We start from the raw sequence: 57,671 nt of genomic DNA on the forward strand, positions 1-57,671 counted from the left end.
GCACGCCAGATTTTGCCGTGGGTGTTGATGGGGCCGGCCCGGGGCCGGCACTACCGCGCGGAAGCCGGGCCTATGCCCGGCTCGGGCGGCGTTACACCTGCAGCAGCTTGCGCGCGGCGGCGCGCGCTTCCTTGCTCACTTCCACGCCACCCAGCATGCGCGCCAGCTCTTCTTCGCGCGCCTTGCTGTCCAGCTTTTCCACGGCGCTCTGGGTCATGCCTTCCACCGGCGCCTTGCTGACCCGGTAATGGGCATGGCCCTTGGAGGCGACCTGCGGCAGATGGGTCACGCACAGCACCTGGCGCTTCTCGCCCAGTGCGCGCAGCTTCTGGCCGACGATGTCGGCCACCGCGCCGCCGATGCCTGAATCCACTTCGTCGAACACCATCGTCGGCACCGCGTCCAGATCCAGCGCGGCCACTTCAATGGCCAGCGAGATGCGTGACAGTTCACCGCCCGAGGCCACCTTGCGCAGGGCGCGCGGCGGCTGGCCGGCGTTGGCGGCGACCAGGAACTCCACGCGTTCGGCGCCCTGTGGGTCGGGCTTGCCGGCGTCCTGGGGTTCCAGCTCGATCAGGAACTGGCCGCCGCCCATGCCCAGCTCGGCGATGATGCTGGTGGTGGTGGCCGACAGTTCTGCCGCAGCCTTGCGGCGGCTCGCGCTGAGCACTTCAGCCTGCATCCGCCAAGCCGCAGCGGCCTTGTCGATCTCGCCGGCCAGGCGCTGCAGGCGCTCGTCGGCGCCGCGCAGTTGCTCCACTTCGGCATGCATGCGCTCGCGTTGCGCGCCCAGCTCGTCCATCGGCACGCGGTGCTTGCGGGCCAGGTCGTGCAGGCGGCCGAGGCGGCGCTCGTTCTCCTCGAACTGTTCCGGGTCGGCATCCAGATCGTCGTGCACGCGGTCAAGCAGCGACAGGGCTTCGTGCAGCTGGATCGAGGCATTCTCGATCAGGCCGTCCACCTCGCCCAGCCGTGGGTCGTGTTCGATCAGGCGCGACAGCTCGTGGCGCACCTGCTGCAACAGGTCCAGCGCGGAGCTGCCGTCGTCACCGTTGAGCTGGTTGCTGGCCGCCTGGCAGGCACTCAGCAGGGCGCTGGCGTGGGCCTGGCGACGGTGGCTGGCGCCGAGTGCCGCGATCGATTCCGGCTCAAGGTCTTCCCGGTCCAGTTCGCGCAGCTGGTGCTCGAGGAAGCCGATCCGGTCACTGACGTCGCCCTGTTGCGACAGCGCCAGCGATTCATCGACCAGTGCCTGCCAGGCCGCGGCGGCGCGCCGTACCTGGCGGCGTTCGTTCTCGTTGCCGGCATAGGCATCCAGCAGCGCCAGCTGCGACGGGCGCGTCAGCAGGGCCTGCTGTTCGTGCTGGCCGTGGATCTCCACCAGCAACGAGGCCAGGTCGCCCAGCTGGGCCAGGGTCACCGGGCGGCCGTTGATCCAGGCCCGGGAACCGCCGTCGGCGCGGATCACGCGGCGCAGCTGGCATTGGTCCTCGTCGTCCAGCTCGTTGTCGGCCAACCACTGGCGGGCGGCCTGCAGCTGCTCCAGCGCGAATTCGGCGGAAAGCTCGGCGCGGGCGGCGCCATGGCGGACCACGCCGCTGTCGGCGCGCAGGCCGGACAGGAAGCCCAGCGCGTCGACCATCAGCGACTTGCCGGCGCCGGTCTCGCCTGAAACCACGGTCATGCCTGGCCCGAACTCCAGTTCGGTAGCGCGGACGACGGCGAAATCCTTGATCGAAAGATGTCTGAGCATGGGTAAGGGGGTATCAGCAGCCGCGCAACGCTAGCACGCGGGCGCGGGAGGTCCAATGGCTTGCCAAGGTGATGCGCCGCCATTATCTAGTGTCCGTGTCTCACAGGTTGATTCCATGCACGGTTCTCCCGACCAGCTTGCCCCGCGTGCGCGCCATCTGCTGCGCACGCTGATCGCGCGTTATATCCAGGACGGTGAGCCGGTGGGCTCGCAGACGCTGGCACGCGTGGCCGGGCTGGAGGTCAGCCCGGCCACCATCCGCAACATCCTCGGCGACCTGGAGGACCTGGGCCTGCTGGCCTCGCCGCATACCTCGGCCGGGCGGGTACCGACCGCGCACGGCTACCGGGTATTCGTCGACAGCCTGCTGCAGATGCAGCCGCCGGGCGAGGGCGAGCTGGCCCGGCTGCGCCAGGAGCTGGCCGGCGGTGGCAGCACCCAGGCCCTGCTCGGCAGCGCTTCGGAACTGTTGTCGGCGATGAGCCACTTCGTCGGCGTGGTCAGCGCCCCGCGGCGGGAGCAGTTCGCCTTCCGCCAGATCGATTTCGTGGCGCTGGACGGACGGCGGGTGCTGGCGATCCTGGTGTTCGCCGACAACGAGGTACAGAACCGGGTCATTGAGACCCGCCAGGAGTTTGCGCCGGGGCAGCTGGAGCAGGTCGCCAACTACCTCAATGCGCATTTCGCCGGCCTGCCGCTGGCCGAGATCCGCACCCGCCTGCTGCTGGAACTGCGCGATGCCCGGTCCGAACTGGAACAGCTGCTGGCGCACAGCATCGAACTGGCCGAACAGGCCCTGCAGCCGCCGGCCGACGACATGCTGGTGGCCGGCCAGACCCGGCTGATGGGGGTGCAGGACCTGTCTGACCTGGAGCGCCTGCGCGAACTGTTCGAGCTGTTCTCCAGCAAGCGCGAGATCCTGCAGCTGCTGGAGCGGACCATCCAGGCGCCGGGCGTGCGCATCTTCATCGGCGAGGAGACCGGGATGATGCCGCTGCAGGGCGTCTCGCTGGTCACCGCCCCGTACACCGCCAACGGCCAGGTGCTGGGCGTGCTGGGCGTGATCGGTCCCAAGCGGATGGCCTACGACCGCGTGATCCCGCTGGTCCAGGCCACGGCCGATGTGCTCGGCGCGGCCTTTTCACCGGCCTCGCGCACGCCGGGAACATCCGACGCTTGAAACGCAGCATCCCGCCCACACTAGGGTGGTTGGAGGCGGAGTTTGACCGCCAGGGACCCAGACATGAACCACGAACAGCCAGATATCGAATCCCAGCAGAGTGCCGCCGATGCGGCCGCCACCGCCGGCGTCAACGACGAAGTCGAGCGCCTGCGCGCCGAAATCGAACAGGTCAAGGCCGATGCCCTGCGTGAGCGCGCCGACCTGGAGAACCAGCGCAAGCGCGTTGCCCGTGACATCGAACAGGCCCGCAAGTTCGCCAACGAGAAGCTGCTGGGCGATCTGCTCCCCGTGTTCGACAGCCTGGACGCCGGCCTGAAGGCCGCCGGCGACGACCCGCACCCGCTGCGCGAAGGCCTGGAGCTGACCTACAAGCAGCTGCTCAAGGTCGCTGCCGACAACGGCCTGGTCCTGCTGGACCCGATCGGCCAGCCGTTCAACCCGGAACACCACCAGGCGATCAGCCAGGCCCCGACCCCGGGCGCCGCCCCGGGCAGCGTGGTGACCGTGTTCCAGAAGGGCTACCTGCTCAACGAGCGCCTGCTGCGGCCGGCGCTGGTGGTGGTGGCCGCCGAGTGATCCCGCGGGGCCGGGCGGCGGACAGCCACCGCCACCCGACCCGACGCTGAACGCGCCGGATGACCGGAAACACAGCGTTCGGAGGATGGCTTGAATGTTCCACGAGCCTCCCCCACATCGTATTCATCCACCGGCCGAACGGCCGGACTGACCCCAACAAGTATCCTCAGGAGTCTCCCCCATGGGCAAGATCATTGGTATCGACCTCGGCACCACCAACTCGTGCGTGGCGATCATGGACGGCGGCAAGGCCCGCGTCATCGAGAATTCGGAAGGCGATCGCACCACCCCGTCGATCGTCGCCTACACCAAGGACGGCGAAGTCCTGGTCGGTGCCTCGGCCAAGCGCCAGGCCGTGACCAACCCGAAGAACACCTTCTACGCGGTGAAGCGCCTGATCGGCCGCAAGTTCACCGATGGCGAGGTGCAGAAGGACATCGCCCACGTCCCGTACAGCATCCTGGCCCATGACAATGGCGACGCCTGGGTGGCCACCAGCGACGGCAAGAAGATGGCGCCGCAGGAAATCTCGGCCAAGGTGCTGGAAAAGATGAAGAAGACCGCCGAGGACTTCCTCGGTGAGAAGGTCACCGAAGCGGTCATCACCGTGCCGGCCTACTTCAACGACAGCCAGCGCCAGGCGACCAAGGACGCCGGCCGCATCGCCGGCCTGGACGTCAAGCGCATCATCAACGAGCCGACCGCGGCCGCGCTGGCCTATGGCCTGGACAAGGGCGACAACAAGGATCGCAAGATCGTGGTGTACGACCTGGGCGGCGGCACCTTCGACGTCTCGGTGATCGAGATCGCCAACGTCGACGGTGAAAAGCAGTTCGAAGTGCTGGCCACCAACGGCGACACCTTCCTGGGCGGCGAAGACTTCGACAACCGCGTCATCGAGTACCTGGTTGAAGAGTTCAACAAGGACCAAGGCATCGACCTGCGCAAGGATCCGCTGGCCCTGCAGCGCCTGAAGGACGCTGCCGAGCGCGCCAAGATCGAGCTGTCCAGCGCCCAGCAGACCGAAGTGAACCTGCCGTACGTCACTGCCGACGCGTCGGGTCCGAAGCACCTGAACATCAAGCTGACCCGCGCCAAGCTGGAAGCGCTGGTGGATGACCTGATCAGGAAGTCGATCGAGCCGTGCCGCGTCGCCCTGAACGATGCCGGCCTGCGTTCGAGCGACATCAGCGAAGTGATCCTGGTCGGCGGCCAGACCCGCATGCCGAAGGTGCAGCAGGCCGTGACCGAGTTCTTCGGCAAGGAACCGCGCAAGGACGTCAACCCGGACGAAGCCGTGGCACTGGGTGCGGCGATCCAGGGCGGCGTGCTGGGCGGCGACGTCAAGGACGTGCTGCTGCTGGACGTGACCCCGCTGTCGCTGGGCATCGAGACCATGGGTGGCGTGTTCACCAAGATCATCGAGAAGAACACCACCATCCCGACCAAGGCCTCGCAGGTGTTCTCCACCGCCGAGGACAACCAGTCGGCCGTGACCGTGCACGTGCTGCAGGGTGAGCGCGAACAGGCCCGCTTCAACAAGTCGCTGGCCAAGTTCGACCTGTCCGGCATCGAGCCGGCGCCGCGTGGCCTGCCGCAGGTGGAAGTGTCCTTCGACATCGACGCCAACGGCATCCTGCACGTGTCGGCCAAGGACAAGAAGACCAACAAGGAACAGAAGGTCGAGATCAAGGCCGGTTCGGGTCTGTCCGAGGAAGAGATCGCACGCATGGTCGCCGACGCGGAAGCCAACCGCGAAGAAGACAAGAAGTTCCAGGAACTGGTGCAGGCCCGCAACCAGGCCGACGCCCTGATCCACGGCACCCGCAGCGCGATCACCGAGCACGGCAGCAAGGTCGGCGGCGATGTCATCGGCAAGGTCGAGGCAGCGCTGGCTGACCTGGAAACCGCGATGAAGGGCGACGACAAGGCACAGATCGAAGCCAAGTCGAAGGCACTGGAAGAAGCTGGCCAGTCGCTGTTCGCCGCTGCTTCGGCCGACCAGGGCGGTGCCCCGGGTGCCGACGCCGGCAATGCCGGCAAGGCGCAGGACGACGTGGTCGACGCTGAGTTCACCGAAGTCAAGGACGACAAGAAGTCCTGATCCGGACCGACGCGGGACGCTGGCCACCAGCGTCCCGTTGTCGCATCAGGGTCCTGACCGCCCACCGGCGTGTCGGGGCGCCCGACGCAAGAGCGGACCTGGTTCCGCTCTTCCGCTTTGACGAATCCCGACGTTCCGGAACCCGATTCACGATATGAGCAAGCGCGATTACTACGAAGTGCTGGGCGTTGCCCGCACCGCCACCGACGACGAGCTGAAGAAGGCCTACCGTCGCTGCGCGATGAAGTTCCACCCGGACCGCAACCCGGGTGATGCGGCGGCCGAAGCCTCCTTCAAGGAGTGCAAGGAAGCCTACGAAGTACTGTCCGACGGCAACAAGCGCCGCATGTACGACAGCCACGGCCACGCCGCGTTCGAGCACGGCATGGGCGGCGGTGGTCCGGGCGGCCCGGACATGAACGATATCTTCGGCGATATCTTCGGCAACATCTTTGGTGGCGGCGGTGGTCCGCGCCAGGCCCGTCGCGGCGCCGACATCGGCTACGTGATGGAGCTGGACCTGGAAGAAGCCGTGCGCGGCGTCGAGCGCCGCATCGAGATTCCGACCCTGGCCGAGTGCAGCGACTGCGATGGCAGTGGCTCCGAGGACGGCAAGGTCGAGACCTGCAACGTGTGCCACGGCCGTGGCCAGGTGCGCATCCAGCGCGGCATCTTCGCCATGCAGCAGGCCTGCCACAACTGCGGCGGCCGTGGCCAGATCATCGCCAAGCCCTGCAAGACCTGCCACGGCAACGGCCGCGTCGAGGAAGACAAGGTGCTGTCGGTGAAGGTGCCGGCCGGCGTCGATACCGGCGACCGCATCCGCCTGCAGGGCGAGGGCGAAGCCGGTCCGGCCGGTACGCCGCCGGGTGACCTGTACGTGGAAGTGCGCGTGCGCGAGCATGCGATCTTCCAGCGCGATGGCGACGACCTGCACTGCGAAGTGCCGATCCGCATCTCGCAGGCGGCACTGGGTGACACCGTGCGCGTGGCCACGCTCGGCGGCGAGGCGGAGATCCGCATCCCGGCCGAGACCCAGACCGGCAAGCTGTTCCGCCTGCGTGGCAAGGGCGTACGTTCGGTGCGCAGCCGCAGCGAGGGTGACCTGTACTGCCGTGTGGTGGTGGAGACCCCGGTCAACCTCACCAACGAGCAGCGCAAGCTGCTGGAGCAGTTCGAAGCCACCTTCGTTGGTGAGGAAGCGCGCAAGCATTCGCCGAAGTCGGCCACCTTCATCGATGGCGTGAAGGGCTTCTGGGACCGCATGACGTCCTGAGTTCTCAACGCAAGCATTGAACGGTAGCGCCGGGCCATGCCCGGCGTTTTCGTATGCGGTCAGCGGAAAAACGCCGCAGGTGTCTGCCCCAGCTGCCGCTTGAACATGCTGGTGAACGCGCTTGGGCTGTCGTAACCCATCGCCAGCGCGACATCGATGACCTTGTCGCCGACGGCCAGCCGTTCCAGTGCGGCCAGCAGCCGCGCCTGTTGTCGCCACTGCCCGAAGGTCATGCCCAGTTCGCTGGCGAAATGGCGCTGGATGGTTTTCACGTCCACCTGCAGGGCCTGCGCCCAATCCTGCAGCGTGGCGTCGTCGCCGGGATGCTTCTGGATGTGCTGGCAGATCCGCTGCAGGCGCGGGTCGGTGGGCGAGGGCAGGTGCAGCGGCAGCACGTCCATGCGGTGCAGCTCGTCCAGCAGCAGGCGCACCACGCGGCCGTCGCGGCTGTCGTCCACATGCGCGGTCTCGATCAGGCTGGCGGCCAGCAGCAGCTCGCGCAGCAGCGGCGCCACCTGTACCGCGAACGCTTCGTCCGGCAGCTGCGGCGCGAAGTCCGGCTCCACGTACAGGCTGCGCATGTGTACTTCGGCGATGCAGTCCACCGCATGGGCCGTGCCGGCCGGGACCCAGATCGCGCGGGTTGAAGGCACTACCCAGCGGCCGCCGTCTGCACGCACCACCATCAGTCCGGACATGGCGAACACCAGCTGGTGACGCCGGTGCCGGTGGGGCGCGATGTGGGTCCCGGGCTTGTAATGGCGGGCGCGGCAGGTCACTGGGCGGTGCACCGGAACCTCGTTCCACGGCGCAGTCTCGCGGACCTGGCAGGGGATGTCCTTTTTGCGATATGCCATGACCCGAACGCGGCAGAAGGGAGGGGGAGGTCACCGTAGCATGCGTGGCTCGCCCCCAACCTGACTGTGTCCATGTCGACCCTGGCTTCTCCCGCAACGACCTCACGCCCGGTGGCTCCCGGCGTGCTGGCCGCCATCTCCACCTCGCATGTCGTCAACGACATGATGCAGTCGCTGATCCTGGCCATCTATCCGGTGATCAAGGGCGGCTTCAACCTCAGCTTCACCCAGATCGGCCTGATCACGCTGACCTACCAGCTCACCGCCTCGATCTTCCAGCCGTTGATCGGCATGGCCACCGACCGCCGCCCGGCGCCGTACTCGCTGCCGATCGGCATGGCCTCGACCCTGTGCGGCATGCTGCTGCTGGGCTTCGCACCGAACTACGCGGTGGTGCTGATGGCGGCGGCGATGGTCGGCATTGGTTCGGCCATCTTCCATCCGGAAGCCTCGCGCATCGCGCGGCTGGCCTCGGGCGGTCGCCATGGTTTCGCGCAGTCGGTGTTCCAGGTCGGTGGCAACTTCGGTACCGCGCTGGGCCCGCTGATTGCAGCGGCGGTGATCGTGCCGTATGGCCAGCATGCCGCATCGTGGTTTGCCGGCGCCGCCCTGATCGGCATCGCGCTGCTGACCTATGTCGGCCGCTGGTACGCGCTGCACCTGGGCACCCCGCGTCCGGCCAGCACCGCCTCGACGGCGCCGCGCCATCCGCCGCGCACCGTGGCCAAGGTGCTGGCGATCCTGCTGGTGCTGATCTTCAGCAAGTACTTCTACATGGCCAGCATCGGCAGCTACTTCACCTTTTACCTGATCCACCATTTCGGCATTCCGGTGGCACAGGCGCAGCTGCACCTGTTCGCATTCCTGGTGGCGTCCGCGGCCGGCGGCTTCCTCGGCGGCCCGCTGGGTGACCGCATCGGCCGCAAGCCGATCATCTGGACCTCGATCCTGGGCGTTGCGCCGTTCGCACTGATGCTGCCGCATGCCGATCTGTTCTGGACCACGGTGCTGGCGGTGCTGATCGGTTTCGTGCTGTCCTCTGCGTTCTCGGCCATCGTGGTCTATGCGCAGGAAATGATGCCGCACCGGATCGGCATGGTGTCCGGCCTGTTCTTCGGTTTCGCGTTCGGTATGGGCGGGCTGGGTGCCGCCGTGCTGGGCCTGCTGGCGGACAAGACCAGCATCGAGTACGTCTATCAGCTGACTGCGTTCCTGCCGCTGCTGGGCATCGTGGCGGCGTGGCTGCCGCCGTCGCGGCCTGCCGCTCAATGAGGGGTGCTTTTTTTTGCAGGGCTGCGCCCTGCACCCGCAGAGGCAACGGCAAAAGCCAAAGCGCGCTATCCGTGGATTGGCGGGGTGGGTCCGGTTGCGGGGGGCGCCGTGAATACGTCCTTGTAGGCTCGGTCGCGCCATCCATGGCGCTCACGCCCCCGCAACCGGACCCACCCCGCCTTCGACAGTTTTCCGCGATCTGTCGGAACGACGTACTGCCCTGGTGGGTGTCGACCTTGGTCGACACGGTAGATCCACGCCATGCGTGGATGACTCATTCGATATCAGACAGATGTGTCGACCAAGGTCGACACCTACCAACTGCCGCGCGGAACAACAGCCGCGTGAACCTGTCGAAGGCGGGGCGGTGTCGGAGTGCGGGGTGTCAGCGGCATGGATGCCGCTGCCAAGCCTACAAGGACGTACTTGCGGCGTCCCCGCACTCCGACACCGCCCCGCCATACCACGGATAGCCCGCTCTGGCTTTTGATGTTGACGTTGATTCTGCAGGTGCAGGGCTGCAAGCCCTGCCGAAAACCCCCTTGGGCGTAGAATGCGGCCATGAGCGAATCCCTTGATAACCACCTGGTCCACGGCCGCCGCCAGCGGCCCGACGGTCCGTCGCCGATCGATGTCATCTCGGTCCAGTCGCAACTCGTCTACGGTCATGCCGGCAACAGCGCGGCAATCCCGCCGATGCGCGCGCTGGGCGTGCGTGTGGCAAGCATTCCGACGGTGCTGCTCAGCAACGCGCCGTTCTACGACACCACGCGTGGCCGCGTGCTGCCGGCCGACTGGTTCGCCGACCTGCTGCTCGGCAGCCACGAGCGCGGCCTGCCGCAACGCGCGAAGATGCTGGTGTCCGGCTACTTCGGCAGCACCGCCAACGGTGCCGCCTTCGCCGACTGGCTGGACGCGATCCTGCCGGGCTGCCCGCAACTGCGTTATTGCCTGGACCCGGTGATCGGTGACACCCACACCGGCCCGTACGTGGAACCGGGCCTGGAAGCGATCTTCGCCGAGCGCCTGCTGCCCCATGCCTGGCTGGTGACCCCGAACGCCTTTGAACTCAATCGCCTGACCGGCATGCCAGCGCTGGCCGAGGCCGATGCCATCGCCGCCGCGCGCACGCTGCTGGATCGCGGCCCGCATTGGGTGATCGCGCACAGCGTGGGCGGCACCCCGGGTGAGCTGGTAACCCTGGCCGTTGGCCGCGAGGAAACCTGGCGCTGGACCTCGCCGTTGCTGCCAGTGGACGTGGCAGGCACCGGTGATGTGCTGATGTCGCTGGTGGTGTCGTTCCTGCTGCGCGGCGAATCGATGCAGCAAGCGATCTCGCGCGCGATTGCCGGCACCCATGCGGCGCTGGAGGCGACCCTCGACAACGGCTTCGAAGAGTTCGACGTGATTGCTGCAGCGCCGGCGGCGCTGGCCGAAGGAACGCGCTTCCGCGCCGAACGCGTGGCATGAGCGGCCTGGACCCACGCACGCCGCGCACGGTCGGCATCATCGGCAGTGCCGGCGCCTACGGGCGCTGGCTGACCCGCTTCTTCCAGCAGCACATGCAGCTGCAGGTGATCGGCCACGATCCGGCCGATCCGGACTCGCATACGCCGGAACAGCTGCTGGCGCAGGCTGACGTGCTGGTGTTCTCGGCACCGATCCGGCATACGCCGGCGTTGATTGCCGCGTACGTGCAGCAGTCGGCCGGCCGCGAGCAGGACCGGCTGTGGCTGGACGTGACCTCGGTAAAAGAAGCGCCGGTGCAGGCGATGCTGGCCTCTCAAGCCGAAGTGGTCGGCCTGCACCCGATGACCGCGCCGCCCAAGGCGCCGACCCTGAAGGGCCGGGTGATGGTGGTCTGCGAAGCGCGGCTGCGGCACTGGCAACCGTGGGTTGATACGCTGTGCACGGCGTTGCAGGCTGAGTGCGTGCGCGCCACGCCGCAGCATCACGACCAGATGATGGCGCTGGTGCAGGCGATGGTGCATGCCACCCACCTGGCCCAGGCCGGCGTGCTGCGCCAGTACCAGCCGCAGCTGGGCGACCTGGCCGCGATGATGCCGTACCGGTCGGCATCGTTCGAACTGGATACGGCGATCATCTCGCGCATCCTGTCGCTGAACCCCGCGATCTACGAGGACATCCAGTTCGGCAACCCGTACGTGGCGCCGATGCTGGAGCGCTTGGTCGGCCAGCTGCAGGCCCTGCAGGCCCAGGTCGGGCAGGGCGACGACACTGCACGCAGTGCATTCCGTGAGCAGCTGTTGTTGGCCAATCGCAATGCCTTCGGCGAGCAGGAACTGGCTGACGGCAACTACACGTTCGAACGCGTGGGTTACCTGTTGGCGGACCTGACCGAGCGCAACGCGCTGTCGGTGCATTTGCCGGAGGACCGGCCGGGCTCGCTGCGTGAACTGTTGAACGTGTTCGAGCAGCACCGCATCAGCCTGGCCTCGATCCATTCCTCACGCACGCCCGGGGGCGAGGTGCATTTCCGTATCGGATTCGTGGCCGGCAGTGATCCGACGGCGATCCGTCGGGCAGCGGCCGAGGTGGACGCCAGCGGCATCGGACGGGTGCTGGGTTGAACACATTCATCCACAGGTGGTGTGGATGGATTCTGAGCAAACATGTGGATAACCGCGCGCAGCCTTTGGCAGCCAAGGCTGTCAAGATGGTTGGTCAAAAATTGACCATGCTTTTTTGTAGCATCGAGCCATGCTCGACCGCCTTTGGCAAAAAGCATGTCGACCAAGGTCGACACCCACCAGAGCGGGGCGGAATGAAATCCGGTAGCGCCGGGCCATGCCCGGCGAGCCTCAGATCGTCAACCTCAACTCGCCGCCACTGGTGGTGAATTCACGGCCATTGCGCACCAGCTGGCGCCCGTCATCCAGCTCATAGCGTGGCGTAGCTTCGGAGTGGTGCCCGCTGCCACTCGCTTCGGGCTTGAACTCGATGATGATGTGGCTTTCGCCGTTGCTGTCGACGGCGGGGAACTGACGGAACGACATCGTGCACCTCCTTCAGCGGATGCTGCTGCTGCGCGGCCAGCTTGGCCGCGCCGATGTTAGCCGGACGTCATCAATCGATGAACTGCAGGCGTGCCAGTTCAGCGTACAGTCCGTCTTCGGCCAGCAGCTGTGCATGCGTGCCCTCGGCGACGATGCGGCCCTGGTCCATCACCACGATGCGGTCGGCCTTGAGCACGGTGGCCAGGCGGTGGGCGATGACCAGCGTGGTGCGACCCGCCATCAACCGTTCCAATGCCTGCTGCACGCTGTGTTCGCTCTGTGCATCCAGCGCGCTGGTGGCTTCATCCAGCAGCAGGATCGGCGCATCCTTCAGCAGCGCGCGGGCAATCGCCACACGCTGCTGCTGGCCACCGGAAAGGCGGGCACCGCGCTCACCCAGCTCGCTGTCATAGCCCTGCGGCAACGCGCGCAGGAAAGCATCGGCCTCGGCGGCACGCGCGGCATCCTCGACTTCCGCGTCGCTGGCCTGCAGGCGGCCATAGCGGATGTTGTCGCGTGCACTGGCCGCGAACAGCGTCGGCTGCTGCGGCACCAGCGCCAGCTGCGCGCGCAGCTCGGCCGGGTCGACCTGGCGCACGTCGATGCCGTCCACGTCGATGCGGCCGCTGGCTGGGTCATGGAAGCGCAGCAGCATCGAAAGCACCGTGCTCTTGCCCGCCCCTGACGGACCCACCAGCGCTACGGTCTCGCCGGGGCGCACATGCAGGTTGAAGTGGTCCAGTGCGGCCTGGTCTGGTCGCTGCGGGTAGTGGAACACCACGTCGTCGAATCGTATCTCGCCACGCAGCGGTTGCGGCAACGCGTGCGGCTGGGCCGGCGCGCGGATCTCGATGTCTTCCTGCAGCAGCTCGCCGATGCGGCCCATGCCGCCGGCGGCGCGCTGCAGCTCATTCCATACTTCGGCCAGCGCGCCCACCGAACCGCCGCCGATCAATGCATACAGCACGAACTGACCCAGCGTGCCGGCGCTGAGGCGGCCGTCGATGACATCGTGCGCGCCCAGCCACAACACGCCGACGATGGCGCCGAACACGAGCAGGATGGCGCTGGCGGTGACCAGCGACTGCGCGCCGATGCGGCGCCGAGCGGCACCGATGGCATCACCGAGTGCCTTGTCAAAGCGTCCGCGTTCATAGGGTTCGCGCGCATGTGCCTGTACCGTGCGCACCGCTCCCAGTGTCTCACTGGCCAGGCTGTTGGCGTCGGCGATGCGGTCCTGGCTGTTGCGTGCGACGGTGCGCAGCTTGCGTGCGCCGATGATGATGGGCAGCACCGCCAGTGGGATGCCAAGCAGCGACCACGCCGCCAGCCGGGGACTGGTCACAAACAGCATCGCCAGGCTGCCGATGACCGTGACCGTGCTGCGCAGCGCAACGGACATGGTCGAGCCGACCACGCTGCGCAGCAGTTCGGTGTCTGCGGTCAGGCGCGAAACCAGCTCTCCGCTGCGGCTGCGGTCGTGGAAGCCGGCGCCCAGCTGGATCAGGTGGGCATACAGCTGGCTGCGCAGGTCGGCCACGACTTTCTCGCCAAGCAGCGACACGAAGTAGAAGCGCGCGGCCGTGCCCAACGCCATCACTACCGCCACCAGCATCAGCAGGGCGAACGCACGGTTGATCTGGCCGCCGCTGCTGAAACCATGATCGATCATCTGCTTCACCGCCGGAGGCAGGCTCAGCGTGGCGGCCGAAGACACCGCCAGGGCCAGCAGCCAGGCGGTGAACAGCCCGCTGTGGCGGCGCACGAATGGCCACAGCGTGCGCAGGCTGCCGAGGCGCCGCAGCGGCGGGGTCGAAGCGGGGGCGTCGTCCTTGTCAGTCATCCTGGTCGTCTTCTATGCGGATACGGTCACGGGTGGCGTCGCGCAGGCGGATTTTCAATGCGTCGACCTGATCGGCAGGCAGTTCGATCCGCAGGCACACACCGTTGGCATCGAACTGTTCATCGCGCTTTTCCGCGCTGAAGGCGGGCAGGGTGGCGTGCAGGGTGCCGAGGTCCTCAAAGCCAGCCAGCAGCTGCAACCGGGCCAGCGCCACCAGCGGCAGGCGCGGGGCGGTGCGCAGGCACTCGGCGGCGGCGCCACCGTAGGCGCGTACCAGGCCACCGGCGCCGAGTTTGATGCCGCCGAACCAGCGCGTCACCACCACCATCACCCGGTCGAAGCCCTGCCCGTCGATCGCCGCAAGGATCGGACGTCCAGCCGTGCCGGCCGGCTCGCCATCGTCGCTGGAACGATAGTCCTGGCCGTGCCGGTAGGCCCAGCAGTTGTGGGTGGCATCGGTCACCGCGACCTGCTGCAGGAACGCCATGGCCGCTGCGGCGCCGTCGATGGGCGCGGCCTGGGTGATGAAACGGCTGTGTTTGACTTCCAGCGCGTGGTTGACCGGCTGGGCGAGGGTATCGAGCATTCCCGTCATTCTACGGGGTTGCCGGGTGTTCCCGTCCGCTTCAATCGTCCAGCAGCGGCCGCAGGTCGCGCGGCAGGCGCGCTTCCGGGTACTGCTGCATGTAGCGCTCAAGGCTGGCACGGGCCAGATCGCGCTGGCCGTCGTCGCGTCGTGTGCGGATTTTCTGCAGCCACTGCCGGCGCGGCAGTCGTGCGTCGGCGTCCACTTCGGCCTGCACGGCATCCGCGCTCAGGCGCGCATCGCTGCCGCGGCGCATGATGCCCGGTGCGGAACGGCTGGGAGCCTCACGCTTCATCGAGGTGATCTCCACCCGATCCAGCGCCTGCGCCCGCTCGACCTCGGCTGCATTGGCGGCCGGTGCGCTGGCCGCGCGTGCTTTCAGTGCCCCGGACGCTGCCGGCGCGAGGGCCGGTGCCGGTGTGGGTGCCGGGTAGGCGGCCGGTGCCGGTGGCGCAGGTGGCGCAGGCGGCGCCGCTGCCGGTGCGGGCGGGAGGGCCGCAAAGGAGACATCGGCGGCCGCATCCGCAGCCATCGATCGTGCTGCCTGGGCCGACGCTTCATCGGGTTCGGCCGGAACGGGCTTGGACGCCCGCGCGATGGCCGGTGCCGGGGCGGCGGCAACGGGGGCCGCCTCGGGTGCTGCGGGCGCAGTAGCAGGATCCGCTGCCACCACCGCGCTGTCGGCTGCGCGGTTGCCAGCGGCCTGATCGGCAGCCGCGCTGTCTTCTGCCGCAGCCGGTGCCGCAGCCACGGCCGCCTCACCGGCCGGAATCGGCGGCGGTTCCGGACGCAGCTGCCAGGCGATGCCGATGGCGAACACCATCGAGGCGGCGATGCCGAACACGGCCGGCCAACGCGGGCGTGTGCGCTGCGTGCGCGGTGCCTCCGGAGAGGCCACTGCATCGGCAGGCGGAGCATCCACGGCGGCACGGGCCGCGGCCAGAATGGCGGTGTCCAGTGCAGCCGGCGGTGCCTGTTCGGCGCGACGGCCGAGCAGCCGGGACAGCTCGCGTTCTTCCGGCGTCAGTGGTTCGTCTCGGTTCATGCGTTCAATCCCGCACGCAGCTTGTCCATCGCATAGCGCAGCCGCGATTTCACGGTTTCCCGGCCTACGCCGGTGATCTGGCCGATCTCCTCCAGGCTCAGTTCCTGATCCAGCCGCAGCTGCAGCACTTCGCGCTGCTCCGGCGGCAGTTGTTCCATCGCCAGCTGGATGCGGCGACGTTGCTCGAATTCGGATAGCTCGCCCTCCGGGGTCTGCCCATCCTCGATCGCGGCCAGGCGCAGATCGGCGTCGGCCGGCGCGGCGGGGCGATGACGGGCGGCACGCCAATGGTCATTCAGGCGGTTGTGGGCGATGCGGAACAGCCAGGTGCTGAACGCGGCCTCGGGCTGCCAGCCGGCGCGGGCGCTGATCACCCGCTGCCAGACGTCCTGGAAGATCTCCTCGGCCAGCGCGTTGTCGCGCAGTTGCCGCAGCAGGAAGCCGAACAGGCGCTTGCGGTGGCGCGCATACAGGCTTTCGAAGGCGCGCAGGTCGCCACCGGCCCAGGCCAGCATCAAGGCTTCATCGGTTGGCAGTGCGCTGGCTTCCACGGCGTACAGGGTAAGGCCTGCGGGCGATGGCGCATAGCCGGTGGCGGGGGCGGGCAGGGCGAGGGTCATGGCTCGGATGGGGCTACGGACAGCAGGAAAAACGTACGGGTGCACGATTCGGGGTTTACGGGCTTCCATTGCCCCCCGGGTGGCGCGCTATGCTCGGCGGCTCAGGGGAGGCGACGCACAGACGGCGCCAAGAGATTGTCATTTGTCCACGCATGCTGAACCGGCGGAAGAGTCACCACACGAGGCCGTGCTGAGCACGGCGCTGGTGCGCGCGTTGCATGCGCTTTTGCCGGAAACGGCCGTGGTTCGCGTTGGCTGGGACGACCCGCAGCTCGGTCGTGGCCAGGGCGGCTGGCCGTCGCCAGCAGTTGCCGGCCAGGTGGCCGCGGAGCCGGGAATCGGCGAGGGTCAGCATGGCTGGGAATACGACGGTGCGCGGTTGCTGTTGTCGGTAGCCGGGGCGGCGCCTTCGCCTGCATGGTGGGGGGTTGCCCGGCAGGCGATGGAACTGGCGCTGCAGCGCGGCCGCCAAGCCGGCCAGATCAAGGCACTGGAAGAGGCCGAGCGGCTGCAGCAGGCCCTGTTCCAGATTGCCGATCTGGCCGGTGCCGATCTGGAAATGCCCGAGATGCTGCGCCACGTGCATGGCGTGCTCGGCACGCTGATGTATGCCGAGAACTGCTACATCGTGGAATACGACGATGTGCGCGACCAGATCCGGTTCCTGTACTTTGCCGATCAGGTCGATGACTTCGTCGCCGATCCCACGCAGAGCCATGACGCCAGCGAGATGCCGCGCAGCCTGACCGTGGCGCTGCTGCGCCATGGCAAGCCGCTCAGTGGCCCTTCGCGCAAACTGCTGGCGCAGGTGATGGAACAGGAGCATGACCCGCAGCGCGGTCCCGAAAGCCTGGACTGGCTGGGCGTGCCGATGCTGCGCGACGGCCGCGTCTGCGGGGCCATCGTGGTTCAGAGCTATGAACAGGCCGCCCGCTACGGCGAGGCCGAGCGCGCACTGCTGGGCTTCGTCGCCCAGCACGTGCAGACCGCGATGGATCGGCGCCAGGCGCAGGTCCGGTTGGAACAGCAGGTGGCGCGGCGCACCCAGGAACTGCAGCGGGCCAACCACAGCCTGCAGGACGAGGTAGCCGAGCGTCGTCGTGCCGAACAGCTGCAGACCGCCCTGTACAACATCGCCGAAATGGCGATGTCGGCCGACAGCCTGGCTCAGTTCTACGGGCAGGTGCACGGCGTGGTCGGGCGCCTGCTCGACGCGCGCAATTTCTACATCGCCCTGGTCAACCCGGCCGGCAACGGCCTGGATTTCGTGTATTCGGTGGACGAGCACAATGCCAGCCGCGCGCCACGGCCCTTCAGCCGGGGCCTGACCGAATACGTGGTGCGCAACCGGCGCCCGCTGCTGGCCTCGCGCGCGCAGATCGATGCGCTGCTGGCCAGTGGCGAGGTGCGTGAATCCGGTGCACGTTCGCACTGCTGGCTGGGCGTGCCGCTGCTGCGCGACGACGAAGTGGTCGGCGCGATCGTGGTGCAGAGCTACAGCGAAAACAGCACGTTCAGCGTTCACGACCAGCGCCTGCTGACCTTCGTCGCGCAGAACATCGGTACCGGCCTGGCCCGTCAACGCGACCAGCAGCGGCTGCGTTCGGCGCATGCCGAACTGGAAAAGCGCGTGGAAGAACGTACCCGCGAGCTGGCCGAGGTCAACGAAAAGCTGCTCGGGCAGATCGGCGAGCGGCTGCGGGCCGAGCAGCGGCTCACCCATCAGGCCATGCACGATGCGCTGACCGGCCTGCCCAATCGCCTGCACCTGCTGGATCGACTGCAGGATGCGCTGGTGCTGGCCAGGCGTGAGGGTGGCCCGGTGTTCGCCGTACTGTTCCTCGATCTGGATCGCTTCAAGCTGGTCAACGACAGCATCGGGCATGCCGCCGGCGACCGCATGCTGGAGGAAGTGGCCAAGCGCATCGTATCGATGGCCGGCGCCGACGACGTGGTGGCACGGCTGGGCGGTGATGAATTCGCGGTGCTGCTGCAATGCCCGCAAGGTCTGGCCCAGGCACTGGATTTCGGCCAGCGGCTGCTGCTGGCGTTGCAGGAATCGATGTGGATCGCCGGGCGCGAACTGTTTCCGTCCGGCAGCCTGGGCATTGCCCTGTGGAATCCGCGCTACCGCACCGGAGAAGAGCTGCTGCGCGATGCGGATGCGGCCATGTACCGGGCCAAGGCGCAGGGCCATGACCGCTGTGCGATTTTCGACGAGGACATGCGCGAAGAAGCCATGCGCAGCCTGGACCTGGAAGCCGACCTGCGCCGTGCGATCAACAACCGCGATTTCGTACCGTTCTACCAGCCGATCGTGCGCTTGTCCGACGGTGAAGTGGTCGGCCACGAGGCGCTGCTGCGCTGGCAGCATGAGCGCCGTGGCCTGCTGCTGCCCGGCGCGTTCCTGGAGCTGGGCGAGGAAAGCGGCCTGATCGAGCAGGTCGACTGGCTGATCTACGAACAGGTGATCATTGGCCTCGCCGAAGGCGGGCACAGCTATGTATCGGTCAACGTATCACCGCGGCATTTCCGCTCTGCGGAGTTCAGCGGCCGCCTGTTCGGCCTGCTGGACGCATACGGGGCCGATCCGCAGCGGCTGCGGCTGGAAATAACCGAGGTGGCGCTGCTGGATGATGCCCCGCACACCCTGCGCATCCTGCAGGGGCTGCGCGAGCGCGGCATCCAGGTGCAGCTGGACGATTTCGGTACGGGCTTCTCCGCGCTGTCCTACCTGCACCGTTTCCCGATCAGCACGTTGAAGATCGACCAGAGTTTCATCGCTGGCCTGCATGGGCCGGAAGTGCAGAGCACGCGCGCGCTGGTCGAGGGCGTGCTGTCGCTGGCGCGCACGCTGGGCATCGAAACCATCGGCGAAGGAATCGAGACCGAGGCGCAGCGGCAGACCCTGCGCGAACTGGGTTGCGACTACGGCCAGGGCTACCTGTTGGGGCGGCCCGCCCCGTGGTCGCACGCGGCGGCCTGAGCCCACCGCGTGCGGCTGCATCAACGCAGGGCAGCGCGACGCTTCTCGTCGATCCACTTCGAGGCCTGGGCCGGCTGGTAGTTCTGCATCCACTCCAGCATCGCTTCGATGTCCGAGCCGTACCACAGGTCCTGGCGCTGGTCCGGGTGCAGGAAGCGCTCTTCCACCATGCGATCGATCATGCCGATCAGCGGGGCGTAGAAACCTTCCACATCGAGGAAGGCGCACGGCTTGTTGCCGATGCCCAGCTGGCGCCAGGTCAGCATTTCAAAGATCTCTTCCATGGTGCCGAAGCCGCCGGGCAGGGCGACGAAGCCGTCAGCAAGATCGAACATGCGCGACTTGCGCTCATGCATCGAACCGACGATCTCCAGTTCGGTCAGGCCGCGGTGGGCCACTTCCCAGTCGGCCAGCTGGCGCGGGATCACGCCGGTCACCTCGCCGCCAGCGGCGAGCACGGCATTGGCCACGGTTCCCATCAGGCCGACGTTGCCGCCGCCATACACCAGGCGCAGGCCGTCGCGGGCAATGCGGTCGCCCAGGGCAATGGCGCGTTCGGTGTAGGCCGGCTTGCTGCCAGCGTTGGAACCACAGTACACACAGATCGATTTCATGGATCTTCCTGTCTCTTGGCCGGAAACGAAAACGCCCCGTCGCCAACCGCAGGGCGGTCGGGGACGGGGTGTCCTTGGATTATGAGCCCTTCTGTAGAGCCGAGCCATGCTCGGCTGCTCTTCGTTCAGATCGCGGCAAAGGCCGAGTCGAGCATGGCTCGACTCTACAAACGCCAAGCAGGCTTACGCGGCAGCGGCCTGTTCGCGGCGCGGGCCTTCACGCAGGGCACGGCCGACCATCCCCACCAGCAGGTCCAGCTCCTCGCTGTCCATGCCGAAGTGCGGGGTGAAGCGCAGCGAGTTCTCGCCACCGTGGATCACGTTGATGCCGTGCTGGCGCAGCCATTCTTCGGTGGAATTGGCGCCGTAGCACTTGAACTGCGGCGCCAGCTCGCAGGAGAACAGCAGGCCGGTACCCTGCACCTTGGTGATCAGGCCGCCCAGCTCGTTCTTCAGCTGCTCCAGCTTGCGTACGGCTTCGGCGCCACGTTCGGCGATGTTGGCGCGCACCTGTGGGGTCAGCTGGGCCAGCGTGGCGCAGGCCACGTCCAGCGCACGCGGGTTGCTGGTCATGGTGTTGCCGTAGATGCCCTTGCGGTACAGCTGCGCGGCATGCTCGGTCACCGCCAGCACCGACAGCGGGTACTGCGCGGCGTTCAGCGCCTTCGAATAGGTTTCCATGTCCGGCGGGTCCAAGCCTTCGAAGCCCGGGTAATCGACCACCGAGAGCACGCCATGCGCGCGCAGGCCGGCCTGGATCGAGTCGAGCAGCAGCAGGCTGCCATGCGCACGGGTCAGTTCGCGGGCCACGGCGTAGAACGACGGCGGCACCGAGCGGCCCGGGTCGCCTTCGCCCATCACCGGCTCCAGGAACACCGCCTCGATGAACCACTGGTTGCGTGCGGCGTCCTCGAACACCTTGCGCAGGCCGGCCTCATCGTACGGCGCCACGGTGATCACCGAATCCTCGCCACGGTAGCTGGCCAGGTGCTGCATGTAGCTCTTGCGGCTGGAATCGGAATACAGGGCAGGGCGGTCGGTACGGCCATGGAAGCTGCCCTTGACCACCACGCGCTTGATCGCAGCGCCAGCGTGGCGCGCACCCGGGTCGGTCTGCAGCTTGGCGTTGACGTCGGCGATGCGCGCGGCCAGGCCGACCGCTTCGGAGCCGGAATTCAGGCACATGAAACGGGCGAATGGGCAGCCGCCACGGCGATGGCCGATCTCGGCGCGCAGGGCGGTGATGAAGCGCTGCTGCGACAGGCTGGGGGTCATGATGTTGGCCATCACCTGCGGGCGGGCCATTGCCTCCAACACGGCGTCCGGGGTGTGCCCGAAGCCGAGCATGCCGTAGCCGCCAGCGTCGTACAGCACGGCGCCCTTCAGGGTGACCACCCACGGGCCGCGCGCAGCCAGTGCCACGTACGGGGTCACCGCGTCATCGGCGTAGAAGTTGACGAAACCATCCTGCATCGCGTCGATCTGCGCCTGTTCGTCCTGCGCCAGCAGCGGCCCCAGGTCGGCCTGCACGCGCGCGAATTCCTCGGCGGCGGCGTCCACCGCGGCGATCAGCTGCGGGTGGTTGGCGGACAGGGCGGTCAGCGTGGCGTCGTCCAGGCCGGAGGTGAGGCGGGTGCCGGGCTGGGCGCGCAGGGGGGCGAGGCGTTCGATGAAGCTCATTGCAGATCTCCTGAAACGATGGGTCGCACGGGCCTTCAAATGCAAAACGCGCGTCATCACGCGCGCTTGGGGGCAGGCTCGTGCAGCGGACTTCCAACTCGATGCTAGCACTTGTTTTTTTGCGCGATAACCCCGCAGAAACCTGCTGCATAGCAGCATTTTGCGCGACGTTCGCCGCGAAGCGCGCCGGCTCGCAGACGCTGGACGTACAATGCGCGCCATTGTCGACCTGTTGCCGCCCACTGCCTTGAAGAAGTCCGATTTCCACTACGACCTGCCGGCTGAACTGATCGCGCAGGCTCCCTTGGCCGAACGTTCCGCCAGCCGCCTGATGCTGGTGCCGGCCGCACCTGCGGCCTTCACCGATCTGCAGGTGCGCGACCTGCCGTCCCTGCTGCAGCCGGGCGACCTGCTGGTGTTCAACGACACCCGCGTGATCCCGGCGCGCCTGTTCGGGCAGAAGGCCAGCGGCGGCCGCGTGGAGATCCTGATCGAGCGCCTGCTCGGTGGCCAGCAGGCCCGTGCCCAGGTCGGCGCCAGCAAGTCGCCGAAGGCCGGCAGCCGCATTGCGCTGGATGCCGGTGGGGAGGCCGAGGTGCTGGGTCGCGACGGCGAGTTCTACGTGCTGCAGTTCCACGTGCCTGAGTCGCTGGAGCAGTGGCTGCTGCACGCCGGCCGCTTGCCGCTGCCGCCGTACATCCAGCGTGAGCCGGGCGTGGACGATCGCGAGCGCTACCAGACCGTGTTCGCGCGCGAAGTGGGCGCGGTGGCGGCACCGACCGCCGGCCTGCATTTCGACGAACCGCTGCTGGCCGCGCTGAAGGAGAAGGGCGTGGACTTCGGCCATGTCACCCTGCACGTCGGCGCGGGCACCTTCCAGCCGGTGCGCGCCGATGACCTGAAGGACCACGTGATGCACCGCGAGTGGCTGAACGTCGGCGCCGAACTGGTGCAGCAGGTGCGGCGCACGCGCGCCGCCGGCGGCCGGGTGATCGGCGTCGGCACCACCGTGGTACGCGCGCTGGAAAGCGCGATGCGCGATGGCGAGCTGCTGCCGTTTGCCGGTGAAACGCAGATCTTCATCACCCCGGGCTACCGCATCCGCAGCGTCGACGCGATGGTGACCAACTTCCACCTGCCGGAAAGCACCCTGCTGATGATGATTTCCGCGTTTGCCGGCAAGGAGCGGGTGTTCGAGGCCTACCGGCACGCGATCGAGCAGCGCTACCGCTTCTTCAGCTACGGCGACGCGATGCTGCTGTTCCCGCAGGCGGGGGTAGGGCGCTGACCTCTGCCTGCTTGTGGTGGGTGCGCACCGTTGGTGCGCACTTGCAGGTGCCTGGAGACCAGGAAAGCCACGCATGGCGTGGCTCTACTGCCCAGGTAGATCCACACCATGCGTGATGAATCCGGTAGCCCCGGCCATCCCGGGCAAACCGCTCCGCCGGGCGTGGCCCGGCGCTACCGGAGCAGGGAGGGCGGTTTTGGGAGACAATGGGCAACTATTTGCCCGAATGACCGCTCCATGTCCCGATTGCAGTTCCAGCTCCAGACCCGCGACGGCCGTGCCCGCCGTGGCCGCCTGACCTTCCCGCGTGGCACGGTGGAAACGCCGGCCTTCATGCCGGTGGGGACCTATGGCTCGGTCAAGGGCATCCTGCCGGACCAGGTGCGGGCGCTGGGCGCCGAGATCATCCTCGGCAACACCTTCCACCTGTACCTGCGCCCGGGCCTGGACATCATCGCCGACCACGGCGGCCTGCATGGCTTCTGCCGCTGGGATGGCCCGATCCTGACCGATTCGGGTGGTTTCCAGGTGTTCTCGCTGGCCCACCGCCGCAAGATCACCGAGCAGGGCGTGACCTTCGCCTCGCCCACCGATGGTGCCCGCGTGTTCCTGGGCCCGGAAGAGAGCATGAAGATCCAGAAGGTGCTCGATTCGGACGTGGTGATGATCTTCGACGAGTGCACCCCTTATCCGGCCACCGAGGATGTGGCGCGCCGCTCGATGGAGCTGAGCCTGCGCTGGGCCCAGCGCAGCCGCAACGCGCATGACGAGCTCGGCAACGACGCGGCCCTGTTCGGCATCGTCCAGGGCGGCGTGCACACCGATCTGCGCAGCCGTTCGGCCGAGGCCCTGCAGGCGATCGGCTTCGACGGCTATGCCATCGGCGGCCTGGCCGTGGGCGAGCCGGAGCACGAGCGCAACGCCATGCTCGACCACCTGGACCCGGAGCTGCCAAGCGACCGTCCGCGCTATCTGATGGGTGTGGGCCGGCCGGAGGACCTGGTCGAGGGTGTCGCACGTGGCGTGGACATGTTCGACTGTGTGATGCCGACCCGCAATGCGCGCAACGGCCATTATTTCACCTCGTTCGGCACCGTCCGCATCCGTAATTCCCAGTACGCGCGCGACATGGACCCGATCGAGCCGGGCTGCGGCTGCGTGGCCTGCACCGGTGGCTATACCCGTTCCTACCTGCGCCACCTGGACCGCTGCAACGAGATGCTGGCGCCGATGCTGGGCACCCTGCACAACCTGTTCTATTACGAAAAGCTCATGGTCGACATCCGTGCGGCCATCGAGGCGGGAACCTTCCTGGCCTTCCGTGAGTCTTTCTACGCGGCACGCGGGGCGGTGGCCCCGCCCCTCTAACCCGGACGCCCCCTGCCAAACGGTCCAAGGACGAACGCCCGGGGCCGTGGCATACTTCAAGGCTGACCCAGATCCGCGGTCGACACCCCCGCCCCTCAAGGGACGGGAGCGCCGCCCAACCAAAGGACCAACGATGAACCTGCTTGCTTTCCTGATTCCCGCCGCCCACGCCCAGGCCGCCGGCGGCCAACCGCAGGGCATGGGCCTGACCACGCTGCTGTTCCCGATCATCCTGATCGCCATCATGTACTTCCTGATGATCCGCCCGCAGATGAAGCGGCAGAAGGAGCACAAGGCCATGCTGGAGAAGATCAAGCGCGGCGATGAAGTGCTGACCAACGGCGGCATCGCCGGCAAGGTCACCGACATCGGCGACCACTTCATCACCGTCGAAGTGGCCGACAACGTGCGCATCCGCGTGCAGAAGGGCGCTGTCGGCAGCGTGCTGCCGACCGGCACCCTGGATTCGGCCAAGTAAGCCACTCCCTTTCCGAAGCACAACCGCGGCGCCGGGGATGGCGCCGCGCGGGACCCAAGCAATGCTCGAATTTCCACGCTGGAAGTACGTCGTCATCCTGATCGTACTGGCGCTCAGCGCGCTGTACGCGCTGCCCAACATCTACCAGAAGGACCCGGCCATCCAGATCACCGCCAACCGTGGCGGGCAGATCGACGATGCGCTGCGCGACCGTGTGCTGGCCGACCTGAAAAAGGCCGGCATCGCCACCATCGGTGCCGAAAAGGAAGGGGAAAGCCTGATCGTCCGCCTGTCGGACCTGAAGTCGCAGTCCGCTGCCAGCGACGTCCTGCGTGACACCGTCGGCGAGAAGTACACCGTGGCGCTGAACCTGGCTTCGACCGTGCCGGACTGGCTGGCCAACCTCGGCGGTCGCCCGATGGTGCTGGGCCTGGACCTGCAGGGCGGCGTGCATTTCGTGCTGCAGGTCGACCAGAAGGCTGCCCTCGACAAGCGTCTGGATGCCTATACCGAAGACGTGCGCAGCACGCTGCGCGACGCCCGCATTCCGTACCAGTCGGTGGAACGCCGTGCCGACAACAGCATCGTGGCCAACCTGAGCCCGTCCGCCGGCGACGACGCCGCGCAGCGTGCGCGCGCCGCCCTGGTGAAGGCGCAGCCGACGCTGGGCTATGACGTCAGTGGCAACCGCATCACGGTCACCGTGCCGGAGACCGAGATCACCCAGATCGCCAATGGCGCCATCGAGCAGAACATCAACACCCTGCGCAACCGTGTGAACCAGTTGGGCGTGGCCGAACCGATCATCCAGCGGCAGGGTGCAGACCGCGTGGTCGTGCAGCTGCCGGGTGTGCAGGACACCGCCGAAGCCAAGCGCATGATCGGCGCCACCGCCACCCTGGAGTACCGCGCGGTGGTCGAGGGCAATGCGCAGGACGCCATCAATTCCGGCCGCATCCCGCCGGAGGCGAAGGTGTACCAGCGTCGTGACGGCCTGGGCCCGGTGCTGCTGAACAAGCGCGTGATCGTCACCGGTGACCAGATGGTCGGCGCGCAGGCGGTGACCGATCCGAACAGTGGCTCTCCGGCCGTCAGCGTGACGCTGAACAATGTCGGCGGCCAGCGCATGTTCGACTTCACCAGCGCCAACGTGAACAAGCCGATGGCGGTGGTCTACACCGAGCGCGTGCCGACCGTGACCGTCGTCGACGGCCAGGAAGTGCGTGGCTTCAAGGTCAACGAGGAAGTGATCTCGGTGGCCAACATCAATGGTGTGTTCGGCAAGAACTTCCAGACCACCGGCCTGCAGAAGAAGGAAGCCGAGGACCTGGCCAAGCTGCTGAAGTCGGGTTCGCTGGCTGCGCCGATGGACTTCGTCGAAGAGCGCGTGGTCGGCCCGAGCCTGGGCGCCGAGAACGTCAAGAACGGCATGCGCGCGGTCGTGTTCGCATTCCTGTTCACCCTGGTGTTCTTCAGCATCTACTACCGCATGTTCGGTGTGATCACCTCGGCGGCAATGCTGTTCAACCTGCTGATCGTGGTGGCGGTGATGTCGCTGTTCGGCGCGACCATGACCCTGCCGGGCTTCGCCGGCCTGGCGTTGTCGGTCGGCCTGTCGGTGGACGCCAACGTGCTGATCAACGAGCGTATCCGAGAAGAGCTGCGTGCCGGCGTGCCGGGCAAGACCGCGATCGTGACCGGTTACGAGCGTGCTTCGGGCACCATCCTCGACGCCAACTTGACCGGCCTGATCGTCGGTGTGGCGCTGTTTGCATTCGGTACCGGTCCGCTGAAGGGCTTCGCGCTGACCATGATCATCGGTATTTTCGCCTCCATGTTCACCGCGATCACCGTGTCGCGTGCGCTGGCGACGCTGATCTACGGCCGCCGCAAGAAGCTCCAGAACGTGGCCATCTGACGGGACGACACGCACATGAAACTGTTTCCGCTGCACATCCTCCCGAACGACACCAAGATCGACTTCATGCGCTGGCGCCATGTCGCCATGGCAGTCACCATCGTGGTGTTCCTGGCCTCGGTCGCCATCATCGGCATCAAGGGCTTCAACTACGCACTGGACTTCACCGGCGGCACCCTGATCGAAACGCGTTTCGAGAAGGCCGTGGACGTCGAGCAGGTCCGCGCCAAGCTGGAGCAGAACGGCTTCGACGGTGCCCAGGTGCAGAGCGTCGGTGGCAACACCGACCTGCTGATCCGCCTGGCGCCGCACGGCGAGCATGCGCCGGGCACCGGTGATGCCGCTGCCGAGGACAAGGCCACTGCCGCTGCCGTGGTGAAGGCACTGTCCACGGCTGACAACCAGGCCACCGTGCTGCGCAACGAGTTCGTCGGCCCGCAGATCGGCAAGGACCTGGCGATGAATGGCCTGTACGCCACCATCTTCATGCTGGCCGGCTTCCTGATCTACATCGCGGTGCGCTTCGAATGGAAGTTCGCGGTCACCGCCAGCATCGTGGCGATGTTCGACCTGATCGTGACGGTGGCTTACGTGTCCCTGCTGGGCCGTGAGTTCGACCTGACCGTGCTGGCCGGCCTGCTCTCGGTGATGGGCTTTGCGATCAACGACATCATCGTGGTCTTCGACCGCGTCCGCGAGAACTTCCGCAGCCTGCGCGTGGACTCGATGGAAGTGCTGAACCGCTCGATCAACCAGACGCTGTCGCGTACGGTGATCACCGCGGTGATGTTCTTCCTGTCCGCGCTGGCCCTGTACCTGTACGGTGGCAGCTCGATGGAAGGCCTGGCCGAGACGCACATGATCGGTGCAGTGATCGTGGTGCTGTCCTCGATCCTGGTGGCGGTGCCGATGCTGACGATCGGTTTCCTGCGCGTCAGCAAGCAGGACCTGCTGCCGAAGGCGAAGGACGTCGAGGCCCTGGCCCGTCGCCCGTAAACGCCTGCTGCACGCAACACACAGAGAACCCCGCGCAAGCGGGGTTTTTTGTGTGCAGGGCTTGCAGCCCTGCACCCGCGGTAGTGCCGGCCGCTGGCCTGCAACAGCAGCAGCGTGCATTCCGTGGGGTGGCGGGGCCATGTGGGTTGGCAGGACACGCCGTAAACCCATCCTTGGGGGCTCGATGGCGCCATCCATGGCGCCAACGGTCCTGCCAACCCACATGGCCCCACCTCTGACAGATCCCCACGGCTGTGGGTAGGTGTGGACCTTGGTCGACACATTTGTCAGATATCGAAACAATTCTGGGGTCAGATCCGTTTTCCTTCGAAAAACGGATCTGACCCCAAGAGCTGTTCCGACAGATCGCGGAAGACTGTCAAAGGCGGGGTGGGTCCGGTTGCGGGGGTGTCCGCGGCATGGATGCCGCGGCCAAGCCCCCATGGACGGGTTAACGGCGTCCCCCGCAACCGGACCCACCCCGGCATCCCTCAGTAGCCCGGCTTTTGACGTTGCTGTTGAGGTTGCCGGCCAGCGGCCGGCACTACCGCAGGTGCAGGGTGCAACCCTGCAAAGAAACCCCACCCTACGCCAGCGTCGGTTGTGCATTCGGCCCCCGCACACTACGATCCTGCGGTTCGCGCGCACAGGCGCGCGCCCGTATTCCTGCTGAGCGCCCCGTGCGCCGCATCTGCCAACCCGAGGTATCCATGGTCATCAAACCGCGTGTCCGCGGCTTCATCTGCGTCACTACCCACCCGACTGGCTGCGAAGCCGCGGTCAAGCAGCAGATCGACTACATCCGCGCGCGCCCGCCGATCCAGAACGGCCCCAAGCGCGTGCTGGTGATCGGCGCCTCCACCGGCTACGGCCTGGCCGCACGCATTACCGCCGCGTTCGGCAGTGGCGCGGCAACGCTGGGCATCTTCTTCGAACGCCCGGGCAGTGAATCCAAGCCGGGTACCGCCGGCTGGTACAACTCGGCCGCGTTCCACAAGTACGCCGACGAAGCCGGCCTGTATGCCAAGAGCATCAACGGCGATGCCTTCTCCGATGAGGTGAAGGCGAAAACCATCGAGATGATCAAGGCCGATCTCGGCCAGGTCGACCAGGTCGTGTACAGCCTGGCTGCACCGCGCCGCAAGCACCCCAAGACCGGCGAGATCATCAGCTCCACGCTGAAGCCGATCGGCGAGCCGATCACCCTGCGTGGCCTGGATACCGACAAGGAAGTGATCACCGAGACCACTCTGCAGCCTGCCACGCCGGAAGAGATCGCCGGCACCGTTGCGGTGATGGGTGGCGAAGACTGGCAGATGTGGATCGACGCGCTGGCCGATGCCGGCGTGCTGGCCAACGGCTGCACCACCACGGCCTTCACCTACGTGGGCGAAGAGATCACCCAGGCGATTTACTGGAACGGCTCGATCGGCGCCGCCAAGAAGGACCTGGACACCAAGGTGCTGGGCCTGCGCGAGAAGCTGGCGAAAATCGGCGGCGACGCGCGCGTGTCGGTGCTGAAGGCCGTGGTGACCCAGGCCAGCTCGGCCATTCCGACCATGCCGCTGTACCTGTCGCTGCTGTTCAAGGTGATGAAGGAAAAGGGTACTCACGAAGGCTGCATCGAGCAGCTCGACGTGCTGTACGACATCCTTTACGGCGGCAGGGCCGATGGCACGGCGGTCGACCGCCTGCGCCACGATCTGGTCGATGGCGATGGCCACACCGTTGCGCTGGTCGACGAGGAAGGCCGCCTGCGTGCCGACTACAAGGAAATGGCGGCGGACGTGCAGGGCAAGGTGGTCGCGCTGTGGCCGCAGGTGACCAACGAGAACCTGTACGAAATCAGCGACCTGGCCGGTTACAAGGCCGACTTCCTGCGCCTGTTCGGTTTTGGCGTGGAGGGCGTCGACTACGAGGCCGACGTCAATCCGGACGTGAAGATCGACAACCTGGTCGACATGACCTGATCAACGAAAAGGCCGGCGAAAGCCGGCCTTCTCTTTGTGTAGAGCCGGGCGCGGGGCGGCAACCCCGGGTACCAGAGGCTGCCGGCCAGCGGCCGGCACTACCCTCGGTCACCCGAATTCGAAACCCATCTCCGGCAACGCCGGGCCGACGAAATCGCCCTGCACGTAATCCACGCCGGCACTGAACAGCAGGGTCATCGAATTGGCGTCGCTGACGAACTCGGCGATGGTGCGGATACCGGCCTCCTGCGCGCGTGCGGTGATCTGGCTGATGCGATCGATGTTCTCGCGGGTGGCCGCCAGATCGCTGGTGAAACCGCGGTCCAGCTTGAGGAACTGCGGCTGGAAGTGGGCGAGCAGCTGGAACGAATCCAGTCCGGAACCGAACTGTTCCAGGCCGATGCGGCAGCCCAGGGGCGCCACTTCAGCAAGGAACTGCTGCGCACTGCGCAGGTGGGTGAACACCTTGGCTTCCGGCGCATGCAGCCACAGCCGTTCGCCGGGTACACCCTGCGCCTGCAGCTCGCGGCGCAGGGTGGCGATCATCTGCGGGTCATCGAACGATTCCGGCGTGACCTTCACCAGCACCTGGGTGGCATGACCCGCACGCGCGCGTTCACCCAGCACCGCGATCGCCTGCGAGACCACCCAGCGGTTGATGTCGGCCAGCAGCCCGTGTTCTTCGGCGATGCCCAGGAACGCGGTCGGGCTCAGCAGTTCGCCATTGTGTTCCAGGCGCAGGTAGGCCTCATACAGCTCCAGTGGCTCGCCCTGCAGGTTCAGCACCGGCTGGTAGTGCAGCTGGAAGCCGTCGCCAGCCAGCGCCTCGCGGATGCGGGCGACCCAGCGCAGCACGCGCTCTTCCTCGACCCGGTCGGCGGCGGCCGGGTCGAAGATGCGGCAGGTGTTGCCCAGTTCGGCGGCGGCCTGCGTGCATTCGCTCGCGCGTGCCAGCACCTGGCCGATGCTGGCGATCTTCTCGCCCACCTGCACGCCACCGATGCTGACCGTTACCGTGGCCGAACGCGCGCCGATGCTGAAGACGTGTGCGGCGTAGGCTTCGCGGATGCGCTCGGCCAGCGCCACGGTCTGCGCGTAGGGCCCGGCCTGCAACACGGCAAAATTGTGTTCGCCGAAGCGGGCCAGTTGCGCGTCCGCGCCAACTACTTCGGCCAGCAGGCCGGCGAGGGCGCCGATCAGCGTATCGGCCGAGGCCAGGCCGATGTCCGGCAGCAGGCGCGCATAGTGGTCCGGCTCGATCAGCAGTAGTCCGAACTGGCCCTCGCTGCGCCCGGCCTGGGCCACTGCGCTTTCCAACTGCAGCATGAAGGTCGGTCGGTTGAGCAGGCCGGTCACCTGGTCACGCTGGCGCAGGTCCTCGACCTCGCGTGCCAACTCGGGATCGAACTCCATGCGGCGGCGGAGCACCACCTGCAGGCAGGATTCGCCCTCGTAGGTGGCGGCGGTGAATTCCATCGTCGCCGGGAACGCACTGCCATCCTGGTGGCGCGCGTCGAGCTGGTACTGCGGCGGCGGCGCTTCGCCGCGGCTGAGGCCCTTCAGCAGCTGCTTGAAGCCTTCCACGTGCTGCGCGGCAACCATGTCCAGCAGCGAGATGCCTTCGATATCGTCGAAATGCTCGTAACCGAACATCTCCAGGTAAGCGTCGTTGGCACGGATGTGCATGCCTTCATGCACGTAGGCGATGGGATCGCGCGAGGAGGCAATCAGCGCATCGCAGCGGCGCTCGGTCTCACGCATCTGCGCCTCGATGCGGCGCAGGCCACGCCGTGCCTGCAGGTCCACCCACTGGTCACGGACCACGGCCAGCAGGTGCTCGGAACGCTGGCGCAGGGCGAGGGCACGGATGCCATGGCTGCTGGCCTGTACCAGTTCGTCTTCGTCGATGCGCTCGGCCAGCAGTACCAGCGGAATATCCTTGCCGCTGGCGGCAATATGCTGGGCCACCAGCGGCAGCGGAATGCCCTGCGAAGGCGAGGCCAGCACCAGGTCGATGGCCTGGCTGGCCAGCACCTGGGCCAGCTCGGCAGCATCCTGCGGGCGCCACGGACGCACCGCGATGCCGCTGTTGCGCAGGGTGCTGACGATGGCTTCGGCATTCTCGCCGCTGTCATCGACGATCAGCAGGCGGATGGTGATGTCGTTCGCGTTCTGCATGCACTGCTCCCCAATCTGCGAATCTAGATACACGATGCGCGGCGAACCGTCCATGCGCGCACCCCTTGCGCGCAACGAACGGCGATGTGGTTCACACCACGCCACCGGCCGCGTGGCCGCTGGCCCAGGCCCACTGGAAGTTGTAGCCGCCCAGCCAGCCGGTCACATCCATCACCTCGCCGACGAAATGCAGGCCGGGTACGCGCTTGGATTCCATTGTCGAGGACGACACCTCGGCGGTATCCACGCCGCCCAGGGTGACTTCGGCGGTGCGATAGCCCTCGGTGCCGCTGGCCACCAGCGGGAACGCGCCCAGCAGCTGCGCGGCCTGGCGCAGCACCGGCTCGTCCAGCTGACGCACCGGGCGGTCCGGCAGCCAGTGCTCGCACAGGCGCTGCGCCAGTCGCTTGGGCAGCACCTCACCCAGTACCGTGCGCAGCTCGGCGGCGGGCCGCTCGCGCTTCATCTGGCGCAGCCACTCGCCCGCATCCTGGCCCGGCAACAGGTCCAGCTCCAGCGCATCGCCGGGCTGCCAGAACGACGAAATCTGCAGGATGGCCGGGCCGCTCACGCCGCGGTGGGTCAGCAGCATGAAGTTCTGGAAACTCTTTCCGTTGCAGCGCGCCTCGACCGGCAGTGCGACGCCGCTGAGGTCGGCCAGCCGCTCCTGGTGCTTGCCGCTCAGCGTCAGCGGGACCAGCCCGGCGCGGGTCGGCAGCACCTGGTGGCCGAACTGGCGGGCAATTTCGTAGCCGAAGCCGGTGGCGCCCATGCTCGGAATCGACAGGCCGCCGGTGGCAACCACCAGCGAGGCGCAGTGGAACAGGCCCTGCGTGGTGTGCACGCGGAACCCGTCGCTGCCGTGCTCGATGCGCTGCACGCTGCATTCGGTGCGGATCTGGGCACCGGCCGCCTGGCATTCGTCCACCAGCATCTTCACGATCTGCTTGGACGAGATGTCGCAGAACAGCTGGCCCAGCTCCTTTTCGTGATAGGCGATGCCGTGCTTGCTGACCAGCTCGATGAAGTGCCAGGGCGTGTAGCGCGCCAGCGCCGATTTGCAGAAGTGCGGGTTGGCCGACAGGAAGTTGGCCGGGGTGGTGCCGGTGTTGGTGAAGTTGCAGCGGCCACCGCCGGACATCAGGATCTTCTTGCCGACCTTGTTGGCATGGTCGATCACCTGCACCTGGCGGCCGCGCTCGCCAGCCGTGATCGCGGTCATCAGCCCGGCCGCGCCGGCGCCGATGACCACCACGTCGCAACGGATCGTGCTCATGCCTTGGCGCGCTTGCGCCAGTTCGGGATCACGTCGAGCTGCATCTGATCGTTGAGCAGCTGCACTTCACCGTCCTGGATCAGCACGCTCCAGCGCATCGCGCGCTGGATCTGCTGGCCCCACAGTTCGACGAAGGCACCATCGAGGTCAACCACCGACAGGTTGTCGAAGCGCGCCAGGCCCTTGCCCTGCTTGCCCCACCAGATCTCCGAGGCATTGCCGCCGTAATTGACCACCTGCACCTGTCGGCTGCGGTTGCTGGCCTTGCGGATGCGGGATTCGTCGGGATGGCCCAGGTCGATCCATTGCAGGATGTCGCCGGTGTAGTCGTGTTCCCACAGGTCCGGCTCATCGTCGGTACTCAGGCCGCGGCCGAATTCCAGGCGGTCGCCGGCGTTCAGCGCGAAGGCGAGCAGGCGCACCATCAGTCGTTCGTCGGTCTCGGACGGGTGCTGGGCCAGGGTCAGGTTGTGGGTCGCGTAGTAGCCGCGATCCATGTCGCTGATCTGCAGTTCGGCCTTGCGGATGGTGGCGGTAAGAGCCATGGGGGATCCGTGGACTAAAGACGTCAATGATAGAGGTTTGCTCCAAGGGTGTCCGTTGCCGGGCTGTCTGCGCAGTGTCAACGGTGGCACTCTTGGCGCTCTTTCCCGTGGCCGGAATGGACGCCATGACCCTGCCCAGCCACCTGCAGCTGCCCCCCGGCCACTGGCCCAGCCTGCTCGATGGCCTGTGCGCGCGTTTCCCGCGCATCGGTCGCGCGCAATGGCAGGACCGCTTCGCCCGAGGCCGTGTGCAGGACGCGCAGGGCAGGGCACTGGCGCCGGACATGCCCTGGCAGGTGGGGCTGGAAATCCAGTACTTCCGCGAGGTTGCCGACGAGCCGGTGATTCCCTTCGCCGAGGCCCTCCTGCATCTGGATGAGCACCTGCTGGTGGCCGACAAGCCGCACTTCCTGCCGGTAACGCCGGCCGGTGGGTATGTGCGCGAAACCCTGCTGTCGCGCCTGGTCGCCCGCACCGGCAACACGGATCTGGTACCACTGCACCGCCTGGACCGGCTCACGGCGGGGCTGGTGTTGTTTTCGACCCAGCCGGCGACACGCGATGCCTATCAGCGCTTGTTCCGCGAGCGCCGCATTGAAAAGACCTACGAGGCGCTGGCACCGGCGCTGCCTGGGCTGGCGTTCCCGCTGCTGCGGCACAGCCGGCTGGCGCCAGACGAGCCGTTCTTCCGCATGGCTGAAGTGCCGGGCGAGCCCAATGCGCGCAGCCGGGTCGAACTGGTCGAAGCCGAGGGGGCGATCTGGCGCTACCGGCTGCTGCCGGAAACCGGCCGCAAGCACCAGCTGCGGGTGCACATGGCGATGCTGGGTGCGCCCATCGTGGGCGACGACCTGTATCCGCAGGTCAGAGTGCGCCCGGAAGGGGCGGACGAGCCGCCCCTGCAGCTGCTGGCGCAGGGCTTGGCCTTCAATGATCCGTTGAGCGGGGAGCGACGGCGCTTCCGCAGCCAGCACCGCTTGGTGCTGCCGGGTCAGGGCGACTAGGCCCGTCAGCGGGCCGGGCGCCGCGCCAGCCAGCGGTCCAGCTCGGCGGCGAACAGCTGCCGGTCGCGCTGGCCCAGTGGTGGGGGGCCGCCGGTCTGGACCCCGGCGCCGCGTAGTTCTTCCATGAAATTGCGCATCGACAGCCGCTCGGCCATGTTGTTCGGGGTGTACAGCTGGCCGCGCGGGTTCAGCGCCACGGCCTTCTTCTCCAGCACCAGCGCGGCCAGCGGGATGTCCTGGGTGACGACCAGGTCTCCGGCGGCGACCCGTTCGACGATGGCGCTGTCGGCCACGTCCAGGCCTTGGGGGACTTGGATCGAGCGCAACCAGCGCGACGGCGGGGTGCGGATCCACTGGTTGGCAACCAGGGTCAGTTCGATCCCGACCCGTTCAGCGGCCCGGAACAGGATGTCGCGAATGACGGCGGGGCAGGCGTCCGCGTCCACCCAGATACGGGGGAGGGCCAGTTCAGCTTGGGTTTCAGCTTCAGTCATTTACCCAGTGTAGGGTAGGAAAATCCTGAATGGGGGCTCAGGGTTAGCCTCGACCGGCTGCCAACCCTTGCCACGTCTAGCGGGCGGGGCCAGCCCATGAACGCCCCGGCTATCGCTTTTTGCAGAAAACACGCGTATCGTTCGACCCACTGTGTTTGCTAGGGTCACCGTGAATCGTGGCCTGGTGCAGTTGATCTCACGATCCGCTCATCGATCCGCTTTACCAACGCCTGCAACTCAGTCTCGGCCCCGATACCCGGTGGCTGCGATTTTTTTCAACATGTGTTTCAGGAGTTAGTCAAATGTCTGATCGTCAGACCGGCACCGTCAAGTGGTTCAACGACGCCAAGGGCTTCGGCTTCATCACCCCGGAAAGCGGCCCGGACCTGTTCGTGCACTTCCGTGCCATCCAGGGCACCGGCTTCAAGACCCTGCAGGAAGGCCAGAAGGTTACCTTCATCGCCGTCCAGGGTCAGAAGGGTATGCAGGCTGACCAGGTGCAGGCGGTCTAATCCGTCTGCTGCCGTTTGGTAGCCAGAACGCCGGAAGCGAGAGCTTCCGGCGTTTTTTATTGCCCGTTGTTTTTTTGTAGAGTCGAGCCACGCTCGACTCTACAAAGGGCATGCACTGCGCGCGGTACGATGTGGGCCTCCCCAAGGATCATCCCCATGCGCATTGTCCATCACTTGGAAAACTCCCGTTCCCTGCGCGTGCTGTGGATGCTGGAGGAGCTGGGGCTGGACTACGAACTGCGCCGTTATCCCCGTGATCCGAAGACGTTGCTGGCACCGCCCGAGCTGCGCAGGGTGCATCCGCTCGGCAAGTCCCCCGTGCTGCAGGACGGTGAGCTGGTACTGGCCGAGTCCGGCGCCATCCTCGACTACCTCGCGGATCGCTATGACACCCAACGCCAGCTGTCGCCGTCCCCGACACCGGCCGATGGCGCCGAGCGCATCGCCTACCGTTACTGGCTGCACTACGCCGAAGGCTCAGCGATGCCGCCGCTGCTGTTGACCCTGGTGATGGGCCGCATCCGCAACGCGCCGATGCCGTTCTTCGCCCGCCCGATCGCGCGCAGCGTTGCCGACAAGGCCGAGCGCGGCTTCATCGGTCCGCAGCGGCGCCTGCACCTGGACTGGATGGAGCGCCGCCTGGCCGAAAGCCCCTGGTTCGCGGGTGATCGGTTCAGCGCAGCCGACATCCAGATGAGCTTTCCGATCCAGGCTGCGGCCGCGCGCGGCGGTGGCCTCGACGACAAGCCGGCGCTGCGCGGCTTCCTCAAGCGCATTGGCGAGCGCCCGGCCTACCAGCGCGCCGAGGCCCACGGTGGACATCTGCAGGCGCTGAGCGGCAATTGAGGCCGTCGGCCGTCGCCCCCATCTTCAACACCATGGATAACGACAGCCCCCGTTTCGACAATCGCCTGCTGAATGCCCTGCCGGGTGACCCAGAGTCCGGCCCGCGCATGCGTGAAGTGCTGGGCGCCGCCTGGTCGCCGGTGATGCCGACGCCCGTGGCGGCGCCCACGCTGTTGGCCAGGTCGCCGGAGGTGGCGGCGATGCTCGGCTTCGATGCCGATGAAGTGGAGAGCGATGGCTTCGCCGATGTGTTCGGTGGCAATGCGCTGTACCCCGGCATGCAGCCGTGGGCGGCCAATTATGGCGGCCATCAGTTTGGTCACTGGGCCGGCCAGCTCGGCGACGGTCGCGCGATCTCGCTGGGCGAACTGGTCGCACCCGATGGGTGTCATTGGGAGCTGCAGCTGAAGGGTGCCGGCCCCACCCCGTATTCGCGGGGCGCCGATGGCCGCGCGGTGCTGCGCTCGTCCATCCGCGAATTCCTGTGCAGCGAGGCGATGCATCACCTGGGCGTGCCGACCACGCGCGCGTTGTCGCTGGTCGGCACCGGCGAAGACGTGGTGCGTGACATGTTCTACGACGGTCATCCCCGCGCCGAACCCGGCGCCATCGTGTGCCGTGTATCGCCGTCGTTCCTGCGCTTCGGCTCATTCGAACTGCCGGCCTCGCGTGGTGAAACTGGCTTGTTGCGGCAGCTGGTCGACGCGTGCATCGCCCGCGACTTTCCGGAGCTCGAAGGGCAGGGCGAGGCGCTGTACGGTGACTGGTTCGCGCAGATCGCGGTGCGCACTGCCGAGATGATCGCGCACTGGATGCGCGTCGGCTTCGTGCATGGCGTGATGAACACCGACAACCTGTCCGTGCTAGGCCTGACGCTGGATTACGGTCCCTATGGATGGGTCGAGGACTTCGATCCGGACTGGACGCCGAACACCACCGATGCCCAAGGCCGGCGCTATCGTTTCGGCACCCAACCGCAGGTGGCGTACTGGAACCTGAGCCGACTGGCGCAGGCGTTGTCGCCATTGTTTGCCGATGTCGAACCGTTGCAAGCGGGACTGGCGGCGTACCAGTCCACGTTCGTTGCCTGCACCCGTCGCGATGCAGCGGCCAAGCTCGGCCTGGCAGCGGCGGATGATGAGGACCTGCAGCTCTACCTGCGCTGGCAGCAGCTGATGCAGGACGGCAGCATGGACATGACGCTGGCCTGGCGCGCGCTGATGCGCGTTGATCCAACGTCGCCCGATGTGGGCGTGCTTGACGCGGCGTACTACGACGAGGCGCGCCAGCAGTCGGTGCAGGCACCGCTGCAGCAGTGGTTGCAGGACTACACGGCGCGGCTGCGCGTGGATCCGCTGTCGGCCAGCGAGCGCACGGCGAAAATGGCCGCGGCCAATCCGCTGTACGTGCTGCGCAACTGGCTGGCCCAGGAGGCCATCGATCGCGCCGAGCAGGGCGACCTCGGCGGTGTTCACGCATTGCAGGACGTATTGCGTGACCCGTATACCGAACGCGCCGGGCTGGAGCACTTTGCCTGCAAGCGCCCGGCGTGGGCCGACAACCGCGCCGGCTGCTCGATGCTGTCCTGCAGTTCCTGAGGGTGGGTTTCGGCAGGGCTGCGCCCTGCACCTGCAGAGGCAAGGGCCGAATCCAAAGCCAAAGCCAAAGCCAGAGCCAAAGCCAGAGCCAAAGCCAGAGCCAAAGCGGCTCTGGATTGTCGATGGTCTGGCGGGGCGGTGTGGGGCTGCAGGACACGCCGTAAACCCATCCTTGGGGGCTCGATGGCGCCATCCATGGCGCCCCCCCCCCCCCCCCCGCCCCACCTCCGACAGATTCCCGCTGCTGTGGGTAGGTGTCGACCTTGGTCGACACGGTCGATCCACGCCATGCGTGGATGCTTTTCGTTCAATTCTCGAAATATTCGATTTCGATGAAAATTCATCCACGCATGGCGTGGATCTACGACAGATCGTAGGAATCTGTCGAAGGCGGGGTGGGTCCGGTTGCGGGGGCGTGAGCCGCATGGGCCCGAGGCATGCCTCGGGCGGGTTGGGCAGGACGCCCAACCCCGGTCTTGCCGTGTGCGCAGGAAAGCGCACACGAGCAAGCGGCTGCCAAGCCTAGACGGACGTACTTGCAGCGCCCCCCGCAACCGGACCCACCCCGCCATCCCTCGGAATGCGGCTTTTGTTTTCGCTTTTGCTTGCGCGGTGGCCTCTGCAGGTGCCGGGCGCAGCCCGGCCGAACACCCCAACAGGCAGCCGGCGCCCGGAACAGGTACCCTATGCCGCCATCAGATAGTCAATGTGACATGACCGACGCCCTCGTCGCTCCGCAGTGGGCCTCCCGCCTGCGCGACATCGCCGACTTCCCCAAGCCCGGCATCCTGTTCAAGGACATCATGCCGCTGCTCGCCCACGGCGGGGATTTCCACGGCGCGATCACCGCGATGGCCGACCGGTGGCGCGACCAGAAGCTGGATGCCGTGGTGGGCATCGAATCGCGCGGCTTCATCCTCGGCGCCGCGATGGCGCTGGAACTGGGGGTGGGCTTCGTGCCGGTGCGCAAGCCGGGCAAGCTGCCGGGCCAGGTGCTGCGCGAGGAATACACGCTCGAATACCGCAGCGACTGCATCGAGGTGCATGCCGATGCACTGCCGGCCGGTGCCCGCGTAGCAATCATCGATGACGTGCTGGCCACCGGCGGTACGCTGGTCGCTGCCTTGTCGCTGGTGCGCCGCCTGGGTGTCGAGGTGGTGGGTGCCGGCGTGTTGGTCGAACTGGACGGACTCGGCGGCCGCGCGCGCTGGGAAGCGGACCTGCCGCTGCACACCGAACTGGTGTTCTGAGCGTGTCGCCGGGCGTGGCCCGGCGCTACACACGGCATGCCGGTAGCGCCGGGCCACGCCCGGCGACCACCCTGTTCCTTACATCATCCGCACGCGGAAACGACGGCCCTTGATCTTGCCGGCTTCCAGCTTGGCCACGGCCTTGTTGGCCTGCTCACGGGCGATCGCCACGTAGGAGCGGGTCGGGAAGATCGCAATCTTGCCGATGAACTTGGCTGACAGGCCGGCGTCGCCGGTCAATGCGCCGAGAATGTCACCCGGGCGCAGCTTGTCGGTCTTGCCGCCATCGATGCGCAGCGTGCGCATCGCTGCCTGCGGCAGCTCGGCCGGGCGCGCCGTCGCCAGCGGCGTCTTCTGCCAGTCCAGCGGCTGCCCCATCTGTGCTTCGATGGCTTCGGCGCGGGTCTTCTCGCGGCCCGCCACCAGGCTGATCGCCAGGCCACTGGCACCGGCACGGCCGGTACGGCCCACGCGGTGCTGGTAGTTCTCCACGTCGGTCGGCAGCTCGTAGTTGATCACCGCGGCCAGCTCTTCCACGTCCAGGCCACGTGCGGCCACGTCGCTGGCGACCAGCACGTTGCAGCTGCGGTTGGCCAGCAGCAGCAGCACTTCCTCGCGGTCGCGCTGCTCCATGTCGCCATGCAGGGCTAGTGCCGAGAAGCCGAACTGCTGCAGCGAGTTCGCCACTTCGTCCACGTCCTTGCGGGTGTTGCAGAACACCACCGCCGATTCCGGCGTGTACTTCAGCAGCAGGCCGGCCAGCGCCTTCTGCCGGTGCGCCGGTTCCACTTCGCAGAACATATGGCGGATGGCCGGGGCCTGGTCGGCGCCTTCCACGGTCACTTCCACCGCGTCGCGCAGCAGGTCGCGTGCCATGGCACGGATGCTGTCGGGGAAGGTGGCCGAGAACAGCAGGCTCTGTCGATCCTTGTGGGTACGGCCGGCGATCTCGCGGATCGGTTCCTCGAAGCCCATGTCGAGCATGCGGTCGGCTTCGTCCAGCACCAGCGTGCGCACCGCGCCCAGGTTCAGCGCGCGCTTGCGTGCCAGCTCCTGCACGCGGCCGGGTGTGCCGACCACCACATGCGGGTCATGGCCTTCCAGCGACGCCAGCTGAGGGCCCAGCGGCACGCCGCCCACCAGCAGCAACAGCTTCAGGTTGGGAATGCCGGTGGCCAGCTTGCGGATCTGCTTGCCGACCTGGTCGGCCAGTTCGCGGGTCGGGCACAGCACCAGCGCCTGCACGCGGATCAGGCTGGGGTCGATGGCCTGCAGCAGGCCCAGGCCGAAGGCGGCGGTCTTGCCGCTGCCGGTCGGCGCCTGTGCGATCACATCGCGGCCATCGAGGATGGCCGGCAGGCTCTGCGCCTGCACGGGGGTGAGGGTGGTGTAGCCGAGGGCATCCAGGCCGGGCTGCAGGGCCGGGCTCAGCGGCAGGGTCGAGAAGTCAGTCATGGCGCATTGTACCTGCCTGCGCGGCCGGTCCCGCCTGATGGGGTGGGGTCGGCCTCCTTTCCGCAGGAAAGGGCTCTGACCCCCAACTGGGCCCGCCATTCACGCATGGCGTGGATCTACGGGTGGGTGCCGACGGCTGGTCGGCACGCTACTGCTCAGCCCAGCACCGCCAGCACGCCCTGATGAATCGCCAGGCCACCGAACAGCAGCCAGGCGAACAGAATCAGCGCCAGCAGCAGCGGCCTCAGGCCCGCCTGGCGCAGCGCCGAGACGTGGGTGGTCAGGCCCAGCGCGGCCATCGCCATCGCCAGCAGCACGGTATCCAGCTGCACCAGCCCGGCCTGCAGGCCGGCCGGCAGCAGGTGCAGCGAGTTGAACCCGGCCACCGCCACGAAACCGAACGCAAACCACGGCACCACGATGCGGGCCTTGCTGCCGTCGGCGCTGGCCTTGCCGCCACGCGCCAGCCACAGCGACAGGGCGACCAGGAACGGTGCCAGCAGCATCACCCTCACCATCTTGGTGATCACGGCAGTATCAGCCGCAGCTTCGTTGACCGCACGGCCGGCCGCCACCACCTGTGCCACTTCATGCACCGTCGCACCGGTGAACAGGCCGTACTGCCGCGCGTCCATCACCAGCCAGCCGTGCGATTGCACCAGCGCATACAGCGCCGGGTACAGGAACATCGCCAGCGTGCCGAACACCACCACCGTAGAGACCGCCACCGTGACCTGCGCCGCACGGCCACGCACTACCGGTTCGGCGGCCATCACTGCCGCTGCACCGCAGATTGCGCTACCGGCGCCGATCAACATCGCCGCCTCGCGTTCCATCTTGAACACGCGCACGCCCAGCCAGCAGGCCAGGCCGAAGGTGCTGGCGACCACCAGTACGTCCATCAGCACGCCGCTGACGCCGACGTGGCCGATGTCCTGGAAGGTCAGGCGCAGGCCGTACAGCACGATGCCGGCGCGCAGCAGCCAGTGCTTGGAGAAGCCGACACCGGCCGCGCTGCTCGGCGCCAGCCGCGGGTAGAAGGTGTTGCCGACCACGATGCCGGCGACGATGGCGACGGTCAGCGCACTCAGACCATGCGCCTGCAACCAGGGAAGCTCGGCCAGGTACAGGGATGCCGCCGCGATCAGGCCCACCAGCAAGAGGCCGGGCAGGCGTGGCTGCCAGCGTTGGCGCAGGGCGGGCAGGGACCAGGGGGAGAGGGCGGGGGCGTTCATGGCACGGGCAGCGCTGGAGAGATGGGGCAAGCGTGCGCCTGAGACGATGACCTGTAAAACAAATAATATAGGTGAAACCTACCCATCAAGAAGGTAAGTGCCATGCGCCTGACCTTGCGCCAGCTGCAGGTCTTCGTCGCCATCGCCGATCACGGCAGCACTACCGCCGCCGGCCAGGCCATCGCGCTTTCGCAATCCGCCAGCAGTGCCGCCCTGCAGGAGTTGGAAGCCCACTTCGGCACCCCGCTGTTCGACCGCATCGGCCGCCGCCTGGCGCTGAACGGGCACGGCCGCGCACTGCTGGAGCCGGCGCGTACCTTGCTGGTCAACGCCGCCGACCTGGAGCGGCAGCTGGCCGCGGGCGGCGACCCGGCGCAGGGCGCACCGCTGCGGCTGGTGCTGGCCGCCAGTACCACCATCGGCAACTACCTGCTGCCACCGCGCATCGCCGAGCTGTTGCGGCAGGCACCACAGGCCGAGGTCGACCTGCGCATCGACAACAGCGCCGGCGTGGTCGCCGCCGTGCAGCGCCTGGACGTCGACGCCGGCCTGATCGAAGGCCCGTGCCACGAACGTGGCCTGCAGGTCACGGCCTGGCAGGAGGACCCGCTGGTGATCGTGGCCGCCGCCGACGCCCCCGCATGCTGGACGCTGGACGAACTGCGCCGTGCACGCTGGCTGCTGCGCGAGCCCGGCTCCGGCACCCGCGAAGCCGTGGAACAGGCCCTGCTGCCGCACCTGCGTGGCTTCGCGCAGACCCTGCAGCTGGGCAATACCGAAGCGATCAAGCAGGCCGCCATCGCCGGCCTCGGCCTGGCCTGCCTATCGCGCCACGCGCTGGAAGAGCCGCTGGCGCTGGGCCGCCTGCGCGTGCTCGAGACCCCGCTGCCCGCCCTGCAGCGCACGCTGTGGCTGGTACGCCATCCGGGCAAGCAGTGGCTGCCGGGATTGCAGGCGTTGTTGGGGGACGTGGAGTAAGCCATCAGACCCCTAGTCGATTCCATCCATCGACAGTCCCTGCAGCGCTCATCCACGCATGGCGTGGATCTATCGTGTCGACCAAGGTCGACACCCACCAGAGCAGAATGCCGTTCCGACAGATCGCGGGAAACTGTCAGAGGCGGGGTGGGGTGGGTCTGCAGGACCGTTGGCGCCATGGATGGCGCCATCGAGCCCCCATGGATGGGTTTACGGCGTGTCCTGCAGACCCATACCGCCCCGCCATCCCACAGGAAACCAGCTTTTGACGTTGCTGTTGAAGTTGCCGGCCAGCGGCCGGCACTACCGCGGGTGCCGGGTGCAACCCGGCCGACGCCCCCAACCCGTACAATATCCGGATGCCTCTGATTACTCTGCAGAACGTCGACTTCAGCGTCGGCGGCCCGTTGTTGCTGGAAAAAGCCGAACTGTCGATCGAGCCGGGCGAACGCATCGCCCTGATCGGCCGCAACGGCGCCGGCAAATCCACCCTGCTCAAGCTGCTGTCCGGCGACCACAAGCCCGATGACGGCGAAGTCCGCGTGCAGCAGGGCGTGCGCGTCACCCGCCTGGAGCAGGAAGTGCCGCACGGCGCCGCCGGCTCGGTGTTCGACGTCGTCGCCGATGGCCTCGGCGAGCTGGGCCAGTGGCTGGCCGAATTCCACCACCTCAGCCATGCCGAAGTCTTCGATGGCGAAGCCCTCGGCAACGTGCAGGCCAAGATCGATGCCGCCAACGGCTGGGGCCTGGACCAGCGCGTCAGCGAAACCCTGACCAAGCTCGACCTGGATGGCGAGGCCGAGTTCGGCCGCCTGTCCGGCGGCATGAAGCGCCGCGTGCTGCTCGCCCGCGCGCTGGTGTCCAGCCCCGATGTGCTGCTGCTGGACGAACCGACCAACCACCTGGACATCGAGGCCATCGACTGGCTCGAAGCGTTCCTGAAGGGCTGGAGCGGCAGCGTGGTGTTCGTCACCCATGACCGTCGATTCCTGCGTGCCCTGGCCACCCGCATCGTCGAGATCGACCGCGGCCAGGTCACCAGCTGGCCAGGCGATTGGGCCAACTACGAGCGCCGCCGCGAGGAACGCCTCAATGCGCAGGCGCAGGAAAACGCCCGCTTCGACAAGCTGCTGGCGCAGGAAGAAGTCTGGATCCGGCAGGGCATCAAGGCCCGTCGCACCCGCGACGAGGGCCGCGTGCGCCGCCTGAAGGCGATGCGCGTGGAGCGTTCGCAGCGCCGTGATCTCAGCGGCAACGTCAAGATGGAAGCCGCGCAGGGCATCAGCTCCGGCAAGAAGGTCATCGACGTCAAGGACATTTCGTTCGCCTTCGGCGAGCGCACCATGGTCCGCGATTTCACCACGACCATTCTGCGCGGCGACCGCATCGGCCTGATCGGCCCCAACGGCAGCGGCAAGACCACGCTGTTGAAGCTCCTGCTGGGCGAGCTGCAGCCGGCCAAGGGCGAAGTCAACGCCGGCACCAACCTGCAGATCGCGTATTTCGACCAGTACCGCGCGGTGCTCCGCGAAGACTGGAGCGCGATCGAGAACGTCGCCGAAGGCCGCGATTTCCTCGAGTTCAACGGCAAGCGCAAGCACGTGCATGCCTACCTGCAGGACTTCATGTTCACCCCGGAACGTGCGCGTGCGCCGATTACCCGCCTGTCCGGTGGCGAGCGCAACCGCCTGCTGCTGGCCAAGCTGTTCGCACAGCCGTCCAACCTGCTGGTGATGGACGAACCGACCAACGACCTGGACGTGGAAACCCTGGAGCTGCTGGAAGAGCTGCTGGGCGAATACACCGGCACCCTGCTGCTGGTCAGCCACGACCGTGACTTCATCGACAACGTGGTCACCTCCACGCTGGTGATGGAGGGCGATGGCGTGATCGGCGAGTACGTGGGCGGTTACAGCGACTGGCAGCGTTATGCGGCCAGCATCGCAGCGCCTGCCGCGGCCCCTGCGGCCAAGCCGGCGGCCGCTGCGCCGACCACCCCGGCTACCGCAGCTCCGGCCGCACCCAAGCGCAAGCTGGCCTACAAGGAAGCGCGCGAACTGGAGCAGCTGCCGAAGACCATCGAGAAGCTGGAAGGCGATGTCGAAGGCCTGACCTCGGCGATGAACGACCCGTCGTTCTACACCCGCAGCAGTGCTGAAGTGACGGCGCACACCCAGCAGCTGGCCAAGGTGCAGGCCGAACTGGATGCCGCTTACGCGCGCTGGGAAGAGCTGGAAGGCTGAGCGTTGACCGGCGCCAGCGATCGCGCCGATTGATGTAGAGCCGAGCCCACGCTCGGCTCAGCAGATCCACGCCATGCGTGGATATCCGGAATCTGTGCGGACCAACGGTCCGCACCTACCAACCGACGGTCCGCACCGACCGGGGGGCCGGCCGTCATTTGACCCCGTGCAGATCCCGCAACTGGCTCGGCCGGCTACCGAAATACGCGGCCAGATCGGCGATGTCCTGATCGCTCAGGTCCTTCGCCTGCGGCGTCATCAGCGCATGCTGGCGGTCACCGGCGCGGTAGGCCTGCAGCGCGTGCGCCAGGTAGTCACCGTACTGCCCACCCAGCTTCGGGTAGGTCGGATCGATCGGCGCATTGCCGTCGGCCCCGTGGCAGTCGATGCAGCTCTGGTTGGTGGCCTTGCCCTTCACCTTGGCGCGGGCTTCACCGGCGGCCTCGCGGCCGGCGGGCAGGCCGGCCGAAGACGAAGAGCCGTGTTCGCCGCTGGCGTGGCCCGGGTCGGCGGCAGATTTCTCGCTGTTTTCCACCTGCGACTGCGAACAGGCCGCCAGCAGCAGGGCAACGGACAGGGCGATGGCGTGACGCATCGGATGCGCGGCTTTCGACATGGGCGGGCCTTACTTGACGGTGGACAGGTAAACAGAGAGATCGGCGATCTCCTGTTCGCTGAAGCTCATCGACTGCGCCTGCATCGTCGGATGCCGGCGCTTGCCCTGGCGGTACTCGGCCAGGGCCTGGGCCAGGTACTGCTGGGTCTGGCCGCCGATCTTCGGCACCCGGTAGCTGGGGTAGGCGTTCTTGTAGCCGGTGATGCCGTGGCACCCCTGGCAGGTGTAGGCCAGCACGCGGCCATTGTCGAAGTTGCCGGTGGGCGCGGCAGGCGCCGGCGCGGCGGCAGGAGCCGGGGCCGGGGCAGGTGTGGCGGGAGCAGAAGCAGGAGCGGGCTGTGCGGCGGCCCCAAGGGGCAGGAGGACGGCCAGAGCGAGACAAGCGGCGAGCGGCTGCGGGCGCATGGTGTCGTTTCCGGGGATTCGGGTCTGGTCGTTCCGGCGTGGGGTACGGAACGCCCCGAGTATAGCCTCAGGTTTCATCTAGCTGAAATGGGGTCGGGCCGACCAGCGGCGTGAAGACACCATGACCTTTGGGATATGGTGTTGCCGTGAAGTGGTGCATTACTTTGCTACCACACCTGTCCACGCATCCTCCAGGGACCTGACGATGTCGCACCCAACCTTCCTGTCCGGCCGTCGCAGCGGAATCTGCGCTGCCGCACTGCTGATCTCCACCTCCCTGCTGCTGGGCGGTTGCGCCGCAGGGCCCAATTCCGAAGCCAAGGCCGCCGACACCAAGGAGGAGAAGAAGGTCGATGCGGTCCCGGTCGAAGTGGCCGTGGCCAGCCATCGCGCGGTCGCGGCCAGTTACACAGGCACCGCCGCGCTGGAACCACGCGCCGAGTCGCAGGTGGTGGCCAAGACCTCCGGTGTGGCGCTGGCGGTGCTGGTCGAGGAAGGCCAGCGGGTCACCGCCGGCCAGCCGCTGGTGCGCCTGGACCCGGACCGCGCACGCTTGGCCGTAGCCCAGAGCGAAGCGCAGATGCGCAAGCTGGAGAACAACTACCAGCGTGCACAGAAACTGGTTGGTCAGCAGATGGTCAGTGCGGCCGATGTCGACCAGCTGCGTTTCGACCTGGAGAACGTCCGCGCGCAGTACCGCCTGGCCACGCTGGAACTGTCCTATACCACGGTGGTGGCGCCGATCTCCGGCGTGATCGCCTCGCGCTCGATCAAGACCGGCAACTTCGTCCAGATCAACACGCCGATCTTCCGCATCGTCGACAACTCGCGCCTGGAAGCCACCCTCAACGTGCCCGAGCGCGAGCTGGCCACGTTGCGCGCCGGTCAGCCGGTAACCCTGGCCGCCGACGCGTTGCCGGGCCAGAGCTTCACCGGCACCGTCGACCGCATCGCGCCGGTAGTGGATTCGGGCAGCGGCACGTTTCGCGTGGTCAGTGCCTTCGATGGCGCCGCGCACGCGCTGCAGCCCGGCATGTTCGGGCGCATCCGCATCGATTACGACCAGCGTGCCGATGCGCTCGTGGTGCCGCGCCTGGCGCTGCTCGACGACGGTGAGCCGGCGGTGTTCCGGGTGCGCGAAGGCAAGGTCGCACGCGTTCCGGTCAAGCTGGGTTACGCCGAGGGCCCGTGGGTGGAGATCCGTGATGGCCTGGCGGCCGGTGATCAGGTGGTCACCGCCGGCAAGGTCGCGCTGCGCGACGGCACCGCAGTGCAGGTGATCGCTGATCCGAAGGCAAAGGCGAAGACGGTCGCAGCGGCCGCCAAGCCGGCAGACAAGGCCGGGAGCAAGCAATGACCGCCCCGGGCCACGACCACGGTGCCTCGCCGGCGAGCGACGGCGCCGCCGCCGGCATGCGCGGCGGCCTGGTGGAATTCGCCACCCGCCGCCGCGTGACCATCGCCATGTGCACGGTCACCCTGCTGCTGTTCGGGCTGATCGCGCTGGGCAACCTCAAGGTCAACCTGCTGCCCGACCTGAGCTACCCGACGCTGACCGTGCGCACCGAGTACACCGGTGCGGCGCCGACTGAAATCGAAACCCTGATCACCCAGCCGGTCGAAGAAGCGGTGGGCGTGGTCAAGAACCTGCGCAAGCTGAAGTCGGTCTCGCGCACCGGCCAGAGCGATGTGGTGCTGGAGTTCGCCTGGGGCACCAACATGGACCAGGCCAGCCTGGAGGTGCGCGACAAGATGGAAGCGCTGAACCTGCCGCTGGAGGCCAAGGCCCCGGTACTGCTGCGCTTCAATCCGTCCACCGAGCCGATCATGCGTCTGGTGCTGTCGAGCAAGGACGCGCCAGCCACCGATGCCGATGCGATCCGCGAGCTGACCGGCCTGCGCCGCTATGCCGATGAAGACCTGAAGAAGAAGCTGGAGCCGGTCACCGGCGTCGCAGCGGTCAAGGTCGGTGGCGGCCTCGAGGACGAGATCCAGGTCGACATCGACCAGCAGAAGCTGGCCCAGCTGAACCTGCCGATCGACACCGTCATCAAGCGCCTGAAGGACGAGAACATCAACATCTCCGGTGGCCGCCTGGAGGAGGGCTCGCAGCGCTTCCTGGTGCGTACCGTCAACCAGTTCGCCGACCTGGAGGAAATCCGCAACCTGCTGGTCACCACCCAGGGCTCGAACGGCAGCGCGGCCGACTCGGCGTTGCAGCAGATGTTCAACATCGCCGCGTCGACCGGGTCGGCGGCCGCCATCGCGGCGGCGTCGGCGGCACAGAGCGCATCGTCCGGTAGTGGCTCCAGCGTGGTCGCCAACGGCGTGCCGGTGCGCCTGAAGGACGTGGCCACCGTGCGCCAGGGCTACAAGGAGCGTGAAGCGGTGATCCGCCTGGGCGGCAAGGAATCGGTGGAACTGGCGATCTACAAGGAAGGCGACGCCAATACCGTGTCCACCGCCGAAGCGCTGCGCAAGCGCCTGGAGCAGATCAAGGGCACGTTCCCGTCCGATGTCGAAATGACCACCATCGAGGACCAGTCGCGCTTCATCGAGCACGCCATCGCCGACGTCAAGAAGGATGCGGTGATCGGTGGCCTGCTGGCGATCCTGATCATCTTCCTGTTCCTGCGCGATGGCTGGAGCACCTTCGTGATCAGCCTGTCGTTGCCGGTCTCGATCATCGCCACGTTCTTCTTCATGGGCCAGCTCGGCCTCAGCTTGAACGTGATGTCGCTGGGCGGCCTGGCGCTGGCCACCGGCCTGGTGGTGGACGACTCGATCGTGGTGCTGGAGAGCATTGCCAAGGCGCGTGAGCGTGGCCTGGGTATCCTGCAGGCGGCCATCGTAGGTACCCGCGAAGTGAGCATGGCGGTGGTCGCCTCGACCCTGACCACCATCGCGGTGTTCCTGCCGCTGGTGTTCGTCGATGGCATCGCCGGCCAGCTGTTCCGCGACCAGGCACTGACCGTGGCGATCGCCATTGCGATCTCGCTGCTGGTGTCGATGACGCTGATCCCGATGCTGAGCTCGCTGAAGGGACGGCCGCCGCTGGCGTTCCCGGAAGAGGCGCCGAACGAGCCGTGGCAGCCGCAGAACCGTTGGCAGAAGCCGGTGGCGCTGGGTCGCCGTGGTGCCGTGGCGACCGCGCGCTGGAGCTTCTATGCACTGGCCTGGCTGGTCGTGCGGGCGTGGCGTGGCGTGGTGGCGGTGGTTGGCCCGGTGATGCGCAAGGCCAGCGATCTGGCGATGAAGCCCTATGCCGGTGCCGAGCGCGGCTACCTGCGACTGCTGCCGAGCGCGCTGGCGCATCCGGGCAAGGTGCTGGGCGTGGCCACGATCATCTTCGTGGCGACCATGGCGCTGGTGCCGATGCTTGGTGCCGACCTGATTCCGCAGCTGGCGCAGGACCGTTTCGAAATGACGGTGAAGCTGCCGGCCGGCACGCCGCTGAAGCAGACCGATGCGCTGGTGCGCGAGCTGCAGCTGGCCCACGGCAACGGCGAGGGCGTGGCCTCGCTGTATGGCGTCAGCGGCAGCGGCACCCGCCTGGATGCCAGCCCGACCGAGAGCGGCGAGAACATCGGCAAGCTGACCGTGGTGATGGAAGGCGGCGGCAACGCGCGTACCGAGGCGGAGATCACCGAGCGCCTGCGTGACACCATGGGCCAGCATCCGGGTGCACAGGTCGACTTCGCGCGCCCGGCGTTGTTCAGCTTCTCCACGCCGCTGGAAATCGAGCTGCGTGGGCAGGACATGGCGACGCTGGAAGTGGCCGGCCAGCGCCTGGCGGCAATGCTGCGCGGCAACGCGCACTACGCCGACGTGAAGTCCACGGTTGAAGAGGGCTTCCCGGAAATCCAGATCCGCTTCGACCAGGAACGTGCCGGTGCGCTGGGCCTGACCACCCGCCAGATCGCCGACGTGGTGGTGAAGAAGGTGCGCGGCGACGTGGCGACCCGCTACAGCTTCCGCGACCGCAAGATCGACGTGCTGGTGCGTGCCCAGGAAGGCGACCGTGCCAGCGTGGAGAGCATCCGCCGGCTGATCGTCAATCCGGGCAGTACCCGTCCGGTGACGCTGGACGCGGTGGCCGACGTGGTCGCCACCACTGGTCCCAGCGAGATCCATCGCGCTGACCAGACCCGGGTGGCCGTCGTGTCGGCCAACCTGCGCGATATCGATCTGGGCGCGGCCATGCGCGAAGTGCAGCAGATGGTGGCCGAGCAGCCGCTGGGCGCGGGTGTCGGCCTGCACATCGGTGGCCAGGGTGAGGAGCTGGCGCAGGCGGCGAAGTCGCTGATCTTCGCCTTCGGCCTGGCCATCTTCCTGGTCTACCTGGTGATGGCCTCGCAGTTCGAATCGCTCCTGCACCCGTTCGTGATCCTGTTCACCATTCCGCTGGCGCTGGTCGGTGCCATCCTGGCGCTGGCACTGACCGGCAAGCCCATCTCGGTGGTGGTGTTCATCGGCCTGATCCTGCTGGTCGGGCTGGTCACCAAGAACGCGATCATCCTGATCGACAAGGTCAACCAGCTGCGCGAGGCCGGCGTGGCCAAGCACGAGGCCCTGGTGGAAGGGGCACGCTCGCGCCTGCGGCCGATCATCATGACCACCCTGTGCACGCTGTTCGGCTTCCTGCCGCTGGCGGTGGCGATGGGCGAGGGTGCCGAAGTGCGCGCGCCGATGGCGATCACCGTGATCGGTGGCCTGCTGGTGTCAACCCTGCTCACCCTGCTGGTGATCCCGGTGGTATACGACCTGATGGACCGCCGTGGTGACGCCTACTACCGCGAGCGTGGCCGCAAGCACGCCGGCGAGATCGAGCCGGGTGCAGCAGGCAGCGCGGCGGGTGCGGAGGAACCGGCATGAGTGTTGCCGAGTTCTCCATCCGCCGTCCGGTCACCACCATCATGTGTTTCGTGTCACTGGTGGTGATCGGCCTGATCGCCTCGTTCCGGCTGCCGCTGGAAGCGCTGCCGGACATCTCCGCGCCGTTCCTGTTCGTGCAGATTCCGTACACCGGTTCAACCCCGGAGGAAGTGGAGCGGACCATCATCCGCCCGGTGGAGGAATCGCTGGCGACGATGACCGGCATCAAGCGGATGCGCTCGTCGGCGACCTCCGAGGCGGCGCTGATCTTCATCGAGTTCAGCGACTGGGACCGGGACATCGCCATCGCCGCGTCCGATGCACGCGAGCGCATCGATGCGATCCGCAGCGACCTGCCCGATGACCTGCAGCGCTACAACGTGTTCAAGTGGTCCAGCAGCGACCAGCCGGTGCTGAAGGTGCGCCTGGCCAGCACCACCGACCTGACCACCGCTTACGACATGCTCGACCGCGAGTTCAAGCGGCGCATCGAGCGCATCCCCGGCGTGGCCCGCGTCGACATCACCGGCGCGCCGCCGAACGAGGTGGAGATCGCCATCGATCCGAACCGGCTCAACGCGCATGGGTTGAGCATCAACGAGCTGAGCGAGCGCCTGCGCACGCTGAACTTCTCGATCTCGGCCGGGCAGATCGACGACAACGGCCAGCGCGTGCGCGTGCAGCCGGTGGGCGAGATCACCGACCTGCAGGAAATGCGCGACCTGGTGATCAACGCCAAGGGCCTGCGCCTGGGCGATATCGCCGACGTGCGCCTGAAGCCGGCGCGGATGAACTACGGGCGCCGCCTGGACGGCAACCCGGCCGTCGGCCTGGACATCTTCAAGGAGCGCAGCGCCAACCTGGTGGAGGTGTCGCGCGCGGCGCTGGCTGAAGTCGAGTCGATCCGTGCCGAAGCATCGATGCGCGACGTGCAGATCAAGGTGATCGACAACCAGGGCAGGGCGGTGACCTCCTCGCTGCTGGAACTGGCCGAGGCCGGTGCGGTCGGCCTGATCCTGTCGATCACGGTGCTGTTCTTCTTCCTGCGCCATTGGCCGTCCACGCTGATGGTGACCCTGGCCATTCCGATCTGCTTCACCATCACCCTGGGTTTCATGTACTTCGTCGGGGTGACGCTGAACATCCTGACCATGATGGGCCTGCTGTTGGCGGTGGGCATGCTGGTCGACAACGCCGTGGTGGTGGTGGAGAGCATCTACCAGGAGCGCGAGCGCATGCCGGGACAGCCGCGCCTGGCCTCGATCATCGGCACCCGCAACGTGGCCATCGCGCTCAGCGCTGGCACCTTGTGCCACTGCATCGTGTTCGTGCCGAACCTGTTCGGCGAGACCAACAACATCAGCATCTTCATGGCGCAGATCGCGATCACCATCTCGGTCTCGCTGCTGGCCTCGTGGCTGGTCGCGGTCAGCCTGATCCCGATGCTGTCCGCGCGCATGGCCACGCCCAAGCTGGTGCACTCGCAGACCGGCCTGATCGCGCGGCTGCAGCGCCGCTACGCCAGGCTGCTGGACTGGTCGCTGCACCATCGCGGCTGGAGCCTGCTCGGCATCGTGCTGGTGGTGCTGGTCAGCCTGGTGCCGATGAAGCTGACCAAGGTCGACATGTTCGGCGGTGATGGCGGCAAGGACATCTTCATCGGCTACATGTGGAAGGGCGCCTATACCTATCGGCAGATGTCCGAGGAGGTGGCGCGCGTGGAGAACTGGATCGACGCCAACCGCGAGCGCCTGCACGTCAAGCAGGTGTACTCCTGGTACAGCGAGCAGGAAGGCAGCTCGACGGTGGTCACCCTGGACGAGAAGTACGCCAAGGACATCAAGGCGCTGCAGGAAGAGCTGCGCAAGGGCCTGCCGAAGTCGGCGCGTACCGACTACTTCGTCGGCAACCAGGGTGGTGATGGCGGCGGTGGCGGCAACCACGGCGTGCAGGTGCAGCTGGTGGGCGACTCCAGTTCGATGCTGCAGGAGATCGGCCAGGAAGTGGTGCCGCTGCTGGCCCAGCGTGCCGAGCTGCGCGACGTGCGCATCGACAACGGCGAGAAGGGCGGCGAGCTGAAGGTGCGCGTCGACCGCGAGCGTGCCGCCGCATTCGGCTTCAATGCCGAGCAGGTCGCCAGCTTCGTCGGCCTGGCCCTGCGCGGTGCGCCGATGCGCGAGTTCCGCCGCGGCGACAATGAAGTACCGGTATGGGTGCGCTTCGCTGGCGCCGAGCAGAGCAGCCCGGAAGACCTGGCCGGTTTCAGCGTGCGCACCGGCGACGGCCGCAGCGTGCCGCTGCTGAGCCTGGTCACCGTTGACGTCGGCTCGTCGGCCACCCAGATCGGCCGCACCAACCGCCAGACCACGCTGACCATCAAGGCCAACCTGGCCGAGAAGGTCACCGCGCCGGATGGCCGCAAGGCGATGGAGTCGGTGCTCAAGCCGATGAACTTCCCGGCCGGCTATGGCTTCACCTTCGACGGCGGCGACTACGGCAACGATGACGAAGCCATGCAGCAGATGGTGTTCAATCTGCTGATCGCGCTGGTGATGATCTACGTGGTGATGGCAGCGGTGTTCGAGTCGCTGCTGTTCCCGGCGGCGATCATGAGCGGCGTGCTGTTCTCGATCTTCGGCGTGTTCTGGCTGTTCTGGATCACCGGCACCTCGTTCGGGATCATGTCCTTCATCGGCATCCTGGTGCTGATGGGGGTGGTGGTGAACAACGGCATCGTGATGATCGAACACATCAACAACCTGCGGCGCGGCGGCATGGGCCGAACGCAGGCACTGGTTGAAGGCTCCCGCGAGCGCCTGCGCCCGATCATGATGACCATGGGCACGGCGATCCTGGCGATGGTGCCGATCTCGCTGACCAATACGCAGATGTTCGGCAATGGTCCGGAGTACGCGCCGATGGCGCGCGCGATTGCCGGGGGCCTGGCGTTCTCGACCGTGGTCAGCCTGCTGTTCCTGCCGACGATCTATGCGGTGCTGGATGACCTGCGCAATGCCGTGACGCGGCTGATCCGCCGCGCGCGCGGCCTGGAGGTCGTGGCGGGTACCCCGGTGTAGTGGTCGAGCTTGCTCGACCGTAATGCGCGACAACGTGTTGTGGTGTGGGGGAGGCCGGTCGTAGTGGGGCGGCCTCCCCCTTTTTTCTGCTCGCCGCGTCTGTTTGTCTCTGTAGAGCCGAGCCCATGCTCGGCTGCTGTTCGCCGCGTCGCCGAGTCACCGCGTCGCCCGAGCGTGGGCTCGTGCGCTACAGATCCTGTGGCCGGTTGAGGGGTTTACCCCGCCACCTTGCCCCACACCTTGAACGTGGTCAGCCACAGGCCGAGCATGCTGCCGATGTTGGTCAGCATGAACGTCAGCACCACGCGCGTGACCCGATTGCGGTACCAGCCCTTCAGGCTCTGCGCGTCGTCGCGCAGCTTGAGGAAGTCTTCGTACGCCGGCTTGCGCAGGCGCGCTTCCACCAGCGCCGAGAATGCGCCGGTCGGGATGCTCAGGCGGAACGGCTTGAACGGGGCCACCGCGATCGCGGTGAGGATGCTCAGCGGGTGACCGCCTGCCAGCAGGCAGCCCAGGCCCGCCAAGCCGCCGGTAAACATCGCCCAGGTCGCCAGCAGTTCGGTACCCACGCCCAGCCCGCCGCGGTAGAAGCCCACGCCGATGCCGGTCGCCACGATGGCCAGGATGCCCAGCGTGAACCACGGAATGTTGCGCTTCTTCGGTACCGCCTCCAGCTCGGCGCGCAGCGGTGCCGGTGCCTCGGTGTCGGTTTCCAGGTAACGCGCCAGGCCTGCAAGGTGACCCGCACCGACAACCGCCAGCACTTCACGCTGCTGCGGGTCGTGTTCCTCGCGCAGGCGCGTGGCCATGTAGCGGTCGCGCTCGCCGATGATGGTCTCGTACAGTGCCGGGCTCTCGCTGGCGAACTCGCCAAAGCTCGACTCGAGCATGTCGCCCTGCTTGAGCTTCTCGATCTCGTTCTCGCCCACTTCTTCCGACGAGAACAGGCCCGCGCCCAGCCCGGCAACCAGCTTCAGCTTGCCGAAGAAGCCCAGCCGTTGCGACGCACGACGGAAGGTCAGGCCGACCTCGCGGTCGATCAGGTGCACCGGCAGGTTGCGCTCGCGGGCCAGCTCCACCGCGCGCTTCAGCTCGGCACCGGGCTCGATGTCGAGCTGTTCGGCCAGGCGGCGCTGGTAGGCGGACAGGGCCAGGTTGGCGGCGAACAGGGCCACGCGGCCCTTGCGGATCACCTCGACCAGGTCGAGCTTGGCCAGCGTATCCGGGTCGCTCAGCGCCTGCAGGCGCTGCGGGTCCAGTTCAACGGCAACGGCATCGAAGCGGCCGCTGTCGATGGCTTTCTCCACTGCTTCGACGCTGGCGCGTGAAACGTGGGCGGTGCCCAGCAGGGTGTAGCGCACGCCGTCGCGTTCGACGACGCGCACCGGCTGGCCGGCGAACAGATCGTCGCCGGTCTCGGGAAGGGTTTCGGTCATGGGTTCATTCATTGAAAGGTGCGGTTTCGGCGCCATCGCCGAGCGCGCGCTGCATCTGCACGGTGTCCAGCCAGCGGCCATGCTTGCGGCCGAGGCCACGGAACACGCCCACCAGCTCGAAGCCGAAGCGTTCGTGCAGCTTGATCGAGGCGGTGTTGGTCGGTTCGCCGATCACGGCCACCATCTGCCGGTAGCCACGCGCCACGCAGGCATCGATCAGGGCCTGCAGCAGGCTGGTGCCGACGCCCTTGCCCTGGAACGCGGCATCGACGTAGACCGAGTTCTCCACGGTCCACTGGTAGGCAATGCGGGTGCGGTAGGTGTTGGCGTAGGCGTAGCCGGCCACCTGGCCGTCGATTTCGGCGACCAGGTAGGGAAAGCCGCGATCGACAATGTCGCGCATGCGGCGCAGCATCTCGGTCGCGTCCGGAATGTCGTACTCGTAGGTGTTGACGAAGTCGGTCACTTCCACCGCATAGATCGCGGTGATCGCGTCGATGTCGGCCGGGCCGGCATCACGGATGAGGACGGCCATGCGCGGCTCCGGCTCAGTCGATGTAGCGCTTGAGCAGGTCACCGTACGCGTCGATGCGACGGTCGCGCAGGAACGGCCAGATGCGGCGCACGTGCTCGCTGCGCTGCAGGTCGACATCGCACAGCAGCACGGTGGCGTCCGTGCCGGCCTCGGCCAGGAACTCGCCCTGCGGGCCGAGCACGTGGCTGTTGCCCCAGAACTGGATGCCCGAGGCACCCAGCGGCGAGGCTTCGTGGCCGACGCGGTTGCAGCTCAGCACCGGCAGGCCGTTGGCCACGGCATGGCCGCGGTGGCTCAGCACCCAGGCGTCACGCTGGCGGGTCTTCTCGTCCTGCACGTCGTCCGGGTCCCAGCCGATCGCGGTCGGGTACAGCAGCAGCTCGGCACCGGCCAGCGCCATCAGGCGCGCCGCTTCCGGGTACCACTGGTCCCAGCACACCAGCACGCCAAGGCGACCCACCGAGGTATCGATCGGCTTGAAGCCGATGTCGCCCGGGGTGAAGTAGAACTTCTCGTAGAAGCCCGGGTCGTCCGGGATGTGCATCTTGCGGTACTTGCCGAGCAAGGTGCCGTCCTTTTCGAACACCACCGCAGTGTTGTGGTACAGGCCGGCGGCGCGGCGCTCGAACAGCGAGCCGACCAGCACCACGCCATGCTGCTTCGCCAGCGCGCCCAGACGCTCGGTGCTCGGTCCGGGAATCGGCTCGGCCAGGTCGAACTCGTCCACCGACTCGTGCTGGCAGAAGTACGGACCGTTGTGCAGTTCCTGCAGCAGCACCAGCTTGGCACCCTGCGCAGCCGCCTCGGCCACGCGTGCTTCGATCACCGCCAGGTTGGCGGCGGCGTCACCGTGGTTGCGCTCCTGGATCAGGGCGACGGTAAGGGGGCTGCGCGAGTTCATGCGGGGCGTTCCTGCGGGAGAAAACCTGCATGTTAGCGCGGATGGGCGGCCGCAGCGTGTTGCGCGCTGAATGGGTGCGATCGGTAGTGCCGGCCGCTGGCCGGCAATCCCGTGGATCCCTCAGGCAGTGCAGGGTTGCCGGCCAGCGGCCGGCACTACCGTCAGACCTTCAACAGCCCTTCCGGCAGCTGCATGGTGATGCAGTGCAGGCTGCCGTTCTGCCAGATCAGGGAGCGGCAGGGCACCTGCACGATCTCGCGGCCCGGATGGGCCTGGGCCAGCACGTCGCGGGCCAGGTCATCAGCCGGATCGCCGTAGGCCGGCATCAGCACCGCGCCGTTGATGATCAGGTAATTGGCGTACGACGCCGCCAGGCGGCGGCCTTCGTCGATCACCGGCTGTGCCCACGGCAGCGGGAACAGGCGGTACGGCTTCCCATCCTTGGTACGCAGCGCGGCCAGTTCGTTGCCCATCGCCTGCAGTTCGGCGTAGTGCGAGTCGCTCGCGTCGTCGCAGGCCTGGTAGACGATGCTGTCAGGCGAGGCGAAACGGGCCAGGGTGTCGATGTGGGCGTCGGTGTCGTCGCCTTCCAGGTAGCCGTGGTCCAGCCACAGCACGCGGTCCTGCTGCAGCCAGTTGGCCAGGTCGGCGCTCAGGCTTGCACGGTCGCGGTCCGGGTGGCGCTCGTGCAGGCACTTCCAGGTGGTCAACAGGGTGCCTTCGCCATCGGTCTCGATGCCGCCGCCTTCCAGCGCGAACGGGATGCTGCGCACCGGCGCGTC

45 protein-coding genes (1 of these 45 running past the window's edge) are annotated in these 57,671 nt (G+C 67.2%); 24 read left to right on the forward strand and 21 right to left on the reverse strand.

Features of this window, described 5'->3' with window-relative positions:
- Positions 1-91: 91 nt before the first annotated feature.
- Entirely contained in the window at positions 92-1,753 is a 1,662-nt protein-coding gene (gene recN / locus VG543_RS17390) for a DNA repair protein RecN (protein ID WP_251102713.1), read from the reverse strand.
- Positions 1,754-1,868: 115 nt separating this feature from the next.
- On the opposite strand from recN, the gene hrcA reads away from it, so the two are divergent.
- The 4 genes from hrcA (at position 1,869) to dnaJ (ending at position 6,892) form a co-directional block, all read left to right on the forward strand.
- Positions 1,869-2,933: a heat-inducible transcriptional repressor HrcA gene (gene hrcA, locus VG543_RS17395; protein ID WP_019661243.1), complete on the forward strand. Its 1,065-nt coding sequence runs from the start codon at positions 1,869-1,871 to the stop codon at positions 2,931-2,933.
- Between the two features lie 63 nt (positions 2,934-2,996).
- The gene (gene grpE / locus VG543_RS17400; protein WP_019661244.1) at positions 2,997-3,512 is read left to right on the forward strand and encodes a nucleotide exchange factor GrpE; all 516 of its coding nucleotides are present in this window, start codon (positions 2,997-2,999) and stop codon (positions 3,510-3,512) included.
- A gap of 181 nt (positions 3,513-3,693) precedes the next feature.
- Complete coding sequence (gene dnaK / locus VG543_RS17405; protein WP_021202053.1) at positions 3,694-5,616, forward strand: molecular chaperone DnaK; 1,923 nt, start codon at positions 3,694-3,696, stop codon at positions 5,614-5,616.
- Positions 5,617-5,770: 154 nt separating this feature from the next.
- Positions 5,771-6,892: a molecular chaperone DnaJ gene (gene dnaJ / locus VG543_RS17410; RefSeq protein WP_111104896.1), complete on the forward strand. Its 1,122-nt coding sequence runs from the start codon at positions 5,771-5,773 to the stop codon at positions 6,890-6,892.
- A gap of 59 nt (positions 6,893-6,951) precedes the next feature.
- On the opposite strand, the gene VG543_RS17415 is transcribed toward dnaJ, so the two are convergent.
- Positions 6,952-7,749 (reverse strand): AraC family transcriptional regulator, encoded by a 798-nt coding sequence (locus VG543_RS17415; RefSeq protein WP_069137857.1) that lies wholly within the window; start codon positions 7,747-7,749, stop codon positions 6,952-6,954.
- A gap of 72 nt (positions 7,750-7,821) precedes the next feature.
- Between VG543_RS17415 and VG543_RS17420 the strand changes: the two genes are divergently transcribed.
- The 3 genes from VG543_RS17420 to VG543_RS17430 all read left to right on the forward strand — a co-directional run bounded on the left by VG543_RS17420 (position 7,822) and on the right by VG543_RS17430 (position 11,612).
- Entirely contained in the window at positions 7,822-9,021 is a 1,200-nt protein-coding gene (locus VG543_RS17420; protein ID WP_423179145.1) for an MFS transporter, read from the forward strand.
- A gap of 561 nt (positions 9,022-9,582) precedes the next feature.
- Positions 9,583-10,491, forward strand: coding sequence for a pyridoxal kinase (gene pdxY, locus VG543_RS17425; RefSeq protein WP_019661249.1), 909 nt, complete (start codon positions 9,583-9,585; stop codon positions 10,489-10,491).
- A complete protein-coding gene (locus VG543_RS17430) occupies positions 10,488-11,612 on the forward strand; it encodes a prephenate dehydrogenase (protein WP_111104002.1) in 1,125 nt (374 codons plus the stop codon). Before pdxY ends, VG543_RS17430 begins: the two co-directional genes overlap by 4 nt.
- 231 nt (positions 11,613-11,843) lie before the next feature.
- Here VG543_RS17430 and VG543_RS17435 read toward each other — a convergent pair whose 3' ends face one another.
- The 5 genes from VG543_RS17435 to VG543_RS17455 form a co-directional block, all read right to left on the reverse strand.
- On the reverse strand, positions 11,844-12,038 hold the full coding sequence (locus tag VG543_RS17435; RefSeq protein ID WP_019661251.1) for a hypothetical protein: 195 nt from the start codon (positions 12,036-12,038) through the stop codon (positions 11,844-11,846).
- A gap of 70 nt (positions 12,039-12,108) precedes the next feature.
- Positions 12,109-13,881 (reverse strand): ABC transporter transmembrane domain-containing protein, encoded by a 1,773-nt coding sequence (locus VG543_RS17440; protein WP_019661252.1) that lies wholly within the window; start codon positions 13,879-13,881, stop codon positions 12,109-12,111.
- Positions 13,874-14,467, reverse strand: a complete 594-nt coding sequence (locus tag VG543_RS17445; protein ID WP_308305990.1) for a YigZ family protein — start codon at positions 14,465-14,467, stop codon at positions 13,874-13,876. Before VG543_RS17445 ends, VG543_RS17440 begins: the two co-directional genes overlap by 8 nt.
- 40 nt (positions 14,468-14,507) lie before the next feature.
- Complete coding sequence (locus VG543_RS17450; protein WP_180832330.1) at positions 14,508-15,512, reverse strand: hypothetical protein; 1,005 nt, start codon at positions 15,510-15,512, stop codon at positions 14,508-14,510.
- Positions 15,509-16,027 (reverse strand): RNA polymerase sigma factor, encoded by a 519-nt coding sequence (locus VG543_RS17455; RefSeq protein ID WP_229301621.1) that lies wholly within the window; start codon positions 16,025-16,027, stop codon positions 15,509-15,511. The genes VG543_RS17450 and VG543_RS17455 overlap by 4 nt, the downstream gene beginning before the upstream one ends.
- A gap of 247 nt (positions 16,028-16,274) precedes the next feature.
- Here VG543_RS17455 and VG543_RS17460 point away from each other — a divergent pair, with 247 nt between their 5' ends.
- Positions 16,275-19,118 carry a bifunctional diguanylate cyclase/phosphodiesterase gene (locus VG543_RS17460; RefSeq protein ID WP_019661255.1) on the forward strand — a complete coding sequence of 948 codons (2,844 nt, stop codon included), beginning with the start codon at positions 16,275-16,277 and terminating at the stop codon, positions 19,116-19,118.
- Positions 19,119-19,138: 20 nt separating this feature from the next.
- Here VG543_RS17460 and VG543_RS17465 read toward each other — a convergent pair whose 3' ends face one another.
- Positions 19,139-19,732, reverse strand: coding sequence for a TIGR00730 family Rossman fold protein (locus VG543_RS17465; RefSeq protein WP_019661256.1), 594 nt, complete (start codon positions 19,730-19,732; stop codon positions 19,139-19,141).
- A 183-nt stretch (positions 19,733-19,915) separates the two neighbouring features.
- Positions 19,916-21,412, reverse strand: a complete 1,497-nt coding sequence (locus VG543_RS17470) for an aminotransferase class III-fold pyridoxal phosphate-dependent enzyme (protein WP_019661257.1) — start codon at positions 21,410-21,412, stop codon at positions 19,916-19,918.
- Between the two features lie 211 nt (positions 21,413-21,623).
- Between VG543_RS17470 and queA the strand changes: the two genes are divergently transcribed.
- From queA to fabV, 6 genes are all read left to right on the forward strand, one after another.
- Positions 21,624-22,700, forward strand: a complete 1,077-nt coding sequence (queA, locus tag VG543_RS17475; protein ID WP_111104032.1) for a tRNA preQ1(34) S-adenosylmethionine ribosyltransferase-isomerase QueA — start codon at positions 21,624-21,626, stop codon at positions 22,698-22,700.
- Positions 22,701-22,937: 237 nt separating this feature from the next.
- Positions 22,938-24,068, forward strand: coding sequence for a tRNA guanosine(34) transglycosylase Tgt (gene tgt, locus VG543_RS17480; RefSeq protein ID WP_423179201.1), 1,131 nt, complete (start codon positions 22,938-22,940; stop codon positions 24,066-24,068).
- A gap of 133 nt (positions 24,069-24,201) precedes the next feature.
- Positions 24,202-24,546, forward strand: coding sequence for a preprotein translocase subunit YajC (gene yajC, locus VG543_RS17485; protein ID WP_005416201.1), 345 nt, complete (start codon positions 24,202-24,204; stop codon positions 24,544-24,546).
- Positions 24,547-24,607: 61 nt separating this feature from the next.
- Positions 24,608-26,464, forward strand: coding sequence for a protein translocase subunit SecD (gene secD / locus VG543_RS17490; protein WP_058981764.1), 1,857 nt, complete (start codon positions 24,608-24,610; stop codon positions 26,462-26,464).
- 15 nt (positions 26,465-26,479) lie between these two features.
- Entirely contained in the window at positions 26,480-27,460 is a 981-nt protein-coding gene (gene secF / locus VG543_RS17495; RefSeq protein ID WP_423179202.1) for a protein translocase subunit SecF, read from the forward strand.
- 710 nt (positions 27,461-28,170) lie between these two features.
- Positions 28,171-29,430, forward strand: coding sequence for an enoyl-ACP reductase FabV (gene fabV / locus VG543_RS17500; RefSeq protein WP_111099175.1), 1,260 nt, complete (start codon positions 28,171-28,173; stop codon positions 29,428-29,430).
- 108 nt (positions 29,431-29,538) lie between these two features.
- On the opposite strand, the gene VG543_RS17505 is transcribed toward fabV, so the two are convergent.
- The 3 genes from VG543_RS17505 to VG543_RS17515 all read right to left on the reverse strand — a co-directional run bounded on the left by VG543_RS17505 (position 29,539) and on the right by VG543_RS17515 (position 33,429).
- Positions 29,539-31,608, reverse strand: a complete 2,070-nt coding sequence (locus tag VG543_RS17505; RefSeq protein WP_031270852.1) for an EAL domain-containing response regulator — start codon at positions 31,606-31,608, stop codon at positions 29,539-29,541.
- A 91-nt stretch (positions 31,609-31,699) separates the two neighbouring features.
- Entirely contained in the window at positions 31,700-32,884 is a 1,185-nt protein-coding gene (locus tag VG543_RS17510; RefSeq protein WP_423179203.1) for an NAD(P)/FAD-dependent oxidoreductase, read from the reverse strand.
- The gene (locus VG543_RS17515; protein ID WP_058981770.1) at positions 32,881-33,429 is read right to left on the reverse strand and encodes a YaeQ family protein; all 549 of its coding nucleotides are present in this window, start codon (positions 33,427-33,429) and stop codon (positions 32,881-32,883) included. Before VG543_RS17515 ends, VG543_RS17510 begins: the two co-directional genes overlap by 4 nt.
- Before the next feature lie 125 nt (positions 33,430-33,554).
- On the opposite strand from VG543_RS17515, the gene VG543_RS17520 reads away from it, so the two are divergent.
- Positions 33,555-34,433 (forward strand): pseudouridine synthase, encoded by an 879-nt coding sequence (locus tag VG543_RS17520; protein WP_423179204.1) that lies wholly within the window; start codon positions 33,555-33,557, stop codon positions 34,431-34,433.
- 5 nt (positions 34,434-34,438) lie between these two features.
- Here the strand turns inward: VG543_RS17520 and VG543_RS17525 are convergent, their stop codons facing one another.
- Positions 34,439-34,927, reverse strand: a complete 489-nt coding sequence (locus tag VG543_RS17525; protein WP_021204710.1) for a YaiI/YqxD family protein — start codon at positions 34,925-34,927, stop codon at positions 34,439-34,441.
- A gap of 302 nt (positions 34,928-35,229) precedes the next feature.
- Here VG543_RS17525 and VG543_RS17530 point away from each other — a divergent pair, with 302 nt between their 5' ends.
- The 4 genes from VG543_RS17530 to VG543_RS17545 all read left to right on the forward strand — a co-directional run bounded on the left by VG543_RS17530 (position 35,230) and on the right by VG543_RS17545 (position 39,133).
- The gene (locus VG543_RS17530) at positions 35,230-35,439 is read left to right on the forward strand and encodes a cold-shock protein (protein ID WP_004153307.1); all 210 of its coding nucleotides are present in this window, start codon (positions 35,230-35,232) and stop codon (positions 35,437-35,439) included.
- A 156-nt stretch (positions 35,440-35,595) separates the two neighbouring features.
- A complete protein-coding gene (locus VG543_RS17535) occupies positions 35,596-36,285 on the forward strand; it encodes a glutathione S-transferase family protein (RefSeq protein ID WP_155029386.1) in 690 nt (229 codons plus the stop codon).
- Between the two features lie 32 nt (positions 36,286-36,317).
- A complete protein-coding gene (locus VG543_RS17540) occupies positions 36,318-37,883 on the forward strand; it encodes a protein adenylyltransferase SelO (RefSeq protein ID WP_423179205.1) in 1,566 nt (521 codons plus the stop codon).
- A 713-nt stretch (positions 37,884-38,596) separates the two neighbouring features.
- The gene (locus VG543_RS17545) at positions 38,597-39,133 is read left to right on the forward strand and encodes an adenine phosphoribosyltransferase (protein ID WP_164145508.1); all 537 of its coding nucleotides are present in this window, start codon (positions 38,597-38,599) and stop codon (positions 39,131-39,133) included.
- A 78-nt stretch (positions 39,134-39,211) separates the two neighbouring features.
- Here the strand turns inward: VG543_RS17545 and dbpA are convergent, their stop codons facing one another.
- Together dbpA and VG543_RS17555 are read right to left on the reverse strand one after the other, a co-directional pair.
- Positions 39,212-40,588, reverse strand: a complete 1,377-nt coding sequence (dbpA, locus tag VG543_RS17550) for an ATP-dependent RNA helicase (protein WP_423179148.1) — start codon at positions 40,586-40,588, stop codon at positions 39,212-39,214.
- A 155-nt stretch (positions 40,589-40,743) separates the two neighbouring features.
- Positions 40,744-41,823 carry a YeiH family protein gene (locus VG543_RS17555; protein WP_171952116.1) on the reverse strand — a complete coding sequence of 360 codons (1,080 nt, stop codon included), beginning with the start codon at positions 41,821-41,823 and terminating at the stop codon, positions 40,744-40,746.
- Positions 41,824-41,925: 102 nt separating this feature from the next.
- Here VG543_RS17555 and VG543_RS17560 point away from each other — a divergent pair, with 102 nt between their 5' ends.
- Both VG543_RS17560 and VG543_RS17565 read left to right on the forward strand, forming a co-directional pair.
- Entirely contained in the window at positions 41,926-42,801 is an 876-nt protein-coding gene (locus tag VG543_RS17560; protein WP_423179149.1) for a LysR family transcriptional regulator, read from the forward strand.
- A gap of 359 nt (positions 42,802-43,160) precedes the next feature.
- Positions 43,161-45,044 carry an ATP-binding cassette domain-containing protein gene (locus tag VG543_RS17565; RefSeq protein ID WP_021204159.1) on the forward strand — a complete coding sequence of 628 codons (1,884 nt, stop codon included), beginning with the start codon at positions 43,161-43,163 and terminating at the stop codon, positions 45,042-45,044.
- Positions 45,045-45,198: 154 nt separating this feature from the next.
- Here the strand turns inward: VG543_RS17565 and VG543_RS17570 are convergent, their stop codons facing one another.
- A complete protein-coding gene (locus VG543_RS17570) occupies positions 45,199-45,660 on the reverse strand; it encodes a c-type cytochrome (protein ID WP_005416218.1) in 462 nt (153 codons plus the stop codon).
- Between the two features lie 9 nt (positions 45,661-45,669).
- Complete coding sequence (locus VG543_RS17575; protein WP_019661290.1) at positions 45,670-46,065, reverse strand: c-type cytochrome; 396 nt, start codon at positions 46,063-46,065, stop codon at positions 45,670-45,672.
- A gap of 205 nt (positions 46,066-46,270) precedes the next feature.
- Between VG543_RS17575 and VG543_RS17580 the strand changes: the two genes are divergently transcribed.
- Genes VG543_RS17580 through VG543_RS17590 form a run of 3 tightly spaced genes read left to right on the forward strand, consistent with a single transcriptional unit; the run spans position 46,271 to position 54,017 of the window.
- Complete coding sequence (locus tag VG543_RS17580) at positions 46,271-47,422, forward strand: efflux RND transporter periplasmic adaptor subunit (protein ID WP_227854296.1); 1,152 nt, start codon at positions 46,271-46,273, stop codon at positions 47,420-47,422.
- Positions 47,419-50,940 carry an efflux RND transporter permease subunit gene (locus tag VG543_RS17585; RefSeq protein ID WP_423179150.1) on the forward strand — a complete coding sequence of 1,174 codons (3,522 nt, stop codon included), beginning with the start codon at positions 47,419-47,421 and terminating at the stop codon, positions 50,938-50,940. Before VG543_RS17580 ends, VG543_RS17585 begins: the two co-directional genes overlap by 4 nt.
- Positions 50,937-54,017, forward strand: a complete 3,081-nt coding sequence (locus VG543_RS17590) for an efflux RND transporter permease subunit (RefSeq protein WP_423179151.1) — start codon at positions 50,937-50,939, stop codon at positions 54,015-54,017. Before VG543_RS17585 ends, VG543_RS17590 begins: the two co-directional genes overlap by 4 nt.
- A 215-nt stretch (positions 54,018-54,232) precedes the next feature.
- Here VG543_RS17590 and VG543_RS17595 read toward each other — a convergent pair whose 3' ends face one another.
- From VG543_RS17595 to VG543_RS17610, 4 genes are all read right to left on the reverse strand, one after another.
- Complete coding sequence (locus tag VG543_RS17595; RefSeq protein WP_021204153.1) at positions 54,233-55,453, reverse strand: TraB/GumN family protein; 1,221 nt, start codon at positions 55,451-55,453, stop codon at positions 54,233-54,235.
- 4 nt (positions 55,454-55,457) lie between these two features.
- The gene (locus tag VG543_RS17600; RefSeq protein ID WP_021204152.1) at positions 55,458-55,988 is read right to left on the reverse strand and encodes a GNAT family N-acetyltransferase; all 531 of its coding nucleotides are present in this window, start codon (positions 55,986-55,988) and stop codon (positions 55,458-55,460) included.
- 13 nt (positions 55,989-56,001) lie between these two features.
- Positions 56,002-56,889, reverse strand: a complete 888-nt coding sequence (locus VG543_RS17605; protein ID WP_049397762.1) for a carbon-nitrogen hydrolase — start codon at positions 56,887-56,889, stop codon at positions 56,002-56,004.
- A gap of 161 nt (positions 56,890-57,050) precedes the next feature.
- A protein-coding gene (locus VG543_RS17610; protein ID WP_423179153.1) for an agmatine deiminase family protein crosses the window boundary here: on the reverse strand, positions 57,051-57,671 show its 3' portion. The gene runs 417 nt beyond the window's last position; 621 of the gene's 1,038 nt are visible here — the last part of the coding sequence; the start codon falls outside the window, past its right edge — the gene reads right to left on this strand; the stop codon is at positions 57,051-57,053.

It is taken from the genome of Stenotrophomonas sp. CASM101 (genome assembly GCF_049384845.1).
In the GTDB taxonomy this organism is placed as follows: Bacteria; Pseudomonadota; Gammaproteobacteria; order Xanthomonadales; family Xanthomonadaceae; genus Stenotrophomonas; species Stenotrophomonas hibiscicola.

What these genes read in the sequence shown, in the direction of transcription:
- recN (WP_251102713.1), bottom strand. Translation starts at nt 1,753, where the DNA reads ATGCTCAGACATCTTTCGATCAAGGATTTCGCCGTCGTCCGCGCTACC.
- hrcA (WP_019661243.1), top strand. Translation starts at nt 1,869, where the DNA reads ATGCACGGTTCTCCCGACCAGCTTGCCCCGCGTGCGCGCCATCTGCTG.
- grpE (WP_019661244.1), top strand. Translation starts at nt 2,997, where the DNA reads ATGAACCACGAACAGCCAGATATCGAATCCCAGCAGAGTGCCGCCGAT.
- dnaK (WP_021202053.1), top strand. Translation starts at nt 3,694, where the DNA reads ATGGGCAAGATCATTGGTATCGACCTCGGCACCACCAACTCGTGCGTG.
- dnaJ (WP_111104896.1), top strand. Translation starts at nt 5,771, where the DNA reads ATGAGCAAGCGCGATTACTACGAAGTGCTGGGCGTTGCCCGCACCGCC.
- VG543_RS17415 (WP_069137857.1), bottom strand. Translation starts at nt 7,749, where the DNA reads ATGGCATATCGCAAAAAGGACATCCCCTGCCAGGTCCGCGAGACTGCG.
- VG543_RS17420 (WP_423179145.1), top strand. Translation starts at nt 7,822, where the DNA reads ATGTCGACCCTGGCTTCTCCCGCAACGACCTCACGCCCGGTGGCTCCC.
- pdxY (WP_019661249.1), top strand. Translation starts at nt 9,583, where the DNA reads ATGAGCGAATCCCTTGATAACCACCTGGTCCACGGCCGCCGCCAGCGG.
- VG543_RS17430 (WP_111104002.1), top strand. Translation starts at nt 10,488, where the DNA reads ATGAGCGGCCTGGACCCACGCACGCCGCGCACGGTCGGCATCATCGGC.
- VG543_RS17435 (WP_019661251.1), bottom strand. Translation starts at nt 12,038, where the DNA reads ATGTCGTTCCGTCAGTTCCCCGCCGTCGACAGCAACGGCGAAAGCCAC.
- VG543_RS17440 (WP_019661252.1), bottom strand. Translation starts at nt 13,881, where the DNA reads ATGACTGACAAGGACGACGCCCCCGCTTCGACCCCGCCGCTGCGGCGC.
- VG543_RS17445 (WP_308305990.1), bottom strand. Translation starts at nt 14,467, where the DNA reads ATGCTCGATACCCTCGCCCAGCCGGTCAACCACGCGCTGGAAGTCAAA.
- VG543_RS17450 (WP_180832330.1), bottom strand. Translation starts at nt 15,512, where the DNA reads ATGAACCGAGACGAACCACTGACGCCGGAAGAACGCGAGCTGTCCCGG.
- VG543_RS17455 (WP_229301621.1), bottom strand. Translation starts at nt 16,027, where the DNA reads ATGCTGGCCTGGGCCGGTGGCGACCTGCGCGCCTTCGAAAGCCTGTAT.
- VG543_RS17465 (WP_019661256.1), bottom strand. Translation starts at nt 19,732, where the DNA reads ATGAAATCGATCTGTGTGTACTGTGGTTCCAACGCTGGCAGCAAGCCG.
- VG543_RS17470 (WP_019661257.1), bottom strand. Translation starts at nt 21,412, where the DNA reads ATGAGCTTCATCGAACGCCTCGCCCCCCTGCGCGCCCAGCCCGGCACC.
- queA (WP_111104032.1), top strand. Translation starts at nt 21,624, where the DNA reads ATGCGCGCCATTGTCGACCTGTTGCCGCCCACTGCCTTGAAGAAGTCC.
- tgt (WP_423179201.1), top strand. Translation starts at nt 22,938, where the DNA reads ATGTCCCGATTGCAGTTCCAGCTCCAGACCCGCGACGGCCGTGCCCGC.
- yajC (WP_005416201.1), top strand. Translation starts at nt 24,202, where the DNA reads ATGAACCTGCTTGCTTTCCTGATTCCCGCCGCCCACGCCCAGGCCGCC.
- secD (WP_058981764.1), top strand. Translation starts at nt 24,608, where the DNA reads ATGCTCGAATTTCCACGCTGGAAGTACGTCGTCATCCTGATCGTACTG.
- secF (WP_423179202.1), top strand. Translation starts at nt 26,480, where the DNA reads ATGAAACTGTTTCCGCTGCACATCCTCCCGAACGACACCAAGATCGAC.
- fabV (WP_111099175.1), top strand. Translation starts at nt 28,171, where the DNA reads ATGGTCATCAAACCGCGTGTCCGCGGCTTCATCTGCGTCACTACCCAC.
- VG543_RS17505 (WP_031270852.1), bottom strand. Translation starts at nt 31,608, where the DNA reads ATGCAGAACGCGAACGACATCACCATCCGCCTGCTGATCGTCGATGAC.
- VG543_RS17510 (WP_423179203.1), bottom strand. Translation starts at nt 32,884, where the DNA reads ATGAGCACGATCCGTTGCGACGTGGTGGTCATCGGCGCCGGCGCGGCC.
- VG543_RS17515 (WP_058981770.1), bottom strand. Translation starts at nt 33,429, where the DNA reads ATGGCTCTTACCGCCACCATCCGCAAGGCCGAACTGCAGATCAGCGAC.
- VG543_RS17520 (WP_423179204.1), top strand. Translation starts at nt 33,555, where the DNA reads ATGACCCTGCCCAGCCACCTGCAGCTGCCCCCCGGCCACTGGCCCAGC.
- VG543_RS17525 (WP_021204710.1), bottom strand. Translation starts at nt 34,927, where the DNA reads ATGACTGAAGCTGAAACCCAAGCTGAACTGGCCCTCCCCCGTATCTGG.
- VG543_RS17530 (WP_004153307.1), top strand. Translation starts at nt 35,230, where the DNA reads ATGTCTGATCGTCAGACCGGCACCGTCAAGTGGTTCAACGACGCCAAG.
- VG543_RS17535 (WP_155029386.1), top strand. Translation starts at nt 35,596, where the DNA reads ATGCGCATTGTCCATCACTTGGAAAACTCCCGTTCCCTGCGCGTGCTG.
- VG543_RS17540 (WP_423179205.1), top strand. Translation starts at nt 36,318, where the DNA reads ATGGATAACGACAGCCCCCGTTTCGACAATCGCCTGCTGAATGCCCTG.
- VG543_RS17545 (WP_164145508.1), top strand. Translation starts at nt 38,597, where the DNA reads ATGACCGACGCCCTCGTCGCTCCGCAGTGGGCCTCCCGCCTGCGCGAC.
- dbpA (WP_423179148.1), bottom strand. Translation starts at nt 40,588, where the DNA reads ATGACTGACTTCTCGACCCTGCCGCTGAGCCCGGCCCTGCAGCCCGGC.
- VG543_RS17555 (WP_171952116.1), bottom strand. Translation starts at nt 41,823, where the DNA reads ATGAACGCCCCCGCCCTCTCCCCCTGGTCCCTGCCCGCCCTGCGCCAA.
- VG543_RS17560 (WP_423179149.1), top strand. Translation starts at nt 41,926, where the DNA reads ATGCGCCTGACCTTGCGCCAGCTGCAGGTCTTCGTCGCCATCGCCGAT.
- VG543_RS17565 (WP_021204159.1), top strand. Translation starts at nt 43,161, where the DNA reads ATGCCTCTGATTACTCTGCAGAACGTCGACTTCAGCGTCGGCGGCCCG.
- VG543_RS17570 (WP_005416218.1), bottom strand. Translation starts at nt 45,660, where the DNA reads ATGTCGAAAGCCGCGCATCCGATGCGTCACGCCATCGCCCTGTCCGTT.
- VG543_RS17575 (WP_019661290.1), bottom strand. Translation starts at nt 46,065, where the DNA reads ATGCGCCCGCAGCCGCTCGCCGCTTGTCTCGCTCTGGCCGTCCTCCTG.
- VG543_RS17580 (WP_227854296.1), top strand. Translation starts at nt 46,271, where the DNA reads ATGTCGCACCCAACCTTCCTGTCCGGCCGTCGCAGCGGAATCTGCGCT.
- VG543_RS17585 (WP_423179150.1), top strand. Translation starts at nt 47,419, where the DNA reads ATGACCGCCCCGGGCCACGACCACGGTGCCTCGCCGGCGAGCGACGGC.
- VG543_RS17590 (WP_423179151.1), top strand. Translation starts at nt 50,937, where the DNA reads ATGAGTGTTGCCGAGTTCTCCATCCGCCGTCCGGTCACCACCATCATG.
- VG543_RS17595 (WP_021204153.1), bottom strand. Translation starts at nt 55,453, where the DNA reads ATGACCGAAACCCTTCCCGAGACCGGCGACGATCTGTTCGCCGGCCAG.
- VG543_RS17600 (WP_021204152.1), bottom strand. Translation starts at nt 55,988, where the DNA reads ATGGCCGTCCTCATCCGTGATGCCGGCCCGGCCGACATCGACGCGATC.
- VG543_RS17605 (WP_049397762.1), bottom strand. Translation starts at nt 56,889, where the DNA reads ATGAACTCGCGCAGCCCCCTTACCGTCGCCCTGATCCAGGAGCGCAAC.